Below are 57671 nucleotides of genomic sequence, written 5' to 3'. Positions count from 1 at the left end.
GACTGCATTCACTGATCAATAAGTCCGCATTACGGCAAAACTCGGCCAGTTCGTCAAAATAGGCAGTATCTGCGGTATAGACAAGACACTGTCCCTGACATTCGACCTTGATGGCCAGACATTCAATTGGATGGCGAGTCTGCAGAAAGGTACAGTGAAAGGGACCGATTTGAAGTTCACTGTGAGCCTTGATCGCTGTCGCCTCGGAAAACGGGGCCCAGGTCAGCTGTGGGAAAACCTGTTCATCGCGCAGACCGTAAAAATGCAAAGGTTTGGATGTCTGCCCGAGCTGGGTTTGGATCAGCCGGCCATAGATGGCACTGCCGAAATCACTGTAATGATCGTAATGATAATGGGAAATCAGGATGTGATCCAGATCTTTCAGGTCAATTAGATTCTGAAGCGTGCTGAGGACACCGCTGCCGCAGTCAAGCAGAAGATGAAAACCATCCTGACTCAGCAGATAACCGGAACATGCCTCATTTTTCCGACAACAGCCGCCCCAGCAGCCGATTACTGTACAGCGCATAAAGCGTCCTCCGCAAACAACGAGCTGGAGATCAGGCTGGACGTGTAAGCCTGCTTGGGATGATGCATCAGCTCAGCTCCGACTCCTTGTTCAATCACCTGACCTTTGACTAAGACAAAGATCGTGTCCGACATGTAATGGACAACGCTCATATCATGGGAGATAAACAGATAGCTTGTGCCATAGCGGCGCTGCAGTGATTTTAACAAATTTAAAATCTGCGCCTGAATCGAGACGTCCAGGGCCGAAACACATTCATCGCAGACGATGACCTGGGGATTTAAAAGCAAAGCGCGGGCGATTGCAATCCGCTGGCATTGACCGCCGGACAGTTCAGCGGGTCTTCGCGACAGACAATCCGGCTCCAGGCCCACCTGCGGCAGGATCGTCTGGATTTTCTGCTGAGCCTGAGCCGGGGAAAAATCATCATCCAGCCGCTTCATTGGCTCCATCAGTATCTTTTCAATTGTGAAATAGGGATTCATCGATTCCTTGGGGTTCTGGAATATAAACTGAACATTGCGGCGAAACCGGCGGTATTCTGCCTGTTTCATTGTGCGCAGATTCTGTCCTTGATACAGGACCGTTCCTTTTGAGGGACGCTGCAGATCACCGAGAATTTCGCCAAGGGTGGATTTACCGCTGCCGCTTTCCCCGACGATGCCGACGGTTTGACCCTGGGCTAATTTCAGGCTCACGCCGCTTAGAGCCCGCAGCGTTTTTGGCTTTTCCCAGAACACTTCTTTTTTAAGCGGGTAATCTTTGACCAGATTCTGGCCTTCGAGGATTAATTCTGACATCCATTCACACTCCTTCTGCGTTTCGGCACCGCACAAAATGCGCGGTTTCTTCCTGAATTGTTAACGGCTGACGGCACTCCGGAGTGCACAGCCGGCAGCGGTCGGCAAACAGACAGCTTGTTCGATCGCGGTCTTTCTCTGGTACAAAGCCGGGAATTTCGGCAAGCGGAAGATTGGGGTCCTGATCCAGCTGCGGAATCACGGAAATCAAGGCTTGGGTATAGGGATGCTGAGGATAGTCATAAACCTCCGCGGTCGGTCCCGCCTCCACGATTTGACCGGCATACATCACGACGATCCGATCACAGTATTTACGCAGCAGGTTCAGATTGTGAGAAATCATCAGCAATGCGACATGACGGGTCTGATGCAGTTGGAAGAACAGCTCGGTGACCTGTTTCTGAACGATGGGATCGAGCGCGGTTGTCGGTTCATCCGCTAAAATCAGCTGCGGATCGCACATCAGCGCCATTGCAATGTTGACGCGCTGCCGCATGCCACCGGACAGCTCACCGGGATAGTTATTTAAAACCCGCTGCGGATCTTGGATGCCGACGCTGGCCAGCAGCTGTTCCGCTTTGACCAGCGCTTCCTTCGGCGTGCCTAAACCCTGAGCGAGATAGCCGTCGGTGATCTGATTGCGGATGCGGATTAAAGGATGCAGGTAAGCGACGGTGTTCTGCGGAACAAAGCCGATTGTCGAACTGATGACTTGGCGGCGGGCTTTGGGGCTCAGCGTCAGCAAATCCTGTCCGCCCAGTATCATTGCTTCCGCCTGCAGTTTTAAATCTTCGGACAGCAGGCCCAGCAAGGCCCGCGCCGTCATTGTCTTGCCGGATCCGGATTCACCGATAATGCCGATGCATTCCGATTCTCTGACGGATAAGGAAACATCATGGATCAGCGCCTGGCCGCGGGCGTCCATGACAGAGCAGTGACGGACATCAAGCAAAGAAGGGATCATCAGCGGCTCCCCCTTTTTACCAGGCGGTCATTCAGGCCATCCCCCACCAGATTAAAGCCCAGGGCTGCCACTAACAGCACGGCGCCGGGAGCAACTGCCAGAAAGGGATAGGACAGGACAAACTGCCGGGCTTCACTGAGCATCAGACCCCAGCTGGCTGAAGGCGGCTGGATGCCTAAACCTAAAAAGGAAAGCGAGGACTCCGTCAGAATGGCTCCGCCGACCGCGGAGGAAAACTGGGTGATCAAACGCGGCAGCATGTCCGGAAAGATATGACTGATGACGATCTGTCCTGAGCGGCAGCCATAGCTGCGTGCGGCTTTGACATACAACCGGGTTTTGTTTTCCAGGATCATCGAATACACCAGTCGGGAGAAAGAGGGAATCATAAAAATTCCGATTGCGATGACGGAATTGATCAGTCCCTTGCCTAAGACGGCGACCAGCATCATCGCCAGCAAGATCCCCGGGAAAGCCATGAAACCATCGATAATCCGCATGATTAAGGCCTGCAGTCGCGGTCCAGCCATGGCTGCCAGCGAACCCAACAACAGACCCGCTGCGGTTCCGACACTGACCGAACCTAAACCGACTAATAAGGCCGAACGGGAAGCGATCATCACGCGGCTCAGGACATCCCGGCCGAATTGATCCGTACCCAGCCAATGCGAGAAGGTCGGCAGTGCAAAGCGGTTGGCGGTGTCCATTTTATTGGGATCCATCGGCAGCCAGAAGAAAGAAATCAGGCACATAGCGAGGATCAGCGCGACCAGCAACAGGCCAGGCAGCAGGGACGAGTGTTTTTTCATACTTCGTTTCCTCCGGATTCCATGCGAATCAGCGGATTGGCTGCGATTACCAGCATATCCGTGATGAAATTAAACAGGACGACCATCAAGGTGATGAACAGGACAATTCCCTGAAGAAGCTGGATATCCCGTTGTTCCACCGAGGTCAGCAAGAGCCGGCCGATTCCCGGCAAAGCAAAGATCGTTTCAATGATGACCGTGCCGCCGAACAACTTGGCAGTCTGACTGCCAATCACGGTAATCGGCGCGATCATCGCGCTGCGCAGGGCATATTTGAGAATCGCCGTGGTGCGCGGCAGACCCTTGATCTGGGCACTTTGCATGAAGTCCTGATTTAGAGCGCTCAGCATCGAAGAACGAAACAGCCGGATTAAAACCCCGGACTCGCCGATCGCCAGAATGATCGAAGGTAATGCCAAACTGTGCAGATAGGCTGAAATGCCTTCTGCGGGCGGGGTATAGCCCGTGACGGGAAACCAATGCAGCTGCGCCGCAAAAAGAATCATGAAGATCATACCCAGCCAGAAAGCAGGAATCGCTGCACCCAGCTGCATCAGGGAACGGGACAGCCGGTCGATCCAGCTTCCCTGAAAAAGTGCGGAAACAATCCCAAGTCCAGCGGAAAAGCAGACCGCCAGGATCATCGAAAAGAGGGTCAGTGAGAAAGTGACCGGCAGCCGCTGCAGAATCAGCGTGCGGACGTTTTCACCAAACAGATATGAAGTCCCCCAGTCTCCCTGAAGCAGATTGCCAAGCCAGCGGGCATACTGAGCCGTCCAAGGCAGATTTAATCCCATCGATGTTCGCAGGGCTTCCAGACTTTCCGGCGTGGCTTCCGTCCCCAGAATCAGCTGGGCCGGATCACCGGGAATCCATTTTAAAACCATGAAGGTAATCAGGGAAACGACGAACATGACAGCCAAAGCGCTGAACAGCCGTTTGCTTATAAGTCTAAACATAAATGACTCCTTTCTTAAGAAAAGCCTGAGCCTCAGCGGCACAGGCCTGGGTCATGTTGCTTACTGAGTGAAGCGGACATCCTTCATTTCGTAGATGTCGATCGGATATGTCGCAAAGCCTTCAATGCCTTTCTGCAGGACATAGATTGAAATCGGATCCTGGATGTAGAGGGCCGGAACTTCTTCTGCCAAAATTTCTTCAACACGTTTGACGATCTCAGTGCGCTGGGCTTCCCGGCCTTCCGCCTTGTAATCGCTTAACAGCTGGTCGACTTCCGGATTGTTATAATTGAAGTAATTCTCTGAGCTGGCAGATTGATAGCGGGCTAACAGGACATAAGGATCGAGTCTTCCGGTGTGGCCGACGACCGTCAGATCGTACTGCCTTCCGTTATAGACGTCGCTCAGCCACGAGGCCCATTCTACAATTGAGATCTCGCAATGGATTCCGACAGCTTCGAGCTGATCCGCGATGACCTGACCGGCGTTGACGTAAGCCGTATAATTCTTCGGCAGCACCAGGTTCAGCGTCAGCCCATTTTCATAGCCGGCTTCTTTCAGCAGGGATTTGGCCATTTCCGGATCATAGCTGTAATCTTCACTGTGATCGACGTATTCTTTAAGGACGGTCGGATAATGGGAACCAATCTTTTCGCCATAACCCCACCAGACCGTATCAATCAGTGCGTCTTTGTCAACCGCGTAATTGATGGCCTGCCGTACCCGCAGATCGGAAAGAGCTTCATGGCTTAAATTCATCGCCATTAACTGCAGGGAATTGGCCGGCGCCTGAACTACGGTGTAGGCTGGATTGTTTTCAAACGCGGCCACCTGATCGCCGGAGACACTGATGATGTCCAGTTCACCGTTTTGAAAAGCGGAGATCTGCGAAGCGGCGTCCGGCATCATTTTAAACTGAATGGTTTCCAGGTTGACCGTTTCCGGGTAGTTTTCGTTTTTGACCAGGGTCAGCGACTGCTGCGGAACCCATTCCTTTAAGGTATAGGCCCCCGTGCCGACGGGTTGATTCTTTAATGTATCAGCGACTGTAACATCGACGATCGCAGCCCAAGGATAAGCAAATGTGGATAGAATCGCCACATCCAACGTTTCAGTTGTAAAGACGACGGTTTTCGCATCCGGTGCTTCCATCGTCATCAGGTTGGCGTAATCTGCAGCCCGTGGACTGCCTTCTGCCTTTAATCGTTCAAAAGAAGCAATGACTGCGGCGCTGTCGCAGGGATTGCCATTGGAAAACTGGGCGTTGCCGCGCAGCGTGAAGGTCAGCGTCATGCCGTCCTCGCTCACTGTCCAGGACTCGGCCAAACCAGCTTTCAACGTACCGTCAGTGGTGACTTTTAACAGGGGTTCATATAGATTGTTGGTAATCTGGAAAGTGCTGGCCGCGGTGGTGCGCTGCGGATCCAATCCATCCGGATCGACGCTCATCGCCATGATCAGCTCGTTTTTAACCGGCGCTGCACTGGGGCCGGCGGGATCGCTTGAAGGGGTTGGCTGAGCAGAACAGGCGCTCATTACGAGTATCAACAGACTCAGACCGAAACAGATCAGTTTCTTCATAGATTCGTTTTTCTCCTTTTTCCTCTTGTGGAAGACGAGCAGATTGTAACAAGCTTTTGTTAATGGAAAATTGCAGGAAAGTTAAAAAATGGTAAATTTCCCGCGGTTCGCAAAAAGCCAAGATCGGAATTAGGATTTCTTGAGAAACAAACAAAAGGGAGCGCTGCGGGCGCTCCCAGGTTCAGGCAGGGGATGATGCTTATCTGATCATGAAGAAGGCGTGATTATGGATCGCTTGAATTCCAGCTTCTTTTACATCAGAACAGCCGCAGCACAAACGCTGCCGCACTGCAGCACAGGATACCGCAGACCGTCGGAATCGCAATCGCCGCCAGCGTCCATTTCAGACTTTTGGTTTCTTTGTAAATCGTCAGGCAGGTCGTTGAACATGGCCAGTGAAACAGGACGAAGATCAGCGTACAGACTGCCGTGGTCAGGGTCCAGCCCTGGGCCAGAAACAGGTCTTTCATCGCGCTCAGACTGTTCATCTCAATCAGAGAGCCATTGGCCAGATAGGCCATGATGATGATCGGAATGACGATTTCATTGGCAGGAAAGCCGAGGATGAAGGCGATCAGAATGACTCCGTCCAGACCCATGAAGCGGCCTAACGGATCCAGGAAACCGGAAGCCCAGGCCAGAAGGGACTGACCATTGACGCCGATATTGGCCATAACCCAAAGCAGGATGCCGGCGGGAGCGGCGACGGTGATCGCCCGGCCTAAGACAAACAACGTGCGGTCAAAGACAGAACGTACCAGCACCTTGCCCAGCTGCGGTCTGCGATAAGGCGGCAGCTCCAGTGTAAACGAGGACGGTATGCCTTTCAGCACGGTGGCGGATAACAGCCGGCTGACCAGAAAGGTCATGCCCAGTCCCAATAAGATTGTTAGGGTTAACAACAGCGCTGAAAGCAGCGATTGCGACAAACCGGCAGCGGAGCCGAGAAAGAACATTGTCAGAATACTGATCAGCGTGGGAAAGCGGCCATTACAAGGAGCAAAGTTGTTCGTGAGAATTGCGATCAAACGTTCGCGTGATGAATCGATGATCCGGCAGCCGATGACGCCGGCGGCATTGCAGCCAAAACCCATGCAGGTGGTCAGGGCCTGCTTGCCGCAGGCATGCGCTTTCGCAAAGGTTTTATCCAGATTGAAGGCGACACGCGGCAGATAACCCAAATCTTCCAGATAGGTAAACAGCGGGAAGAAGATCGCCATCGGCGGAAGCATGACGGCGACAACCCAGGCTAAAACCCGATACATGCCCTCGCTCAGCATGATGACTAGAACCTCCGGCAGATGCAGTGCACGTAAACCTGCCGCCAGCGGCGCTTCCAGAGAAAACAGGAATTCCGCCAGCATCTGCGAAGGTACATTTGCCCCCGCCAGCGTGATCCACAAAACCAGGCACAGAAGCAGAATCATCAGTGGCACGCCTGCCCAGCGGGAGAACAGAATCTTATCAATCTGCCGGTCCCGCTTCATCGCCTCCGCTTCGTTCATCGTGACGGTTTGTTCGGCAAGCTCCTGCGCTTTTTCCACTGGGCATTGAATTAACAAGTCTTCCCAGCGTTCTTTTTTATACGCCTGATCCAGAACCTTGCGGCTGCGCAGTGCCAGACTGTGCAGTGTTTCGATATCAGCCTGGGTCATGGAGGTGGATTCATACAAGAGCTTCAGCGTGGTTTCCGGCGCGTTTAAGATCTGCAGGGCGATCCAGGGAATATCATAGGCTGGATCGAGCATCCGCAGCTGCCCACGCAGCCGATCCAGTTCATTTTGAATCGCAAACGGATAGTCCAGACAGGCGATCTCGGTTCGCGGATGCGCAGCCAGATCTGCCACCGCCTCCATCAGGGCGTTCAATCCTTTGTGGGAACGGGCGCTGGCGCCCACCACCGGGACATGAAGCAGCCGGCTGAGAGCCTCCAGATCGAGGGTGATGTTCTTTTTCTGAGCTTCATCCATCAGATTAACACAGACGACGACATTGGCGGTCATCTGGAGAATTTGAAGGACGAGATTCAGGTTTCGCTGCAGTGCGGTCGCATCGCAGACGACGATTGTCACCGCCGGCTTGTCAAAGCAGATGAATTCGCTGGCGATCGCTTCTTCCGCACTGTTGGCGATCAGAGAATACGTTCCCGGCAGATCGACCAGCGTGTAGTCCTGATTGCGATAACGCGTCACCCCTTTGGCCAAGGCGACCGTTTTTCCCGGCCAGTTGCCGGTATGCTGCTTCATGCCGGTCAGTTCATTGAATACCGTACTTTTTCCGACATTGGGATTGCCGGCCAGGGCTACCAGAATTTCCGAATCCGCAAAGCGGAAGCTGCGGCTGGCTTTCGCGCTGGTCGACTGTACAGTGAGTCCCATATTTATTCCTCGTCATGCTCGACAAGGATGGAGCGGGAATCTTTGTCGCGAATGGCAATGACGGTACCACGGATCAGATAAGCTACCGGATCGCCGGCACAGCTTTTGACCAGCGGAATCAGTTCCGTTCCCTGGACTAAACCGATATCCTGCAAACGGGTGCGGATGGAGCCGGTGCTGTTCAGCTGAGTCACTTTGCAGCGCTTCCCCAATGGGATTTGATTTAATGAACATTGGACAATACTCATAGTCAATTCCTCCTTTAAGTTGGTCATGAGAAATCTTGTTTCCCACTACCAACTTATGTGCAGGGGCAAAGTGCTGCTAGGCTTACACAACTGCTGGTACAAAGAATCTCTAAAATAAAAAACTTTCGGCTCTGAAGAATCATGAAGGAATTCTTACAATTCCTTTCCCACTGAAAAGAAAGAAAATGGGGATGATATAATTGATTCAAAGATGAAAAACAGGAAAGGGGAATTGGTAATGAAAGGAATGAGGCTGCTGGGATCCAAGATCATGACAGTGCTGCTTCTGATTTTAATTGTGGGAAATTGTTATGGTTTTCTCAGTCAGCGCTGGCATCATTTAACCCCTGTGGATTTCCGGCACTGCGGGGTATTCCGATTTAGTGGCGCCGATGGTTATGGTCAAGTGGAGTTTACCAATATCAAGGAAACCCTGAATATCACTCAGGAAGGACAGTTCTGCGCAAATGTGGAGTTCTTCGCACAAACGGCCGACGGGCTGATTGAATTGAGTGCTCTTTCAGATCTGCATAACGGCGATTTGCTGACGGTGATTCCGGTTTATGATTCCGTCTACTCTCAGCTTTTAAAAGTGGATCCGGACACTTCGCCAGTCAAGCTGGAAGTTGCGAATTTATTAGCACCAATTCACGAGTTGGACAGCCGGCTGGTTTCTGAGCGGAGCGATATTTTGCATAAGGTAAACCTGGGATTTGCCGGACATGCAAGCTGGATTACGCATGCTGTACGATTGGATGAAACAGGTGAAGGGATTCTGATTGTGATCTTTGAAGATCTGGAAAATGACGGAATCTATGCAGTGGAAGTCAAAGGTGCCTGCTTTGATGAGAATGATGTTTTTCATTTTGCGTCAAAAACGCTGCGCCGGATTGATCCGCAGACATTCCAGCAGCAGGCGGATGCTGATCCCACTTGGCAATGGGGCAATGGAAAGGGGCTGGTGCAGCAATGAAACGAACAGGACTGAACTGTCTTCTGGTTGTGATCGCCGCGCTGACGCTGACGTTGTTTGTCCGCAGTATGCTGCAGAAACCGTTGATTGAAATCAGCCGCGAGGCATGGGAGTATTATCATGTTTCCGTGTATTCCGGAGATTCCTATCCCAATCAGAAGGTATGGAATCAACGGCTGTTGGATGACGATCTGCGGTATGCCCGGCAGGCCGGTGATCTGGCGTGGCTGGATCAGCTGAAACGGGTTGAATCGGCTTTCAGCTGTCAGGCTCCCCGTTATAACTGGTATCCAGCCTGCAATATCAAACTGACTGACGAGCCGCGAATCCGAGGAACAATGCCGCTGCTGAGTCGGGAAGAAGCGCTGACACCAGATGTGCAGCAAGCTTTGGAGGAAATCATTTTCCGTTTTTCCAGTCTGCGCTACAATCATAATCCTGAAGGGATACTGACGATTGAAAAGGCGGTTTTTATTGATTCCGAGCTTGAAAATTCTGCTCAGCTGGTGGCCTGGGTAAGATTGGATAACGGTGAAAACGCTGTGCCGAAGACGATGGTTTTTGTCGCTAACAATCTGCGCCAGGGAACAAACCGCTGGGTTTACTGGAATGATCACTTCAGTTCCAATCGGGATATTGAAACTTTCCCGCTGCCGCCCAATGGCTACTGGCCTGAATATCATGCGGCAGAATTGCCGCTGCTGCAGGGAAAGTCCATGAAGTTCAGTGAAATGGAATGGATGGCGAACCTTTTCTTAAATGAATGATCGGCAAGGGAACATAAATTGTGAATGTGCCGAAAGAAATCGAAAGTTAATTGTAAGTGAAGATGGAGGAAGAATATGAAGATTATTGTCAACATCTATTATACAGGAATCCAGGGTCATGCCCGTCAATTTGCCGAAGAAATGGTTCAGAGCGAAACCGTTGCTCAGATTCGCCGGGAAGAAGGGAATCTGCGTTATGATTATTTCTTTTCCATGGAAGATCCGGAAACGGTCTTGTTGATTGATGCTTGGGAAAACCAGCAGGCGATTGACCGGCATCATGCCTCGCTGATGATGAAGAAAATTACGGAGCTTCGGTTGAAATATGATTTACACATGAAAGTTGAAAGAACTGTCTCGGCAGAAGAACCGCTCCCGGAATCAGACAAACAGTTTATCCGGGAATAAGTTTTATTTGATAGAAAATTACGTAAATAATTATAACTGTCTCATTGCATAGAAGGAAAGAACTGCTTATCCTTAAAGCAGGAGGGAACACTCATGGCCAATGAAGATAAAAAAGATTTTAACGCGATGCTCCATGACAGTAAGGATATGCCTAAGTTTCAGACGATCACCGATCAGAGCAGCATTGAGAAATACGGCGGAAGCAAAATGTATTTTGCACCACCTATCGATTATGACAGGGTAATGAAAAGAATTCCTTATGGCAAGCTGATGACCGTTGGAAAAATCCGGGAATATTTCGCCAAACAAAATCATGCGGATTTTACAGAACCGATCACTGCCGGTATTTTTGTTTCAATTGTGGCGTGGGCAAGCGAGCAGCGTACAGAAGACAAGACGCCTTACTGGAGAACGTTGAAAGCCAAGGGCGAGCTGAATGCCAAATACCCCGGCGGGATTGAAGCGCAGAAAGAAAAGCTGGAAGCCGAAGGACATACGATTATTCAAAAAGGTCGTAAAAATATACGATACTATGTCGAAGATTACGAGAAAGCTCTTTTTGACTTGAAATAGACCGAGCGGGATTGCCGGCAAGCGTCAGGTTTTCAACTGAAAAGAAAGGCAGAACTTCACTCAAATCGAAAATGGGTGGAAAGCATGAAAATGACTGAGGATAAAATTCTTTTGAAAGTGTTTGATCATCTTTTTAATCACGATCAAAAGCAATCGCTTAGAGCCAAACATCACTCAAAGAACATTTTGTTAATGTTCATCATTGCGTTTGGATTCTTGATCTCAGCTTGTACCCAGAAAGACGTTCAGCCACCTCAATCCGCTGAACCGCTTCCGAAAGTCTGTTTACGATCTCTGAACTTGGTTTTGATTTAGCGGAAAAGGAAACTTATCGGATTATCCTTTACGACAATGGTACAAAAGTCAGATCAATCCCATATCTTTTTTAACCATCAAATCTCCGCTGCTGAAAATGCGGATGAGAATCTTCAGCTTTTCACGGACTTTACGGTCCAGATCGTAGATAAAAACTACCGGAATATAGCTTTCCTAAAATTCCACGATGGAAATCAAATCACAAGCAAAGAGGTAACTTTTAAGGTAACGGATATCCCTTTCAATGAGAGGTTGAATTTAGAGGAAAAAAGTAAAAAAGCGCTTTTGTTCGGAGATCCGCTTCCGTTTGAAGTCTGGCTGCCACCGGTCATGGATTCGGTAACTATTGATTTCTGGTTTTCTTCCCGACTGGTTTTTACCGATTTCAAGTTTGCGGAAGCTTTTATCAGTGAGATAAAAGAATCGGTGATCTATCCTGAAGATTCACGATATTCCGAAGTTCACTGTCATGATCCAAGTTATGACTTGTTTTATGCTCCTGTTACGCTAACAGTCAACGATGCTCAGGATTATTCTGTCACGTTTATTCAATATTGCGGGGATGGGGTTAAAATCAACAGTCAGCGCTATGTGCTGTCGAATCATGATCTGATCTTGAATCTTGTCCATCTCTTAGAGGATAAATTATTTTCCTATATCCCCGATGATGGTTTAAATCGCAGGGAGTATTTAAGGCCGATTTATTTTTCCACTGATGAATTTTACATTGAATCAGAACCCTTTGAAGCTTCTCTTCAGCTAAGTGCTTTAGATTCTGCCCTAGTGGATTTTAAAACATTGGGACTAACAGCCTATGAAGATGGAAAAGAAGTGGATGTTCTTCCTGCTGAGCTTGGCGCCCATCGAATTGAGTTTCATGACCAGCATGGAAATATTTATGAATACCGGTATGTGAATCGGGAGCGAGACCATTAAAAGTGAGTATTCAGTAACGACTAAATGAAAGAGTCAAAGAACAAAAGAAGCAACAAAGTAAAAACCAGACTGATTCAGCGGCTTTGCTGAAAGTCTGGTTTTTGTGTTTCTGTGTTTTTAGTTTTAAGATGAAATGAAAGTGAATTTATTTCCCGGCGTTTTTCGCAGCGTTGGTGCCTGCAGTGTAGCCCGAGAAATTAGCCCAGCCCTGCATCATCGCTGTCATGGAATCCGCACCGTTGGCACCGCCGACAACACAGCCTGCACCATAGAGGTTGGCAATCGGATTGCCGTCCGCATCCACGATCTGGAGGTTCTCATTGGCTTTTAAGCCGCCTAACGTTGTTGCGAAGCGCGGCTTCTGTTCAACGATGACATAGGTACCTTCCTTCAGGGCAACGGGTTCCGGCTTGTTGAACTGCGTGTCTTTGCCAGCGGCGCACATGTCGTTGTATTCTGCGACTGTCGCACTCAGACCTTCGGCATCAATGCCCATCTGTCCGGCCAGTGCACTCAGATCATCCCCTTTGACAATGATCGGTTTTCCATTGTTGGATACGGAATACCAATCTTCGATGGAAGCTTCGCTAGGGATCAGCTTGTCCTCAACAGATTTGGCAAGATACGCGGCATAAGCCTCTTCATCCATAACCAGGTAAAGAATTTTGTCTTCCTGAGCTGTAGTGGCGTTAGTGATTTCACTTAAAGTACCGACTTCACTGACGACCCGTTCACCCTTGGAGTTCACATAAATCGCACCATGACCTGCTGTGGCTGCCGTCGAGCTGGCCGTCGCGGCCAGACCTTTGGTCGGCAGCTTTTCGACGCCCTGAGCATAAACCTTGACCAGATCCAGATTGATCGTGGCTGCGCCGACTTCTTCACCCATGACTAAGCCGTCGCCGGTGTCGCTGTCACGACCGTAGAACAGATAACCGTTCAGGGTTTCCGGCAGTAATTTCTGATTGGCGCCGAAGCTGCCGGTTGCCAGAACAACGGATTTGGCGTTAATCGTCACTTCTTTTCCCGTAGCATCGGTAGCCATGGCACCCACGACGGCACCGCTGTCATCGGTCAGAAGCTTGGAAGCCCGAACATCCGTGAACAGCTGGCCGTTGTTTTGGGCAAGCAGATCCTTCATCTGATCTAAGAAGGAAACTGAACGGCCGACAACGCCGATCTGCCGGGAAGCAGAGTGATCCGGATACTGCGTAGCTGCGGCATCGTAGGCAATCTTCAAATCATCCGTCAGCCAGTCGATGCATTCGCCAATGTTGTCGGCCAGCAGCTTGACTAAGACAGGATCGTTCTTTTGCAGACCGACCTGCATGATATCCTGGTACAGCAGTTCAGAAGAATCGTTGGTTTCATTTAAGACCTCTTTCTGAATCCGGGAGTTGGTCGCAACCATCGTTCCGGCATTGAGGACCGTATCACCGCCGATGAAGCCGTTCTTTTCAATACAGATGACGTCCGCGCCGGTCTGTGCCGCCCGCACGGCAGCGGTGATGCCGGATCCGCCTCCGCCGATGACCAATACGTCGCAGTCATAGCTGTCATTCAAGGCTTCTGCAGCGACTTCTGTGTTGAAGCTGGTGCTCAAGTCCGCTCCAGCCTGAGTCAGCGCGTCTTTGACGGCAGCCATGAAGGTAGCGCTGGTAATCGTCGATCCGGTAATCGTATCCAGATTCACTGTCTGATTGGCGATGATGTCGTTTGTCAGCTGATCCATCGCGTTGGTTCCAATTCCGGCGGTCTCCGAAGATTCAATGACCTGAATGGATTCGATCGCATGGTCGTTGACCGTGACTTCAATCGTAATTGGGGCGTTATGACCCGTAACTGTTGCGGTATACGTACCCGGCGTCAGCGACGAAGCTGACGTTGAGGGAGTTGGGGTGCTGGTTGTTCCTGAATTGCCGCAGCCGGTAACCGAAGCCGCAATAAGCAGGCACAAAGCCAGACGAATAAGCTTTTTCATTGTCTTTCCTCCTCTTGCAATGCAACAAGATAATAATTTAACAATGTGTTGAAAATATTTTGGTTTTGACACAGTTTTGACTAAATTCTGTTGTTAGTTATAATTAAAATGGGAGAACGAGTATGAAAACGATTTTAATAGTGGATGACAACGAATCCATCTGCAACATTTTGTATCATTATGGAAAAGAAGCGGGCTATACGATGCTGATCGCGCACAACGGACAGGAAGGTTTGGCCTATTTCACCAACTACAAGCCGGATGTGATCCTGTTGGACGTTATGCTTCCGGATATCGACGGCTTTGAAGTCTGTCAATGCATCCGCAAGGTATCGCGTGTTCCGATCCTGATGATTACCGCTAAGACAGCGGATCAGGATCGGGTTATGGGACTGGATATCGGCGCGGATGATTATATTCTCAAACCCTTTTCCTGCCAGGAAGTCATGGCGCGGATTCGCGCGGTGCTGCGCCGAACCGAGGAAAATCCGGAACAAGCCGACTTTGTCTATGGCAATTTAATGATTCAGGAAAGCCGGAATTTAGTCAGTCTGGATGGTAAACCGATCAATCTGACCAAGAAGGAAATGGAGTTGCTTGTCCTGCTTGCTTCCCATCCCGGCCGGGTTTATTCCCGTGAGATTCTGTTGGATCTGGTCTGGGGCTACAGTGGAGAGAGTTATGATCGGGCAGTGGATTCCTGTGTGAAGCGGCTGCGCGCCAAACTGGATGAAGTTCCGCATCCCTGTTTCTCAATCAAAACGATCTGGGGCGTAGGCTACAGTTTTGCTTACGAGGAAAAGAAGCATGAGCAAGCTGACCACTAAGTTAGTGCTGATGTTCGGCGTGGTCATTGTGAGCTATGCCGTGATTTTAGTTTACAATTTTTCGCATTTTACAGCGGATGTTTTAAACTCGCATCATGTTGATATTATTTTCCGCGGAGCAGAAAACGTAGCGGAAACGTTTGAACGGATGCTTCCGGAAAAAACAGGACCGGAGAATTTCATTCAGTCGATCAAAAGCCTGGAAAACGTGGAGTACAGTTTGGCGATGCTTTCGGATATCAGTGATTACAGCTATTCGCTGTGTGATCGAAATGGTCAATATCTCTACTTAAATGACAATCAGCTGATTGAAAAGCAGGATATAAGTTTAATTCCGGAAGCGGAAACCGTTCGAGATTCAGCGCTGGCGGGAGAAAGCTCCTGCATCGAGTTTCCCACTTCCGACGGGCATATCATTGCCGGCGCGGCGCCGATTCAAAATGTCAGCGGGGAAACGGTCGGCATCATTCTGATTCTGCATCAGGCCAGCGATTCCATCGCGATGCAGTCCAAGATCAACAGCTTTCTGTTTGGCTTGACGCTGGTGGTTTTACTGCTGCTTCTGTTGGTCATCGTTTTTATGTCGAATCGCTTTACCGCTCCGATCCGCAAGATCACGCTGATCGCCAAGGAGCTGGCACAGGGGAATTTAACGATCCAGACTCATATTCATCAGAAGGATGAAATCGGAGAGCTGGCTTATTCGATGGATCAGCTTGCGATTGAGCTTCGCAAAAGTAAGGAAATTCAGAAAAATGAAGCGAAAATGCACGATAACTTCCTGGCGGATATTTCCCATGAGCTGAAAACACCAGTCACCGTGATCCGCGGTTCACTGGAAGCTCTGGCCGACGGCGTGATCAAAAATCCGGAGGACGTCGCAGCTTATTATCAGCAGATGCTATCAGAAAGCCGGTATTTACAAAAACTGATTCAGGATCTGTTGATGATCTCAACGCTAAAAACCAAGGAATTCAAGATTAAACAGGAGCCCGTGCATCTGTCTGAGGTGATGTCGGACACGGCGATGAGCGCCCGCGGCATGGCGATGAAAAAGAAAATCCAATTCGTAACGCAGGCACCGGAAAATGATTTTGTCATGCTGGGAGATTATGAATTGATCCGCAAGCTGCTGATGTTGATTTTGGACAATGCGGTAAAATATACAGAATCCGGCAAGTCGATCTATTATTATCAAACGCAAAAGGGGGAGATTGTGATTCAGGATGAAGGTGTGGGGATGGATCAGGAAGCCCTCTCCAACATCTTCAAACGGTTTTATCGTCAGGGAAAGGGGATTGAATGCGGCAGCTCCGGCATGGGATTAGCGATCGCCAAAGAAATTGCCGTGCGTCATCAGATTGAGATTCAGGTTACGAGCAAACTTGGCGTTGGAACCACGTTTACACTGATCTTTCCGATTGATCATGATCAGGGAAAATGAGAACATCCCCAAGAATGGAGTAGGGATTGCGAAGAAGCTTCCGCCGGAGTAAGATTAGAAGCAGACAGGAAGTGATTTTATGGCGTTAGAACAAGCACGAGCCTATTTGAAAATCTGGGGCTGTGCCGATCAGATTATCGAATTGAAGCATTCCAGCGCAACGGTTGTCTTGGCTGCGGAAGCGTTGGGAACAGAAGCCGCGCGGATTGCGAAAACCTTGGCGTTTTGGGTTGAAGGCAAGCCGGTGTTGATTGTAACCGCCGGAGATCAGAAGATCGACAATGCGAAATTCAAGGCTTTCTTTCATGTCAAAGCCAAGATGTTGGGACAAGCAGAAGTGGATGTTCAGATCGGTCATCCCGTTGGCGGGGTGTGTCCGTTTGGGATTCAGCCAGGGATTCCTGTATATCTGGATGTATCGCTGCAGCGATTTGAAACCGTCTTTCCTGCCTGCGGCAGCGGCAACAGCGCAATTGAGCTGACGCCGGAGCGGCTGTTTGAGATTGCCCAGGCTGAAACCTGGATTGATGTATGTAAGTAAAGCACCGCAGAATGCAACAACTTCCGTTAAATTTCTGCGGCGCTTTTTAAAATAGTTGTGCGTCTGTCATAGATCGTTTTCAGATTAGGATGAACAGAATGCGAATGGAATTAAAGCATCAGATCTAAGTCCGATTACCCATGCACAGTCTTTATTTTGTATATCAATTTACAGAAGGATGTTTTTTTAAAAGTTTGCATTATAATTTAAAAAGTGTTTAAAAATCAAAAGTTTTTGCATTTCAATGCAAAAACTTTTGATAATCTTATGGATTTGATATATGATAAAACTAGAGGTGGTAAAAATGATTTCCAGAGATCAGTATTTAAATAATTTAATTCGGTTGAAAGATAAAGAAGTCATCAAAGTAGTCACCGGAATCCGGAGGTGTGGGAAATCAACATTATTCGAACTTTATCAGGAATATTTGATGAATCATGGGGTTTCCGCTCAACAAATCATAAAATTCAATTTGGAAGACGGTGATTATGCTGAGATAGAAGAATATAAGGCACTTTATCAGTTAGTAAAAGACAAAATAGTGCCGGATAAAATGAACTACATTTTTTTGGATGAAGTTCAGAGGGTCAAGGATTTTCAAAAAGCCGTCGATAGCTTGTATATAAAAAAGAATTGTGATGTTTATATTACAGGCTCGAATGCGTTTTTGCTTTCAGGTGAACTAGCGACATTGTTGTCGGGACGATATATTGAAATTAAAATGTTGCCATTGTCCTTTAAGGAGTATTGTTCGGTTTTTCCTACGGACAGAAATATTGATCGGCTTTATCAACAATATCTGATAGACAGTTCTTTTCCCTATGTTCTCCAGTTAGATCATCAAAGAGATATTCGGCAGTATCTGGAGGGAATTGTGGATTCGATTATTTTAAAGGACATTGTTGCCCGTAATCAAATTTCTGACGTGAATATGCTTCAAAGTGTTGTGCGTTTCCTATTTGATAATATTGGGAATTTGTGTACTACAAAAAAAATCGCAGATACCATGACCTCAGCGGGGCGTAAAATTACAGTGCATACGGTCGAACGTTACTGCACAGCTTTGATTGATAGTTTTATTTTCTATCGTGTAGGCCGATATGATATCAAAGGAAAACAGTATCTTAAAACCGGGGATAAATATTATGCCGCTGATGTGGGACTTAGAACCACGGTTTTGGGAAGAAAAAAGGCGGACGATGGGCATATTTTAGAAAACATCGTCTATTTAGAATTACTGCGCCGTGGTTATGAGGTCTATGTCGGCAAAATTGGCAGTGTTGAGGTGGATTTTATTGCCATTGGGGAAGAAGGCGAGGAATATTATCAAGTAGCCTATACCGTCAATGATGCTGATGGAAAAACACTGAAGCGCGAACTGGAACCGCTGGATGCGATTAAAGATCACAATCCAAAATATTTGCTGACAATGGATCCTGTTCCCTTTGTTTCCCACAATGGGATCAAGCAAATCAATGTTCTTGACTGGCTTTTGAAATAAAAGCTTGTCTTTAGTCTAAAGCTTAAGCAGAAATCACTCCAAACAACGAAAGCGTCACTGAAAATTTTACACTTAATATTTGTTTATAAGAAGGTGAAAAGGATGAAAAGAGTCTTCAAGTTGCTCGGCCTTGTACTCGCAGTGGTGGTCGCTTTGAAGCTGAACGATATTTACCATAATGCATATCCTAAATTCAAAAGTGAAGCCTGTGATGAGTGTCAGGAATTAACGGAGGCGCCCAATGGGAAAACGGTGAATTTGTTTTTTCGCGACACGATGGGCGAAGGCTGGTTTCAGGTCAGGGATATATATTACAAGCAAAATATTTGGGATCGAAGAAAGTGGATCGGGCAAGGCTTAGATTATAACGGTGGCAACCAAGACGCTGGCTTGCAAATGATGCTGTATTTTTCTTCCTATGAACTGCTGCCGTATATCACTCGCGGGAACATCCACGAGGAGGATTCCATGATGATTTCAGAGGTTCCCATTACGCTCATGAAGGGAGTGTATGATGACGCGGAACTTTTATTTTATGATTTTAAGTTTGAATACGATTCCTTATATGTCTGTGGAACAATGCGAATCACCCGCCGAGATGAAAAGCAATTTTCTTCTGATGAAGAAAAAAAAGAATGAATCGGGTTCATTTTAGAGAAGATGTTTTGGTCATCTCCAGCTTGAAGACTCGTTGAAATTGCACAGGCTCAGGATTAGATCAATGGATATAAGTAAAGACGCTGCGAAAAACCATCTTCCGGTTTTCACAGCGTCTTTATCATCTAAACTTTAATTCGCAAGGAAACCTTATCCGCTGATTTGATTTGTTTTCGCAATGATCGCGTCAACCGCTTCCAGCATCGCTGAGCGCAAACCCAGCGCTTCCGCTTTTTCCACACCGACAATCGTGCTGCCGGAAGGGGAACAAACCTGATCCTTTAACACACCGGGATGAAGACCCGTTTCACTCACCATCGCGCCTGCCCCTTTGACGGCTTGGGCGGCCATCGCATACGCTTGTGCGCGGGGTATTCCATGCTTAACCGCAGCGTCGGCCATGGCTTCAATCACCATGTAAATTAAGGCCGGAGTGCTGCCGGTCAGCGCTGATACCGCATTCATCTGAGCCTCTTCAATGACAGCGGTTTTCCCAGTCATCGCAAATAAAGAAATCACCTGTTGTTTCTGTGCTTCTGTTACTTTTGCGTTGAAGGTGAGTGCGGTGAAGCCTTCGCCGACCGCAGCGCAGGTGTTCGGCAAGGTTCGCACGATCGGTACATCCTGTCCTAACCGCTGGGCATACCAGTCCAGGGTCAGAGAAACCGCAATCGAAACCACCAGCGTTTCCGGCTTCAGCACATCCTTAATCTCCTCAAGGACTTCCGTCATCTTATACGGCTTGACCGCTAAAAATAAGATGTCGCTGGTCTTCGCCACCTCGGCTGCCGAAATGAGCTTCTGGGCGGGAAAATCCGTTTTTTTTGCTAAATTTGGCGAATATGCCGCCATCGTGTAGTCCTGCGTTTTCTGCGTGATGCCGCGAATGATCGCCGATGCCATGTTGCCGGTACCAATCCAGCCAATTGTTGTCATTGTCAATTCCTCCTGCTTTCTATTGTGAAAGTCTGACGATTAGAACTTTATTATACAACAAAGATGGGAAATCCACAGCAAGGCGAATTGTAATTCATCGGCGAAACCTTTAAAATAAAGACAGAAAGGCCAGGTGGAAACGATGTTTGAAAAACTCAGCGAAGTCAAAGTGCTTCGCGATCCAATTCATGGCTATATTCACGTCGATCTGCAGGTAATCTGGGACTGCATCAACAGCCGAGAGGTTCAGCGCTTAAAACGGATCCGGCAGCTGGGCGGAGCTTTTCAGGTCTATCATACGGCAGAACATTCCCGCTTTGCACACTCGTTAGGCGTGTATGAAATTGCCCGGCGGATGGTGGAAGAAATTCGCGATCTGCGCCAAACGCTGAGCGAGGAGGAAAAAATCACGGTGATGGTGGCCGGTCTGCTTCACGATCTGGGACATGGCCCGTTTTCGCATGCGTTTGAATCAGTCACGACCGCGAAGCACGAAGAGATGACGCGCCGGATCATTCTGGAGGATACCGAAGTGCATCGGGCGTTAGTCCGCTGCTGCCCATCACTGCCGGAAAGCGTAGCGGCAGTCATTGATCATACCCATCCCAATAAGATTCTGGTGCAGATGATCAGCGGCCAGCTGGATGCGGACCGCATGGACTATCTGTTAAGGGATGCTTATTTCACAGGGACAAAGTATGGTGAATTTGATCTGGAGCGCATCCTGCGGACGATTCGGGTCCGCGATCATAAAATGGTCGTGAAGGAAAGCGGAATGCATTCGGTAGAAGACTACATTATGGCCCGCTATCACATGTACTGGCAGGTTTATTTTCATCCGGTATCGCGCAGCTTTGAGTCGATGCTCGCCCTGACGTTTGCACGGTTAAAGCAGCTGCGCCAGCAGCACAGTCCGATTCTGGAACAGATTCCGATCTTCAATGCGTTTCTGGAAGGAAAAAGCGTCAGTCCGCAGGACCATTTTCTGATGGACGAATCCGCCTGCAACTATGGCTTTACACTTTTGCGCCAATGTGCAGATCCGATAGCTTCGGATTTAGCCCGGCGTTTATTGGACCGCGATCTGTTTCAATCATGTGAAATCCATTCGGAAAAGCAGTTGGAAGCGATGCGTGAGCGCCTGATCGAAAAGGGTTGGGATCCCGCTTATTATTTGACGGTGGATGAAGTTCGGCAGCGGCCTTATCAACCCTATCAGGGGAATGAAAATTCAATGGTCTGGGTGTTGATGGAGGATGGAAGCATCCGTGAACTCTCCGAGGCTTCGGTCATCGCTGCGGCGTTGGTTCATGGCGAATCCAAGAATGATCTGCGGATGTATTATCCCCGTGAAATGGTGAATTTGTAAAAGGATCGGGCAAAACGATGAAAATCAAACGTTGACCATCCAAAAAATGGAAAAGATGATATAATACAGCTGTTCGTCAAAGTGATCGCTTATTTTGCACAAACCGCAAAAAGTAGACTTTCCCTGACAGCCCTGAAAACTCCAAAATTCTTGGAAATCAGGGCTTTTTCTTTCGCTTTTTCGCTGTCATAAAATGTCTAATTAAATTGACAGAAGTGAAAAAGGGGGCGTTGGCTATGCGATGGGAATGGCTGACAGAAAAGGAATATAGCCAAAGGGCGGCTGACGGCCGGCTGCGGGATCCGCGGTTTTTAGATCCGGCTTTTCCCGTTCAGTTCCGCCGCTGCTTCAAGGCGCAGATCGAAGGGCAGGAAGTGATCGGCGTTGTTTGCAAATCAGGGAAACAGATGATTCTGGGCGGAATTCTGGATGAAAGTCCCCTCACACTGCAGCGAAGTCTGCGCTTTTTCAACTGCCTGATGTGGCGGTGGGGCTGTCAAAGCGGTTTAATTGGAAGTCAGCCCTGTCTGCTTGCGCTGCCGCTGGCTGCACCGGAGGATCAGCCATGGGAAATCCGCTCGCTGGGGAATATAAAAAAGTCCGGCCGATGCAGGGAGGGCGCATGCCGGATCGAATGGGTCAAAGAAAATCCAGGGGTGGGCATAATGAAGTGCCAGATTGATCCACAGACATTGATCCAGCGCCTGGAAAGTCAGATCATGACGGTTCAGGAAAAGGATGTTGTCCGACGGGGAAAAGCCATTGCCCAAATTCATCATTGGCATCAGCTGGCCGAAAAGCTGGGTCCTAAGATTGATGCCGGGGGTCTGCGGTTTGTCTGTATTCAAAATCAGGCATGGATCACCGCAAGTCTGTCTTCCGCCTATTCCGCCGATCCGCAGTATCTGCGCATGCAGCTGGTAAAAAAGCTGATGGAAATGGGGATCACGCTGCAGCCTGAACCGGTAACGGTGTGGGCTCAATGGCAGCGGCGCTTATTCATGCCGATAAAGCAGAAAGGCGATCAAGGCCATCTGGCAGGTTAAACAGGCTAGTCCGGCACTGGAGTGAGCCCAGAGAAGGGCTGGCCAGAGCTGTGCCGTCAACACGCCCAAGCCCGTTACCATCGCGGCCAGAGTGATTAAACATCCACGGTTCATCACGATACCTCCTGTTTTAGACTATGGGAAAACCATCGGAAAGGTTCGGCTGGCTGCCGTCCTTTTTTCTTTCAATGCTTCGCAGGATTCATGGATCCGTGCGGCGGAACCAGTAAAGTGAGCCGGCTGGATTGGGCTGACCGCTGATCGGATCGACGCGCCGCTCTTCCAGCTGCGGACTCAGCGTATACCAGGGACCGGGGGAATCTTGGGGATAGACGGTATTGAAGATCTGTTTCCAGATTAATTTCGGTACCCTCCGTTCTTCGTTGGTTTCCAGCCGTTCATTCTCGTCATAACCGCTCCACAAAACGACGGTCATTTGCGGATTATAGCCGGCGATCAGGCTGTCCCAGTCACTCGATCCGGATTTGGCGGCGGTCGTTGTATAAGGCTCATACCCCAGCAAAGAAGGCGACATGACCTGAAGATTTTTGATGTCAAACGGGGCTCTCAGCAGCTGTGAAAGCATCAGCGTTTCATCCCGGTGCAGCAGCTGTTTTGGATTTTCATGTCGCTGGTAGAGGATGTTGCCGGCATTGTCGGTGACCAGACGAATCATCGACGGTTCATCGACAAGACCTTCGGAGGCAAAGGTGTTGTAAATCTTGGCCAGATCAATTAACGGAAAGTGCGTGGCGCCCAAGGCCATCGCCGCGGTGGCTTCTTCCGATTCAATGCCAAAAGCCTTCAACCCGTCCGCCAACAAATCCATTCCCAAAAACAGATGAGTTTTGACGGCGTAAATATTATCGGAGACGCCGATCGCGTTGATCATGGAAATTTCCTTCTCCGGATAGACGTTGCGGTAATTGGTTGGAGAATAGAACACGCTTTGAGAAATCTGAAACTGCGTGGCGGTGGACAGAAACGTCGAGGAAGGCGACAAGCCCTGCTGCAGAGCGATGTAGTAAAGCAGCGGCTTCAATGTCGAGCCGACCTGACGGGTAGAATATAAGGCGCGGTTGTATTGGGAGGTTGTATAGTCGCGTCCGCCGACCATCGCCAGCACGTTGAAGGTGAACGGCTCGAGAATCAAGCCAGCGATCTGCTGATCGGTATCGGGCATGTGATCATCGACCGCGTCCTGCAGAATTGTCTGCATCTGCGGATCCAGATAGGTGTAGACGTTCAGTCCTTTTTCCAGAGTTTCCTGATCGAGAAAGCCCATTTCTTTCAGCTGAGCCAAGACGGCGTCTTTATAATACCCGCTGGAGCCCATGATTTTCTGACTTGAAAAGTCCGCTAACAGCACTGGTTCAGATTTAGCCAGGTCGGCTTCACTTTGAGAAAGTTTTTCATTATCGGCCATCGCCTGCAGCACGACCGCCTGCCGTCTGCGGGCATTCTCCATGGAAATAAACGGCGAAAATAACGACGGACCGTTGGGAATGCCGGCGAGCATCGCCATTTCCCCCAGCGTGCAGTCCTCCAGCTCCTTGCCGAAGAAAAAGGCCGCGGCCTTCTGAACGCCGTAAATTCCATGGCCGTAGTAGATTGTGTTAAGATAGGTTTCCAAAATCTGATCTTTGGAAAAATGCATTTCCAGTTTGGCCGCGTAGACGGCTTCCTGAAATTTCCTCGACCAGGTCTGATCCAGTGTCAGAAATAAGTTGCGGGCCAGCTGCTGGGTAATCGTCGATCCGCCTTCAACAATATCGCCGTTTTCAGCATTGACCATGACCGCCTTGGCAATCCGGATCGGATCCAGACCGTAATGTTGATAAAACCTGCGGTCTTCAATTGAGATGACGGCATCGATCATTGTCTGCGGAACATCCTCCAAATTTATCCATTCGCTGTTTTTCTGATAGGTTGATTCATAAATTAAACCGCCTTGGTTATTATATAGACGGATTCGGCTGTCCTGTCCCAGCAGCGGAACATAGGATAAGTAGGCATAGCCGTAAAAGCCCAAAAGAGCCAGTAATCCGCACAGTGTCAGCACGCATCCGGCTGTGATCAGTTTTTTCATCGCTTCTCACCTCAGTAAGATTATTGTGGCCTGTAGAAAGAATTTTAAACTTATTGAAATTGACTATTGACAACTATTCGACAACCGTTATAATCATAGGGAATAAAGGAAAAAGAAACATGATTTCAAAAGCAAAACGAGTTCGCGTTATCCGCACAGATCTCAATACCGGGCAGAAGGAATGCCTGAGTGAGGGGATCGGGGAGATCGTCGGCGGGAATCAGCTGTTCTATACGGAAGGCGGTTCTGCCGGGTGTCCGGTCCGGGTTGAAATACACAGCACAAGCATAACGATCCAACGCCAGGGTGAAACGGCAACGACGATGTTATTAGTCCTTCACCAGCGATCTGTATCCCGCATTCAGACAGAATTCGGGGTTTTTGAAATCGGCAATCTTACGACTCTACTGGAACAGAATGACGACTGTTGGCGCGTCGCCTATGAAATCGGCGAAGCCGGACAGCCGTCTGACCGTTTTCAGATTGAATGGTTTTTTAAGGAGGCAGAAGCGTGAATCAAATTGAAACGAATCTCAAAAACTGCATCATGAATGCTGTAAAACAGGCGTTTGATTTCGATTTAAAAAATGATGACGTCGTCATTGAAATTCCAAAAGAAAAGATCCACGGCGATTATTCAACCAACACAGCGATGCGGCTGACCAAGCAGCTTCATCAGAATCCGCGGATGATTGCGCAGCAGCTGATCGACCATTTGGATTTGAAGCAGGGCTCGATCGCCAAATGTGAAATCGCAGGCCCGGGATTTATCAACTTCTTCATGGAGAGCGCAAGTCTGGCTTCCGTGATCGGCGTCGTACTGCAGGAAAATGAAAACTACGGCCGTTCGGACGCCGGCCAAGGATTAAAGGTGGACGTGGAATACGTTTCAGCCAATCCGACGGGTGATCTGCATCCGGGTCATGCCCGGGGGGCGGCCATGGGCGATTCCGTTACGCGGCTGATGAAATTCGCGGGCTATGATGTCACGCGGGAATACTATGTCAACGATGCCGGCAACCAGATCCGCAATATGGCGCTGTCGCTGCAGGCGCGTTATCTGCAGGCGTGCGGCGTTGAAGCCGAGGTGCCGGAAGATGGCTATCACGGCCCGGATTTAATTAAAATCGCTCAGGATCTGAAACAGGAATACGGCGAAGAGCTGGCGCATAAGGATAAAGCAGAAACTTATTCCTTCTTCCGCCAACAAGGACTGCAGGCCGAGTTAGCGAAGCTGAAAGCCGATCTGGCGGCCTTCGGCGTTGAATTTGATGTCTGGACCAGTGAACAGAGCATTTATGACCGCGGCATGGTGGACAAAGCACTGACTACGTTAAAAGCGCAGGGCATGACGTATGAAAGCGAAGGCGCTCTGTGGTTAAGAACAACCGATTTCGGTGATGATAAAGACCGTGTGCTTGTCAAAAGCGACGGCAGCTATACGTATCTGACACCGGATATCGCATACCATGTTGATAAGTTTGATCGTGGCTATGATAAGCTGATCGATTTCTTCGGAGCAGATCATCACGGCTACATCGCCCGCTTAAAAGCAGCGGTGCAGTCGCTGGGCAAAAACAAGGACGATTTGGAAGTGGATATCATCCAGATGGCCCGGATGGTCAAAGACGGTGAAGAGTTTAAGATGTCCAAGCGGACCGGCAAAGCGGTTGCTTTAAAGGATCTGGTTGAGGAAGCGGGCGTCGATGCCGTTCGGTATTTCTTCGTTTCCCGCGCTGCGGATACGCACATGGATTTTGATATCGACATGGCGAAGAAGCAGACTAACGAAAACCCGGTCTATTATGCCCAATACGCGCATGCACGGATGTGTTCGATCCTGCGTTCGGGGGAGGACATCACCCTTGCGGATCATTATGAATTGATCACCCATGAAAAGGAACTCGATCTGCTTAAGCATATCAATGAGTTTGCATCCGCAGTAGCGGATGCCGCCAAAACCCGCCAGCCGCACAAAATGTGCAATTATATCACCCGTTTGGCGCAGCTGTTCCACACGTTCTATGCCGACTGCAAAGTCCTGGACAGAACAAATCTGGAACTGAGCGCTCAACGTCTGGCGTTGGTGAAGGCTTCTGAAATGACTCTGCGCAACGCCTTGACTTTGATTGGCGTCAGCGCACCGGAAAAAATGTAAGAAAGGACTGTTTCAAAGTGTCAAATCGTTCAATGACTGATGTTGCTTACCAACTGTTAAGCAAAAAGAAAAACAGCGTCACCTTCAACAAGCTGTGGGATGAGGTTTCTCAGATCATGGGCTATTCCGAAAATGTAGCGGAGCGGAAAATTGCTTCGTTCTACACCTCGATGATGCTGGATAACCGCTTTACTTCCCTGGGCAACAACAAATGGGATCTGCGGTCGCGGCATACGTATAACGAAACGCACTTTGATACCAGTGCGATCGTTCTCGAGGACGACAATAACGACGAGCTGGACGAACTGGACAGCTTCGAGGAAGAAGCGGAAGTTGAAAAAATTCCGTTTGAAGAAACAAACGAAGAAAGTTTCTAGGAATTGAAAGGGCAGCGGTGTCTGCCTTTTCATTTGGGACAGGCTGAATGCATAACAAAATAGAAGGGTTGGTGAAAACCATGAAAACTGTGGTTTGGGATTGGAATGGAACATTGCTGGATGATGTCGAGGTCTGTATTCAGACAGTCAACGCCATGCTTCGTCAACGGAATTTGCCGCTTATCGAAAGCGCCGGTCAATATCAGTCCGTGTTTACCTTTCCGGTGATCGATTATTACCGAAGTGTCGGTTTTGATCTAAAACGGGAACGGTTTGAGGATCTTTCCGAGGAATACATGGCAGGCTATCATGTGCGAGCAGCTGCCTGCGGTTTGTTCGCGGACGCAGAACCGGGGATTAATAAATTGCGGGAACAGAGAGTCCCGTCGCTGATCCTTTCAGCTTCACGGCAGGATCATCTGCGCAGACAGACCGAGCAATGCGGATGTACGGCCTGGTTCGATGATTTAATCGGTATTTCCGATATCTACGCCAAAGAAAAGCTCAGTGCAGCTCAAACCTGGCTGCGGCATCATCCGCAGAAGGATCGGGAGATGATCATGATCGGGGATTCCTTGCATGATTGGGAAGTCGCTGAGGCTTTGGGCTGGGAATGTATTTTGATTGATCGCGGCCATCAGAGCCGTGAACGTTTGGCTGGCTCAGGAAAACCGGTTGTGTCCAATATTCTTGAAGCGGTATCGCTGATCTTAGATTAAATGATCGAAATGGGCATCCTTTCCTTATTTCCTGGGGAATGATGTTTTTTTCATGCAAAAGGCGTCAGTTCAAGCGAAAAAAAAGGAGAACGAAATCTCCTTCATCAACGATGATACAGTTTTTTCTTCTGATAGACCGGTTCGCAGGTCAGGTTCATTCCCAGTTTTTTAAACGTGGAAGAATCCACTTCAGAAAGCAGAACTGTCGAATGGACTTCGCAATCCTTCAGCTTTTTCAGCTGCTGCATCGCCAGATGGGAAACTGGATTGTTGGTCGCGGCGATCGCCAGCGCAATCAGAATTTCATCGGTATGCAGACGGGGATTGTGGTTGCCGAGGTGCTGGACTTTCAGTTTCTGAATCGGTTCGATAACGTTCGGTGAGATCAGCGGAATGTTGTCGTTGATGCCGCCGATTTCCTTCAGCGCGTTCAGCAGGGCAGCGCTGGAAGCTCCCAATAAATCGGAGGTTTTGCCGGTAATGATCCGGCCGTCGTTCAGTTCAATCGCAACCGCAGGCGCCTCGGTTGCCGCCGCTTTCTGCAATGCGGCAGTGACTACCTTGCGGTCTTCCTTCACAATTCCGGCTTGGTTCATAATCAGTTCGATCTTCTGAACGGATTCCTCCGTTGCCATATCCCGACGGTAATCACACAGTGCCTGGTAATAACGGCGCAGAATTTCATCTTCGCTGGCCCGGCGCGCCGCTTCATCATCGACGATGCAGTTGCCAACCATATTTACGCCCATATCCGTCGGTGACTTATATGGGGAAACTCCGGCAATCTTTTCAAATAAAGTATTCAAAACCGGAAACACCTCCACATCGCGATTGTAGTTGATCGCCGTTTCACCATAGGCTTCTAAATGGAATGGATCGATCATGTTGACATCATTCAGATCCGCAGTCGCCGCTTCATAAGCCAGGTTGACTGGATGCTTCAGCGGCAGATTCCAGATCGGGAAGGTTTCAAATTTGGCATACCCCGCCTTGATGCCGCGCTTGTAATCATGATACAGCTGCGACAGACAGGTTGCCATCTTTCCGCTGCCCGGTCCCGGAGCGGTGATGACGATCAATTCACGGGTTGTTTCGATGTATTCGTTTTTGCCGTAGCCCTCATCGGAAACAATGTAGGACACATTGCTTGGATAACCAGGGATCGGATAATGCAGCACAACGTTGATTCCGAGATTCTCCAGTTTCTTCTTAAACAGGTCCGCGGTAATCTGCCCGGCATACTGGGCGATGACGACGCTGCCGACATACAGCTCGATGCTGCGGAAAGCATCGATCAGCCGCAGGACGTCCAGATCGTAAGTGATCCCCAAATCGCTGCGGACTTTATTCTTTTCAATATCGGTTGCATTGATGACAATAACGATTTCTACGGAATCTTTCAGTTCCATCAACATTTTAATTTTGCTGTCAGGCTGAAATCCCGGGAGGACACGGGAGGCATGATAATCATCGAAGAGCTTGCCGCCGAACTCCAAGTAAAGCTTGTTGTCAAACTGCTGGATGCGTTCTTTGATTTTGGCAGACTGCATCTGCACATATTTTTCATTATCAAAAGCCAGTCTTTTCATAGTCTATACCCCTCAAAAACTCAATTACATATTATATCAGAAAGCCTTCGGGAATACTATTGATTAAATGGTAAAATAAACGGAACCTGTGAATTTCAAAAGCCGCGGGCCAAGAGGAATCGGCTTGACCAAAAAGAAAAAACCCTTGCGGGTTTTTGTTTTAGAGAACGGTTACGTTGACTGCGCGGGACTTATTGCTGCGCGCATCGTTTTCAACTTCGAAGGAAACCTTCTGTCCTTCTTCTAATGACTTGTAGCCATTACCGTTGATGCCTGAGAAATGAACGAAGATATCGCCCTGTCCCTGATCATCCGTAATGAATCCGTAGCCTTTGTCACCGTTGAACCATTTTACTTTTCCTGTACTCATTTTAAGTACCTCCTTTAGTGGAAATAAGAAGCTACTCAAGGTATAAAAAATCGCATAACTTTAGGGATTTTTGTACATTGAGTGATAATTACAATCCCGATATGCGATCATAGCTATTGCTTAATATTACTTCTTCAGTATAACAGGTTTCCGGCGGATGTCAAACAATTTAAAAATTATTTTTCATGCCGAAGTTTTTTGATTTAGACGTTTTTATAAAAGTGAAGTCAGATTAATCCCAACAGCTCATGCAGGGCCCAGGCAATCCCGTCTTCATCATTGCTGCGTGTCTGACAGCGAATCTGGCGGCGCAGCTCAGGGTCGGCATTGCCCATAACGATACCATGAGGAAAGCCTGTCAACATTTCCAGATCGTTCCAATCATCGCCGAAGACTGCGATTTCATCAGGCTGCAGGCCAAGCTGGCGGCGCAGATGATCAATGCTTTGATATTTGCTGGTACGGGAGTTTGAGATCTGCAGCACTTTGCCTTGATCTGTCAGATAAATATTGGCCTGATCCTGACAAATCTGACGGCAGGATTCAACCAGGGAAATGGGCAGCGGCGTGACTGAATCGATAAGATTTTCAAAATAGATCAGGATTTTAACGGTCTGACAGAAAGCCGAAGCTTCCAGCGGGACAACGGACTGCGGGGCGATTCCCCACTGCCCATAAGCCGCCGCGGCTAAGGGGTGGTTAAAGGCGTGACGTTCTTCCTGCAGCTGCAGGGCAAGGTGCAAAGCAGGGATTGGATTGACCGTCTGCACGCAGCGAGTTACAAGCGGAGCGGGAAGAAAGGTGTAATGTGTTTGTCCATTCAGCTTCTCACAGGCTCCATTACAATAGATTCCTCCGTCAAACAGACGAAACTCCGCTTCTGTCCAGCCCAGCATTTTGTCCAGCAGGGGAGCGCGGGCTGTGGCAAGAAACAACCCAATGCCCTGCTTTTGACATTGCTGCAGCGCCGTTCGGGTTGAATCGGCCAACGTTTTTCGGGATGTCAGCAAGGTTCCATCCAGATCAAAAAATAAGGCGCGGATCATCGGCGGGTTCCTTTTTCGTCATGCAAAACGATATAAGCTAGGATAATCGTGCAGAATTGACCAGCGGGCTTCGTCACTGCAGCTTAACAATAGGCGCAGGCTTTCCATGCTGATCTGTCCGGCCGCAAGCAACCGCCGGGTCATTTCATCCGCAGGCAGCTGCAGGTCCTTTTCCAGCTGTTCGATCTTTTTTAAACCATAGCAGTAACAGGTGAAATAGCCGAACATGTCTTCCTGGGCCAAAACCTGACCGCGTGCTGTTTTAACGTCGAAGCCTAGTTCATCCTGATACAGCTGCACCGCTTCGCTGATCGGGCGATTTTCCCACCGCAGCATCAAGTCAGCCTGAATCCGCACGGAAGTATGATGCCGGCGGTAAGCGGTAAACAACGGGAAGTAGGGGTCCTCCGCAAAGATCGTTTCATACACGTGTTCGCTGCGGTGTGCTGTACCCTCGATTAACGGATCTGCTTTTGGGCCGCGGCGCATCGTTTCCGGCAGCGGATCGCTGTTGACGCGCAGAAACTGGATATGATGGCCGAAGTAAGCTTCGTGAATGGTGTTGACTTTGATCCAGCCGTCGCTGACAGCTGGATAGTTGGTTTCATTGAGAAACATCCGGCCATGCAGCGGCCGTTCATACGGGCAGCCGTCCATGTAGCCGCCCCACGGGAAAGAATCCCGCAGCTCTTCCGGAACACCGGTCAAATCGCACAGCTCGTCAATCGGATGCCACAGCGTCTGCCGGCTGACAGCCTTGACGCGGGCTAAATATTCATGCCCGCGCCGGAACATTTCCTCGGCGCTTTCACAAGCTCCGGCTTTGTCATCCAGCAAGGCGCGGACTTCCGCCATCGTGGTGATTGGGGTATCGCTCAGGCGATTGGCAATCGCAAAGACGTTGGCGCGGGTCGCTTCAATTTCATCCTGATACCAGGAAAGCAAATCGTCCAGATCTACGCCCAGCTTCATCGCCAGCGTGCGGCGGTAAACTTCCGGATCGGTATTCAGCCGCTGATCATCGGATCTGATCTTCTGATTTTCTGTAATGCCATCCGCGCGCAGCCATTCAATCCAAAGCGCCAAGGCTTCTACGCCTTCACTTAAGGCCTGTCGGGTCCGTGCTTCCTGCTCGTCCAAAAACGGAATGATCTGTTCTGCCTGATGCTTCAGCGCCTGACTGCGGGCAAGCACAAGCGGCAGATCAGTTTCATCCAAGTCGGAAAACCGCGCTTCCAAAGCGTGCAGGCAGGCGGGCAGTGCCGTCCACTGCTCGGCCAGAATCGTCATCCGCAGACTGCGGCGGCGCTGATCTGAAGACCAGAGCTGTTTTAAAGAATGCAGTATTTCACCGAGCTGAACCTGCGGATGAGCCCAGAAATCATCCGCTTCCCAGCTCAGAAAATCCAGACAGTCATGAAAATGATGAATGAAAAAATGTGAAACTTCATCATGGTCGCTTAGCTGATCAACCCGAACGGAAAGCTGTTCTAAAGTTTCCAGCAGGGCTTTGCGATGTTCTTCGTCAGGGATCCAGAGTGAACGTTGGTAAATCTGACGGCTGTGCAGTCGATCGCCGGCCAGCGCTAAATCGCGGTCCAGCTGGCGGATGATCATGATTTCCTGCGGTGAATGCATAATGATTCCTCCTGTTGATTTGGCTATAACTATAATGAAATTCTTGTCTGTTGGCAAGAACATTCAGCAATAAAACAAGGGATGGTATTCAATTCGGGGGACTTTGCTTAAAGTGAATCCGCAGAACCGGTTTCTGGGAAACCATTCAAGACATTTGGATGAAAAAAAGAACTGTCGCGAAGCAAAGCCCTGACAGTTCTTTCTGTTTTACGATAAATTTGCCGGTGATGAGGAGTTCTCAGTCCCGTTCGATTCCAACTCTTCCAGTTGTTCTTCCAGCCCGAAAGTAATGTCTTCCAGGGATGCAACTAAACCTTTCATCTGCTCGATGTTCTTTTTTAGTGTCTTGCAAGCCAATTCCAATGAAGCGGTAGCGTTTGGATCTGTTCCCTGAGCTCCTTTGCAAATGACGTTAAGGACGGAATCATCCAGGTTGTCTACGATCGAAGCGAGATCCCAAGCGATGTCGTAAATTTCTGAACTTTTATTCATACTATTCCTCCGGTTGGAATTATATCCAACAATTTCTTCTGTGACAATCATTTTTTCAGTGAAAATAAGTAAAATTTTCACTGAATCGGGTGATAACACTGACTTTACAGGTCTTGGATAGAAATATTATAACCAAAAAGACAGCTGTCAGCACCTCAATAACACTATTATACACAAAAATGTTAAAAATTCTTAATATTTTAACCGAAAATGGGTAAAAAATGGTTATTTTTTTAGATATCTCAGTTTCCAGGCTGAGGAAATCCTAAAATTGAGAGTTCTTGGAATTTTCTCACAAAGTGGCTTGTTGACATTTCAGGCAGAATCCAAAGGATTGTTCGGGTTGCGTGCTTTTTCCTTGAAAAGCGCTGCTGCAGACTTCTCAAATTTAGAAAAATGGAGTAGAATAAGGGCGTAGAAAATAGGAGGATACATTTATGGCATTAGTTTCCGCAAAAGAAATGATCGAAAAAGCTCATGAAGGTCATTATGCAGTAGGCGCATTCAACATCAATAACATGGAATGGATTAAATCCATTCTGGCCGCAGCTGAAGAAGCCAAATCACCGGTCATGTTAGGCGTTTCAGAAGGCGCTGGCAAGTATATGGCAGGCTTTAAGAACGTCGTGGCCATGGTCAGAGAAATTCATGATTCAATGGGCATTACCGTTCCGGTTGCGCTGCATCTGGATCACGGTTCATTTGAAGGCGCAAAGGCCTGCATTGAAGCGGGATTCACTTCTGTCATGTTTGACGGCTCGCATTATGATTTTGAAGAGAATGTAGCGAAGTCCAAAGAAATTCTGGAATTGGCTCACTCCAAAGGCATTTCCGTTGAATGTGAAGTCGGCGGCATCGGCGGCGAAGAAGACGGCGTTGCCAGCATGGGTGAATTGGCAGATCCTCAGGAATGTGCTAATATCGCGGCTCTGGGCGTTGATTTCCTGGCTGCGGGTATCGGCAACATTCACGGCAAATATCCGGCTGACTGGCAGGGATTGAACTTTGACCGTCTGGCTGAAATCCAGGCATCGACTAATGGCAAACCGTTGGTTCTGCACGGCGGCAGCGGTATCCCGGCGGATCAGGTAGCCAAGGCAATCTCGCTGGGCGTTTCCAAGATCAACGTCAATACCGAACTGCAGCTGGTTTTCGCAGCCGCAACCCGCAAGTATATTGAAGAAGGCAAAGATCTGGCCGGCAAGGGCTATGATCCGCGCAAACTGCTGAAACCAGGGGCTGATGCAATCACGAAGAAAGTCATTGAAATGATGAACCAGTTTGGTTCCGCAAACAAAGCGTAATCACTGAAAAACTCTTATTGAGAGAAACTCGCGGAGAAATCTGCGGGTTTTCTTTTTTTTCCGGCGGGGGAAAGCTTATAATAAGAGGGTGTATAAAAAACGAGGAGGACCGTGATGAAAACGTTAAAACAGAAGGGGAAAGATATCGTTTGGGTCGCAGCCGGCAATGCCGTTTTGGCACTGGCTGTCAGCATGTTTATTTTGCCGTATGATATTCTGTCCGGCGGCGTCGCCGGCATTGCCGTCGCTCTGCAGCCGTTAATTCCGCTGCCGGTCACGCTGATGGTGAATATTCTGGTAGTGGGGCTGTTTGTCATCGGCGCTTGCTTTTTGGGGAAGGAATTTGCCATGAAGACCATCCTGAGCTCACTGATTTATCCGGTATTTTTGACCTTTTTCAGCGGCCGGGTTCCGGTTTTGGATTTGGATCCGATTTTAGCTTCGCTCTACGGCGGCTTATTGGGCGGCATGGGCGTTGGGATGGCGTTAAGAACGGGGGCGAGTACCGGGGGAATGGACATTCCGCCGCTGATCGTGCATAAGCTGACGCACATTGAAATTGCCAAGCTAGTGCTGATCACCGATGCGCTGACCGTGCTGCTAGGTGCGTTTACCTATGGCTTGGAAGCGGTACTGGTAGGCTTTGTGTCGGTTTGGGCGTCTTCCGTAGCGATTGACAAGGTGCTGATGTTCGGCGGGCAGCAGGCCAAAGCGATTCAGATCATTTCAGATCAATATGAACAGATCATTGAACAGATTCATTCCCGCCTGGAACGGGGAACGACCCTGATTGAAGCCCAGGGCGGCTATACTTATGAGAAGCGCAAAATCGTGCTTGTCGTCATCACGAAGAACCAGTATCCCGCGCTGATGGAAATGGTAACGGCGATAGATAAGGAAGCATTTGTGATCGCCAATGATACCCATGAGGTCAAGGGCTTTGGCTTCAGCTTTGAATTCAAAGTTTAATCGGCAAATTGAAACACCGAGAACCTGACTGCGAAAAAACTGAGCATGGACAAGAAAAAATGAATCGGCAGCCCGGGAATGAAAGTCTTCCCGAATCCGCCGATTCTTTTTTGTCAAGGTGAAGCGAAGCTGCCGGAACCAGGGTCAGCGCGTTCAGTTTCTTCCGCAAGAGTAGTACGGGGAAATTCAAGAATTACCTGAGCTCCGCTGCCGTCCGGGACATTGCCGGGAATCATGCGTCCGCCTTCAATCTGCATCGCCTGCGATACCGTATACAGTCCTAAACCCGCGTGTCCGTTGCTGCTGCGGGCGGATTCATAACGATAGAAAGGTTCGCCGATATGCTTCAGACTTTCCGCGTGAAAGCCGGGACCTTCGTCACTGACCTTGATAATCCAATGGGTTTCCGTAATCTGTCCCATCAGCTGAACCGTTTTGCCATAAGGACAATACCGGATTGCATTATCCAGCAAATTGATCAGCGCCCGGCGCAGGGTTTCCGTATGCACCCAAGCGGAAAACGGCGGACAGAATACAGTTAGGGTCAAATCCTTATTGCGGCATAAGCCATCGACTTCTTCCGTACAGCGCCGGATTAACTCATCGATCGCGGTCAGTTTGGGCTGTTCAGCCTGATTTTGACGGCTGGCAGCCTGCTGGAGCTGATAGACATAATGACTCAGCTGCTCTAAGCGCCGGGCGATCACTTCCAGACTTTCCGCCGCCGTTTCCGGCAGTGCTTCTTCTTTTAACAGTTCCACATTGCCCGCAATGACAGCCAGCGGTGTTTTTAAGTCGTGGGCCAGCGCGGCAATCTGAATTTCCCGTTGATTCTGCATGTCCCATTGCTGAACAAGCGAGTCTTTCAGCGCCGTCCGCATCGTTTCGACGGAATCCAGAGCCTGGTTGAATTCATTCAGGGCCGTATCATGAATCTCAAAATCCAGATTGCCGGCGGCGATTTGGGTTGCGGATTCCTCCAAGGCGTTGAGTGCCTGTACTAATTTCTTTCCATAGCGATTGGTCATGCCTATCAATAAGATCAGGATCATCAGAGCGGAGAAGCCGACAAACACTCCCTGCAGATCCGGAATCAAAGCGGCGATGGCCGGCGAAGCGGGACGGACAGCATAGCGGAATAAAAGAATGACGGTTTCCGCTCTTAAATCTGTCCGCAGCCAGGCAGAAGCACCGATCATGCCGGTATAGCTGCCGGAATAATAGCTGTAATCCGCCAGGGCATCATCGGGCAGCAGAGAACTGTCCGCCCACTGTTCATGACTGAACAGGATATAATCAAGACCGTCGGGAACCTGATTGGGATCAAAGAAATCCTGCACCTGAATTTTGCCGATCAACTCCTGCGCCTGAATTTCGGCATGATTGGCCGGAGTGTACCAGCCGGCGTTTAACCCCAGCTGAAATAGGCCAAGGGCCCCCGCCAATAAGGCAAGCACACCCAGGGATGTGATTAAGAAATAACGCCGCAAAAACTGCGCTAAGGTTTGGGTTTTTCTGCGTCTTCGTTTTTCCATCGATAACCTATCCCCCATACGGTTTCAATCGGATCGCTGTGCCATTTTCGGCACTTGGACCGGATATTTTTAATGTGTTCGGTAATCGCAGCCGGTTCGCTACAGCGATCCCAGCCATTGATCAGCGCTAACAGCTGTTCTTTGGTCCAGATCCGGCCGGGCTGACGGCGTAAGGCCATCAGAATTTCCTTTTCACTGCGTGTCAGATTCAGCGGATGACCTTGGAAGCAGATCTGCTGATGCGGATCCAGCTGCCAATCGCAGGCATAATCCCAAAGCCGGCGATGTTCCCGCCGCAGGTGAGCCTGAATCCGGCTGCGCAGGACGCTCAGACTGAACGGCTTGGTCAGGTAGTCATCCGCGCCTAAGCCCAACCCCTCAATCATCATTTCATCTTCACTGCGCGCGCTGAGAAACAGGATCGGACAGTCCAGCTGACAGCGGATGTTCCGGCAAAGCTCGAAACCGGACTGATGCGGAAGCATGATATCCAGCAGGACTAAATCCGCTTTCGCCCAGATTTCTTCATCGACTTCAGCGGGATCTGTATAGCCGATGACGGTATGCCCGTCTTTCTCTAAAGCGATGCGAATTAATCGAAGCAGATCCGCGTCATCATCCACGGCGATGATCCGTGCCATATCCATTCCCTCCCTGCCGTTGTTTTCTCTATTATATCATTAAGCATGACAGAATATAAAACAGATAGATATGGGCGGGATAAAACCAGTAGAAGAAACGCTGATTGCGCGGTCCGCGCCGGCCGTTGTACAAGGCCATCAAACCCACCGCGAATAGTCCCATCCATTCATAACCTAGGGTCAAGACTTCAATGAAACTGAAATTCATCTGCCCCAGCATCAGCGCATACAGTCCGCCTATCGTCAGCGTAAAGACGCTCAGCTGAACGGCGCGGCGGGGGCGCAGGGCATAAAGCAGAAAACCGCCGATCAGATAGTAGATCCCGCCTTCGTTAAGAAACGGCAGCGGAAACAGCGTGCACTGCAGGAAATAGGCATAGGGCACCAGTGTCAGCGGCAGACTGGCAAACAGGAAATAGCCAATCCAGGGTAGCGCTAACAAGCCGATTCCGATCAGCCAGCGTTTTTTCTTTAATTCATCCAGCCCCTGCCACAAAAGGAAGCAGAGCAGAAAGGTAGCGAAGATGTTGTTGGCCGGGAAAAAACCATCGGCCCGCGTCCAGCCGAAAAACTGGATCGCATATTGAATCAATCCCATCGCTGCCGCGATGATGTAGCAGCGCAGAACATACCGCCGGCGATTGGAGGTGTGCGCAAAGCCTTCCGCCGTACAGAACAGAAACAGCCAGCCGGACAGCCGGCCAAGCTGAGAAAAAAGCAGCGGAATCCGTCCGGTAAAACCAAAGAAATAATGAATGTGATCCAGCACCATCAGGATCATCGCCAAACATTTCAGATCAAATCCGCTGAATCCGCGGAACCGTTTTTTAGATTTCATAGAAATCCCTCCTTCTGTTTCTGAGCATAAACCACAAGTCTAAGGAAATTCTAAGGAATGCGAAAACTATGCACCCGCATCGGGAAAGAGTGGCAATGCGGAACGGATCACGGTATAATAGTTACGTAAAAAGATAAGGATGAGATTATGCAGATACAACATCAGTTTCCCTGTTCCGCCGTTCAATTTTTCAACTTCATGGCCCGGCGGATTGCGCAGGACATTCAGATTGAAACCGATAAGAAATTGACGATTGCCCAGATTCGTCAGGGCCTGAAATACGACAAGAAGATTGTCGTTTCGGATAAGAAACAACGGATCGGCAAAGCCGAGCTGACGATTTTTGATAAACCGGCGCATGTGCAGCTGCGGGTCGATATGTTTGACGGAACGCAGGTCATTGATACCCAGTGCCGGCAGCTTGACGAACATAGCTGCATGGTTGTGTACAGCGAAGAATTCCGGCCTGCCAATATGGAAAAAAAGCTGGCGATTCTGAGCCTTTCGTGGATGGGAAAACGGAAAAACGAAAAGAAGCTGCAGCGGCTGATGGAACAATGGGAAAAGGAAATCCGTCAGCTGTACGGCTAAGCTGGGACAGCAATCAAAAACAATCACGTTTGAAACAAAACTTAATAGTATGATAGTGCAATGAAAGGAGCCCAACCGATGGAAGAAGTATTTAAGATTGAAGGCGGTCATCAGCTGAACGGAGAGGTCAGAATCAGCGGGGCAAAGAACGCGACGGTGGCCTTGATTCCGGCCTCCATTCTGGCCAGCGGCCCGGTGACGATCTGCGGTGTGCCGGATATTGCGGACGTGGAATCGTTATCCACCTTGTTAGAGGAACTGAACGTGGCGGTGGTGCATAAGGATCGGGGACATCTGATCATCGACCCGACTGAAATGATCAACCGCCCGCTGGAACATCCGGCGGTCACCAAGCTGCGGGCTTCCTATTATTTTATGGGAGCGTTGTTAGGCAAATACAAACATGTCAAAATCAAAATGTCGGGCGGCTGTTATCTGGGGCCGCGGCCGATTGATCTGCATCTCAAGGGTTTTGAAGCGCTGGGAGCGAAGGTCGATTATCAAAAAGGCTGTTATACGATCGAAGCAGAAGAGTTGATCGGAACGAAAATCTTTCTTGATATTTCTTCGGTCGGTGCGACGATCAACATCATGATGGCAGCGGTCTACGCAAAGGGCCGGACAACGATTGAAAACGCCGCCAAGGAGCCGGAAATTATCGACGTCGCTACGCTGCTCAACAAGATGGGCGCGCATATCCGCGGCGCCGGCACCAATGTGATCACGATTGACGGCGTGGATTATTTATCCGGCTGTTTCCATGAGATCATTCCGGATCGGATTGAAGCGGGAACGTTTATCATCATGGCCGCGGCCGCTGCGAAGGAAATGAAAATTACGAATATCATTCCGCAGCATTTGGAATCGCTGCTTTCCAAGCTGCAGGAAATGGGTGTGGATATGGAAGTCGACGTCGACAGCGTTCTGATCCGCGGCGGCGGTAAGCTGCAGGGCGTCGATATTAAAACGCTGCCGTATCCGGGCTTTGCGACCGATCTGCAGCAGCCGTTGTCAGCTCTTTTGACGCAGGCGGAAGGCAAATCAACAATTCGGGAAACCATTTATCCGGAACGGTTTAAGCACTGCATTGAATTGCAGCGGATGGGCGCGGACATCAGCGTCGGGCAGGGCAGCTGTACGATTGAAGGGATAACCCCTCTGTACGGCGACCGTGTCACCGCGACGGATCTGCGCTGCGGAGCCAGTCTGGTTGTTGCCGGACTGTTGGCGGAAGGCGTGACGGAAATTCATGAAATCTATCATATCGAGCGGGGATATGATGATTTGGACGGCAAACTGCGGGCGTTAGGCGCGAATATCTGGCGGGAAACGGTAGAATAAAATAAGCGGAACGGCCAAACCGTTGAGCATTTTTTATCTCTTCATCAAGTTATCGAAAAAATAGCCGAAAAAAAGGAACGAGGACAGGCAGCGATGCGCGAATCGTTCCTTTTTTGGTATAGATGCTGATCATGAGTCAGCGGGGTTTATTCTTAAAGGCAATCGGCGTCATGCCGGTGTAATTTTTAAACGCCCGGCTGAAATAGTGCTGGGAGCTGTAGCCGCACTGCAGCGCCACTTCATTCATCGTCATGCCCGGATTTTCCAGCATCAGCGATTCAGCCAGATCAATTCTTAACCGGTTCAGGTAATCGGTAAAGGAAAGACTGGTTTTTTCTTTGATGATTCGGGACAGATAGGACGGACTGAGATAAAAACGCTGGGCAGCGTCGGTGAGATTCAGGGTATTTTCAGTAAAGTGATCCCGGACATAATGAAAGGCAGCCAGTCCTTTATCTTGAAAAGCATCTTCTTCATTGAAGGAGGCCGGATTGGCTTTACGGTGAAGCTGGGTCCAGCTGTCCATCGCCTGTTGGAGAATCGGCACAAAGCCATGGATATCCAGCGGTTTTAACAAATATTTGCAGACGCCTAAATCAATCGCCTGCTGGGCGTAAGCAAAATCGCTGTAACCGGATACGATCAGAATCCGGCAGTCCGGTGAGCTTTTGCGGATTTCCCCAATCGCTTCCAGTCCATTGAGCTGAGGCATGTTGATATCCATAATGATGATTTCCGGATCCAGCTTCTGAACCAGCTCCACCGCTTCCCGGCCATCTTCGGCAGTCCCGGCTACTTTTAAATCCAGACCGCTGGATTCGATCAGATGAACAATTCCATTGCGGATGACCGGTTCATCATCGGCTACAATGACGCGAAGCATGTGTTTTCCTCCTCAGCCGGGAACGTTAATGTGATCCGAAAGCCTTTTCCCAACGGACTTTCCAGAGTCAAGCGGTACTGATCACGATAGGTCAGGTACAGCCGTTCGTTGATGTTGTATAAACCATAATGATCCGATTCCTGATGGCTGGCCAACTCCTGCATCAAACGCTGCAGACGCTGCGGATCCAGCCCCTTGCCGTTATCCTGAACCGACAACACGATCAATTCACCCTGACGGCGGATTTCAATCGCGATCTGTCCATCTTTTCGTTTCCGATCCAAACCATGAACCAAGCAGTTTTCCACCAAAGGCTGCAGGATCAGCTTGGGAATCAGGATTTCGCTGCATCCCGGCTCAACGTTCAGCGTATAGGCAAACTGATCAGGAAGCCGCATTTTCTGCAGCGTCAGATAACTTTCCACATGCCGGATTTCATCGGCAACGGGAATCAGCTCGCGGCCGTCGTTTAACGCGATGCGGAACATTTGAGAAAGCTGCCAGATCATATCCGAAACCTCCCCGGCGTCATGTTCCAGCGCTTTCCATTGAATCGTATCCAATGTGTTATATAAAAAATGGGGATTGATCTGCGCCTGCAGCGCCCTTAATTCCGCTTTGCGTTTCTGCTGCTGAACCGAAATAACCTGATTGATCAATTGTCTGAGCTGGGTCACCATCTCGTTGAAGGAACGGCCCAGCCGGACAATTTCATCCGATCCCGAATTATGGAACACCGTATTCAAATTTCCGTTGGCGACGGCCAGAACACTCTGTTCAAGGCGTTTTAACGGCGCGGTGATAGAATTGGACAGCCGCCAGGCTAAAAGCGCGGCGCAGATTAACAAAAAGAAGGCGAAGCCGATCATCATCCCAACAACCTGATCGAACGAAGAAAACAGTTTCGCATCGCTGACCTGAACGCAGTACAGCCACCCTGGGGCATAGGGAACCGAGGCATAGAAGATCGTGTCGGAACGGTCGGAATCCAACTTTAAATAACCGGTGACTTCAGCCTGCCCGGCAAGCGCCTGAAGATCATCATCAGTCAGCTGAATTTCATCGAAAACCTCAGGCGCCGCGGTATAGGCCAGACCTTCGCGGTTCATGATCCATGAAAATCCATCGTAAATGCTGACGGAGGACAGGATATCCGTAAATTTATCCAGATTGACAGATCCGTTGATAAAGCCGATTTTTTTATCGTTCTCATTGCGGATCGGATAACAGATCAGAAAGATCGGCTTGGCGTCGGACTTGGAGATGACCGGCTTGCTGATGACATACTCCTGGTCGGTGGCCATGGCTTCAATAAAATAGGGACGCTGATGCACGTCAATCGTCAGTTTGTCATTAATCCAGCCCTGTCCATCCAAGCCTCCAACCGCGAAGGCTTCCTCGGGGTTGCCGTACTGCTGGCGCAGAACTTCGTTGAGGGAAGAAAGATAGGGGCGAAGCTGATCAAAATCCAGCGACTGCGTGCCGGGAAATTCATGGATAATCCGGATTTCACTGATCCGCTGGTTCAGCCAGGAACCCACTTCCGCGGCTTTCGCATTGACCAGCTGACGGGTCTGCTGCAAAGTCTGTTTTTCACTGGCCGGGCGCAGCTGGGTTTCGGTAATGGTCAGAATCGGCAAGAACACAATCAGAATGCAGGCCAGAAACGACCAGCAGAGTTTTGTCCGCAATGTCATCATATCCCTCTTTTCCCCTGGTTAAGACGCGTGAGCATCCTTGTTTTTTAGTATAAATGAAGCTTGCTGGGATGACAAGCAGGCTGTGTTGAAAGTGCAAAAAATAACAAACCAGTGCAAAGCCAACATGATTGCAGCATGATAAAATAGCATTGTCAATAAGTTAACAAAAGGAGGAAAACAAATGAAGAAATTATGTGCGCTGATGTTGTCCGGGCTATTGATCCTGGGACTGGCCGGCTGCGGGGATCAGTCGAAAACACCGGCACAGCCATCAACAGCGAATGCGATTGCAGATGGAACTTATGCCGGTGAAGGCAATGGCCGCGGCGGAATTATCGGGGTAGAAGTCACGATCAAGGACGATACGATTACAGCGATCACGATCACCAAGAATGATGAAACCGCCGGTATTGACAAGGCGATGGATACGCTGACGGAAGCGATTCTGGCAACCAACAGCGTCGATCAGGATGCCGTTTCGGGGGCGACTGCGACATCCAACGGCTTCTTAGAGGCTGTTAATAACGCATTGGCGGCAGCCGGGGCAAGCAAAGAAATGCTGAAAAAGATCGATGCCGGAACACCGGAATCCGCAGAACGGACAGCGAAGGAAGAAACCCATGATGTAGTGGTTATCGGGGCCGGCGGGGCTGGTTTTGCGGCGGCAATTACAGCGAAGATGAACGGCGCCGATGTGATTATTGTTGAAAAAATGCCGATGGCCGGAGGCAATACGCTGATTTCCGGAGCTGAATATGCCGCGCCGGGCAACTGGCTGCAGGCAGCGGAAGGCATTGAAGACAACGCTGAGCTGATGGCGCAGGATATGCTGACGGGCGGCGATCATCTGAATGATCCGGAGCTGGTCAAGGTTGTTGCGGACAATGCCTTGGCGGGGGCAGAATGGCTGCGGGATACCTGCAACGTAGTATGGGAAGACGAGCTGATGTTCTTCGGCGGTCACTCGGTTAAGCGTTCGCTGATTCCTTTAGGCGCCAGCGGAGCTGAGATCATTAAAAAGGAACAGGCGAAAGCCGAGGAACTGGGAATTCCGCTGCTGCTGGATACCCGCGCTACCGAGCTGATCACCGATGAAACCGGCCGTGTTATCGGCGTGAAAGCGGAAGGTAAAAATACCGATTACACCTTTACCGCAAAAAATGTGATTTTAACCACCGGCGGGTTCGGCTCAAATATTGAAATGCGCAAGCAGTATGATCCGCAGATAGACGAATCCATTCTGTCCACGAATTCAGTGGGCTCCACCGGCGACGGCATCACCATGGCGACGAAGGTTGGAGCGAATCTGGTCGGGATGGAATACATTCAGACTTATCCGATCTGTGATCCGACAACCGGAGCCCTGCTGTATTATGACGATGCTCGTCTGTACGGCTACACGGTGATTGTCAACAAAGAAGGCAAGCGGTTTGTCGAGGAACTAGGACGGCGCGACGTTATGTCGATGGCAATTAAGGATCAGACCGGTCATGTTTGTTACGAATTGGTGGATCAGAACGGCTTTGATCTGAGCAAACTGCAGGAAAATCATGCGGCAGAGTTGGATTATCTGACCCAGGCAGGATTGATGGTCAAGGCGGATACGCTGGAAGAAGCGGCAAATTTCTTTGGTATTGATGCTGAAGAACTGAAAAAGACGGTGGAAAATTACAACAGCTATGTTGAAGCGGGTGTGGATCCGGAATTCAACAAGCGCTCGATGCCGGCTAAGATCGAAACGGGACCTTACTACATTGTCAAGGCAGCCCCGGCTGTTCATCATACGATGGGTGGTGTTCAGATCAATGCGAACGCGCAGGTCATCAATCAGGACGGCAACGTGATTGAGGGTCTGTACGCGGCAGGTGAGGTCACCGGCGGCATTCATGGAACCAATCGTTTAGGTTCGGATGCGCTGTCGGATATCACGGTATTCGGACGCATCGCGGGCGAAAACGCTTCAAAATAAGAATTAAAAAAATGATGGCTGATTATCTCTGGGGGGAGAAAGGCCATCATTTTTACTGCATCGCCGTGAAGCACGAAAGATATGATGAACAATACGTTAAAAAAGCGGAATCCATCCGTATTTACCAGATCATCTCCGAAAGCATGATGACAACCGGCAAGGTGAAAAGACAGAGTATGGTGGACAAGCTGACAATTTCTGCACCCAGACTGATATCGCGGTGAAACATCTGGGCAAAAACCGGTGCCAAAGCGGCAGAGGGGGCGCAGGCAGAAACCAGAATCACCGTCCGGATCGTTGCGAAGGTGTCCGGTACCAGACTCAGCGCCGCCAGTAAAAACGCGGGAATCAAAACTAGCCGGTAAACACTGATCCGGTAAGCCGCGATGTTTTTAAACATATGAATAAGCGGACTTTTTGCCAGATAAGCGCCCAGCACCAACATTGCCAGCGGTGTATTCATGGAGCCCAGCGAAGCGACGGCTTCCATGACGGGTACCGGTGGTTTCTGCGGAAGCAGAAAGACAAGCACGCCCACAGCCATCGCCCAGATACAGGGATTGGTCAGAATCTTTTTGAACGTGACGCCCTCCCGGGTACCGGACATCACAATCACTCCATACGTCCAGGCGTACAAATAGAAGCAGACGATGAAGGGCGATAAATAAAAAACCGCTTCAATGCCCAAGAGCCCAGTCACCAGCGGAATTCCGAGAAATCCGGCATTGGAGAAGACCAAGGCGAATTTTTCTACCCGTTCTTCCCGCTTGCACAGTACGCCGGCGATCATGATATTAGCGGCATAGACGGCCAGACTCAGCCCAAAAGCCAGGATCAGTCCCTGCAGCTTTTCCGGCGTGTAGGTCTGGTTAAACGAAGTGATAATTGTGCAGGGAGTAGCCACCATCAGTAAAATATTTGAGAGCCGTGCGGTTGTATCGTCGTTGATTGTTTTTTTGCGGTAAAGCAAAAAGCCGACGCTCATCATCAGAAACATTTTCAGAATTTGATTAAATATCGTGACTGCAGATTCCATAAGGTCCTCCTCAACGCAAAATCTACGCTGGTTTTAATTATAACGAAGTTCGCGTCAGAAAGGATAAGAAAAGTTTCTTTCTTATAAATTTTTTCAGCTTTGCAAAGAATAATACTGAAGTTAAGAAGCTTTATGAAAGGAATAACTGTTTTTCCCTCGCTTTTTAGTTTGATATAAAGCGGCGTCAGCACTTTGATACAGCGTTTCAAAGTCACAGCCATCCTGCGGTGCCAGCGCGATGCCGATGCTGGCGCTCATCATCCAGGTGCAGCCCAGCGCGGTATGCGTTTTATTTAAAGCCTTCGATAAAGCTTTTGCCTTATCTTCAACATCGGCAGAGCCGGTGATGGGAATGAAGACTGCGAATTCATCGCCGCCGATCCGCCCGATAATGTCATCCTGCCGAAACTGGGAGCAAAGCACAGCGGCAAAGTCTTCAATCACCGAATCTCCAAAAACATGGCCGTAACGGTCGTTCGCTTCTTTAAATGTATCAATATCGAAGATGAAAAAAGCAAATTGCTGATTCGGGCAAGCTTGAAGCTTTTGTTCAATATGCCGCCGCGTTGCACTTTTTGTCAGCAGATGCGTCATCTCATCGATCTGAGCCAAAGCCTGAAGCCGTTTTTCCTGCCGTTTTTCAGCATCAATATTCTGCCGATATGTCAGCATGTGCAGCGACTGATCCTTTTCCTGCTGAATGATCCGTGCCGTTATCCGCATCCAGAAATAATCCCCGCCGGTGGAAATCATGAATTCATAGGTCAAAGTATCCTGTCCGTTTTCATACGCGCGGATCACATTGACAGGCGTAAAGGTATCGACATACCCCTGCCGGAATTCCGCTTTGATCTGTTTTTCAGCAACGACCTGCAGGGCCTGATCATAAGGCGTACCGGCCGGCGCACCCAGACTTTCAAAATACTTCTGCGTTTCTGCATCGGCCGGACAATTATGCGTGATGTCCAATTCATAGATGTTGTCAAACAATTCCTCGGTTGCTTTTTCAAAGGTGGACCGTTTTTCCTGTTCAACGGACTGCGTCAGTTCAATAATCTGTTGGTTAAAGCTTCGGATAACCCGTGTGATAATATATAGAATAAAGAGTATGATCAAAACGATGATGAAGGCGGACAGCCATAGCTGCCGCTGCAGTGATTTTAATAATTTACCAGTATCCTGCCGGACAAACAAATGCCATTGCAGCTGTGGAATGCTGCGCGAAATTACGTAATCTCGTCCCTGACTGTCCTGCGGGTCAGCAACCCAGAAAGGACTTGAAGCGTCGCCTCCCTGCCAGTTTAAAACGGCATCCTGTACCTCATCGGGATAGGGATATAATGAAAACAAGTTCACTTTTTCATAGCCGGTGTGGTGCGAGGAAATTTCAATATCTCCGGCGTTATTGATCAAAAATGCCTGTACCTGATACTGTTCCTCATAGCTTTGAATCAAAGCCTGCAGAGAATCAATCTGCAAACCGACGCCGACGATCCCCAAAAGCTGTCCCTGATCATCTGTAATCTTGCAGTTCACAAATACGGTAATCTCGTTATTTTTAGCTTTAACTTCATCGTTGTCGACATTCATTGCATATTCTTGATCCGATTCCGCCATTGTATAATACCAGTCATCTTCCGGGTTTTCCGGTGTGAGAATTCGATCCAGTCCGTCATAATTGTAATAACGCTGAGAAGCGGATGAAACTAAAAATACGGAGTCGTAATTCGTTTGATCATGATAAGTTTTCAGATATTCTGTCAGAACCGCTTCATACTTCGGATTATTCAGATTAGCACTTTCTTCAATTAACGCACTGCGCAGCAGACTGTCGTTCGCCATGGTCAGCGAAATATTAACCGGCTTGGTAAACAACATCGTCATTTGATAATAAATGCCTTCCGAAGTCAGTTCGGATACTTGTTCTATATTTTTGACGGAAGCGGAATAATTCATCTGATAGCTCAGCACAGCCGTGGCTAAAAAGCCGAGAAAAACAACCAGACAGACTAAGATATTGGTTTTCAGTAAGATATTATGTTTCATATTTTCCCTCTTCCTGTATGATGCTTGGATTTCAACTTTATATCTTAATGGGCAGTGTTTTCCAATTGAAATTGTTAATTTGATGGACTCAGCCTTGAGCTGCATGTTTGGTTAGCCTGATCCCGACTGGGATAACTCTATTGTAATTCATATTTCAAAAATCCTGCGAAGATTTTCAGAAAAAGAAAAACTATTTTCGTAAAACGAAACCGGCAGGCATGACGAAAAAACAGAAGTTTTAGCAAAAGGCTTTATTTTGAGTGGGCTTAAGAATCAGACAGAAATAAGACATCTTTGAATAGGACTCAGCTGCGGCTGCGGGAAATCCCCACACGCAGCGCAATGGTGAAGGTCGACTGACCTTAATGAACGATAAGGAACATTTTGCACATATCCATGATCAGAAAGAAGTGCTGCGATTGAATTTTCAGCATGGCTTTGCGGCAGAAAAATTGCTGGTTAAAATGATTTTTCCGCTGCTGCGATTTTAATGAAATCTTAATGCGGTGAAGAAGTCCAAACTGATTGGATGTGATACAATAGCGGCAGAAAAGAGGCGGATAAGATGGAACAGCGCGTGAATCCGGATGTACTGCTGAAGCAGATTGAATCACAATCGCAGCAGGGAACCCGCGGTCATTTAAAAATCTTTTTCGGCTATGCCGCCGGTGTCGGCAAAACCTATGCGATGCTGGAAGCGGCGCATGCCGTCTTGGAGCAGGGGACAGATGTGGTTGCTGGATATATCGAACCGCATGCCCGCCCGCAGACGATGAATTTGCTTGCCGGTTTGGAACTGCTGCCGCCGTTGAAATTGGAATACAAAGGGATTCATCTGCAGGAATTGGATCTGGATGGCGCGCTGAAGCGTCAGCCGCAGTTGATTTTGGTGGATGAACTGGCCCATACCAATGCTGCGGGCTGCCGTCACCTCAAACGATATCAGGATATCGAAGAACTGCTGAAAGCCGGGATCGATGTGTATACCACGGTCAATGTGCAGCATATTGAGAGTCTGAATGATATTGTGGCTTCTATTACCGGCGTGCTGGTGCAGGAGCGGATTCCGGATTCCGTATTTGATGAAGCTGATCAGGTAGAGCTGGTGGATATTGAACCGCAGGATTTGATTCAGCGGCTTCAGGAAGGTCAGATTTATCAAGCTGATCGGGCCAGAACCGCACTGGATCGGTTTTTCTCGGTGGAAAATTTAACAGCGCTGCGGGAAATTGCCTTGCGGCGCACAGCGGACCGGGTCAATCAGACAACGGAAAAGGTGAAGGCGCAGGCTTCAGATTATTATACCGGCGAACATATTCTTGTCTGTCTTTCCGCATCGCCGACCAACGGCCGGATTATTCGGACGGCTGCCCGGCTGGCAAAAGCTTTTAAGGGAAAATTTACAGCGCTGTTTGTAGAAACTTCAGCATTCAGCTCCATGACGGACTCGGATCGTCAGCGGCTGCGCGGCAACATTCAGTTAGCTCAGCAGCTGGGGGCGCAGATCGAGCTGCTGATGGGGGACGATATTCCTTATCAGATCGCGGAGTTTGCCCGTCTTTCCGGAGTATCCAAAATTGTCTTAGGCCGTAGCAATACCCGCCGTCCGCGGTTGGGCTTAGGCCAGGAGTCATTTTCAGAAAAACTCAGCGCGCTGGCGCCCAATCTGGATATTTATATCATTCCAGATCAGGCGAATCAGCCTCAAGCTTACCGCCCGCTCAGGAAGAAACGGCCGTCTTTTCAATTCAACCGCCGTGATACGCTGCTTACGCTGGCGGTGTTGATGATCTGTACTTGTATTTCGCTGGGATTTAGGCAGATCGGCTTCAGTGAAGCGAATATCATAACGGTTTATATTCTTGGCGTCCAGATTATCGCGGTTCTTTTGAGCGAGCAGGGCTACAGTATGATTGCCGCGGTTGCTGCTGTGCTGACGTTTAATTTCTTGTTTACCGAGCCGCGATTTACACTTGATGCTTATGATGAAGGATATCCGATAACCTTTGTGATTATGTTGGCGGCGGGACTCTTAACGAGTTCGCTGGCGTCCAAGATTAAGCGGCATGCCGTGCAGTCAGCCCGTACAGCGTACCGCATGAAAGTACTGCTGGAAACCAGCCAGCAGCTGCAGCAGCAGACCACCCGCCAGGGAATGATTGAAGTCACCGCCAGACAGTTAGTTAAAATGTTGAATAAAACGATCGTCATGTATGATTCTGAGGAAAAGAACGATGCGCGGAGTTTAAGCGAGCCGCAGATTTTTCAGGCGGAGCCGCAGATTTCGGAAAATGAGTTGGTGAACACCAATGAACGCGCGGTTGCGGAGTGGGTATTCCGCAATAATAAACATGCCGGAGCCTCCACCGCGACCTTGGGTAGCGCTCGTTGTCTGTATCTGGCGATTCGTACGGCAGAAACAGTTTATGGCGTGGTCGGCATCGCTTTAAAACAGCGGGCGCTGGATCCCTTTGAAAACAATCTTGTTTTATCCACTCTCAGCGAATGCGCGCTGGCGCTGGATAAAGAAATCCTGGCGCGGCGGCGGCAGGAAGCGCTGACTCAGGCTAAAAATGAACAGCTTCGAGCTAATTTGCTGCGATCAATTTCGCATGATCTGCGTACGCCGCTGACGAGCATATCCGGCAATGCCGGGATTTTACTAAAACGAAAATCACTGCTTGAGGATGAACGCAGCCGGGAATTGATTGCCGATATCGCGGAGGATTCCGCCTGGCTGATCGATTTAGTTGAAAATCTGCTTTCGATCACAAAAATTGAAAACGGAACAATGAGTCTGAACTTACAGACGGAAATGATGGAAGATGTGATCAACGAAGCGCTTCAGCATATCAGCCGGCATGTCCGGGACCATCAGCTTCATCATGAAGAATGTGAAAAGATCGTCCTGGTTCGGATTGATTCTCAGCTGATGATGCAGGTGATTATCAATCTGGTGAACAATGCGGTCCAGTACACGCCGAAGGGATCAGAGATCATCGTAGCTTCCCGGCTTGAGGGGAGCGATCTTGTCGTCAGCGTGGCGGATAATGGCCCCGGTGTGCCGGATGCCATGAAAGAACGAATTTTTGATCTGTTTTATACCTCGCGCGGACAGATTGCCGACAGCCGGCGGGGAATGGGCTTGGGTCTGGCCTTGTGCCAGTCGATTATCCATGCCCATGGCGGTACGCTGAAAGTCCGAGATCAGCTGCCGCATGGATCAATCTTTGAATTTCGGATAAAAGCAGAGGAGGTTCATGCTTATGAATAAACCGTTAATTCTGGTGATTGAGGATGACAAAGCGGTCCGTAATTTGATCACGGCGACTCTGGAAACGCAGGATTACCGTTATCTGACGGCGGGTACAGGACGGCAGGGTATTCAGGAAGCGACGTTGAAACAGCCGGATATCATTCTTTTGGATCTGGGACTGCCGGACAGAGATGGGATTGAGGTCATCCAAACCCTTCGTTCCTGGAGCCGCATGCCGATCATTGTAATCAGCGCCCGCAGTGAAGACCGCGATAAAATTGAAGCCTTGGACGCCGGGGCTGACGATTATCTGACCAAACCCTTTTCCGTGGAAGAACTGTTGGCGCGTGTGCGCGTTACGCTGCGCCGAATGCGTTACATTCAGACGCAAAATGAGGAAAGTCCGATTTTCACCAACGGTGATTTGAAGATTGATTACAGCTCCGGCTGCGTTTGGCTTCAGGATCGGGAACTGCATTTGACGCCCAGCGAATACAAACTGCTGTGTCTGCTGGCGCACAATGTCGGCAAGGTCATGACCCATACTGCGATATTAAAAGCGATCTGGGGCAGTACGCTGGACAGTGATGTCGCTTCATTGCGGGTATTTATGACAACGCTGCGCAAAAAGCTGGAAAGCAGCACTTCCTCTTTACCCTATATCCAGACGCATGTCGGAGTGGGATATCGCATGCTGCGGATTGAGAAGCCGGATGATGACGCGGCTTTGCCGGAGAATAAGCCGCATAGATAGGGAAGGCCGGTTAGATTTTACCGGCGCTGTCATTAAAAAATATGACGGATAGTTAAAAAAATGAATCAAAACCTGCGGAACGTTCAGTTGTCAGCACTGAGGTGTCTTGATAAGATAAAGTCAGGATAGGCCTATCCTTGCGGTACATCTAAAAATGTCCGGCAGAAAGGAAATCAGGATGAAAATCAATGAAATAATCCGCCAGCGGCGGAAGGCATTGGGACTCACACAGGAACAAATTGCTCAGCGCTTGGGGGTGAGCGCGCCGGCTGTCAACAAATGGGAAAGCGGTGCCAGCTATCCCGATATCACGCTGCTTCCGCCTTTGGCTCGTCTATTAAAAATCGATTTGAATACACTTCTTTCGTTTAAAGAGGAATTAACGGAAGCGGAAATCGCTGATCTTGTCCGCGAACTGACACAGGTGATCCAGACGGGACAAGTCGAGGCGGCGTTGATCTATGCTCGGGAACAGGCCGAAGAATATCCAAGCTGTCTGCCTTTGCTTTATGCTTTGGCTTCGGTTTTAAAAAGCTGTTCAATGCTGCTGTCGGAACATTCGGAGGAAGCGGACGCCTTGATTCGTCAATGGCTGGAACAGTGCGCGCAGGGAGAGGATGGACAGGTTCGCGATGGAGCGATTGGATTTTTATTTCTCGACGCTTTGAAACAAGAACAGTTTGAAGAAGCCCGCCAACTGCTGAATCGCTTGCCGCAGCCGCCGATGATCGATAAGCAGCAGCTGCAGGTCAACTTGTATCTGCGCTCCAAGGAAACGGAAAAGGCGTTGGAGATGATGGAACGGCGGCTGATCAAAACTGCCAATGATCTGTCAATGCAGTTGGGAACCTTGGCGAATTTGACGATCAAGGACCAGCCGGAAACCGCACAGCGCTATCTGCAGCTGTGCCGGTGGATTGGTGAACAATTGGATCTGATGCCGTATAATCTGGCTTATGCAGACTGGACAGCCGCGACGGATCGGCAGGACAGCGAAGCTGCGCTGGCCGCATTGGAAGCGATGTTTCAGGCGTTAAAAACACCCTGGATCGCTTCACATTCCGCCCTTTATCCGCATATTCAGGATCAAAATGACATGAGTACGTTCGGTGCGCTGCTCAGCCAATCGCTGCTGAAAGCTCTTCAGCAGGATGAAACGATGCAATTTCTTCGTCAATCTCCGCGTTATGAACAGGTCCTTCATAAGCTTCACGAAATCACAGAATCTCACATTGAAAAGTAAGCTGCATCCATAAAAAATCAAAAGCGAAGACTGCCGTTTGGGCAGTCTTCTTTTCTATACTTTGCAAGTCAGCCGGCAGCGTGAATAGAAAAATCGTTTGCGGATTTTGTCTTAATGCAATCTTAATTTCAAAGTCATAGATCCTAGCACTATCCTAATTCCCCTGATGCTAAACTTTCTTCATCCGTAAGAGGAGGGAGCAAGATGCAAATTGTGATCGGATTGATTGGAATCGCCGCGGCGGCGGTTCTGATCTACTTCGTTGTTGTGCTTATGAAAGGAGAGAAGCTTGGATGAATAACGCTATTCCAATGACTTTCTACGTCATTATTTTAGTGGCGCTCGCATTTCCGTTAGGCGGATATATCGGCAAAGTAATGAATGGCGAACCTGTTTTTCTCAGCCGAATTCTGAAGCCGGCTGAGCAATGGATCTATCGCTTGCTGCATGTTGATGCGGGCGAGCAGATGAGCTGGAAGAAATATGCCCTGTGCACAGTGGTTTTCAGTGTTTTCTGTTTAATCGGATTGATGGGCATGCAGATGATTCAGCAGTTTCTTCCGGGCAATCCGGAAAATCTGCCGAATCCGTCATGGCATCTGGCATTCAATACAGCTGCCAGCTTTATGACCAATACCAATTGGCAGGCATACAGCGGTGAAAGTACACTGAGTTATTTCACACAGATGATGGGGCTGACAGTTCAGAACTTCGTTTCCCCGGCCGTCGGCATTGCGGTGTTGTTCGTCTTGATCCGCGGCTTTGTCCAGGTCAGAAAAGAAGGCTTAGGAAGCTTCTGGACCGATGTAACACGAATTCTATTATACATTTTAATTCCCTTGAGCGTGGTCTTGACCTTGGGGCAGGTTTCCCAGGGCGTTGTTCAGAACTTTAAGCCTTATGAAACAGTCAGTCTGGTGGAACCGATTGTGCTAAAGGACGGGACTACCGTTACAAAGCAAATTGTACCGATGGGACCGGCGGCCAGTCAGATTGCGATTAAACAGCTGGGAACCAATGGCGGCGGTTTCTTCGGCGTTAATTCTGCCCATCCGCTAGAAAATCCAACGCCGTTTTCCAATTTGCTGGAAATGATCTCACTGCTGTTGATTCCGGCTGCCTTATGCTTTACCTTCGGCCGCAATGTAAAGGATAAGCGGCAAGGCTTTGCACTGTTTGCCGCGATGACGATCGTACTGGTTGTCTGCTTGGGGCTTGTCGCATTCTGCGAACAAAACGGAACACCGCAGCTGGCGCAAAACGGCGCCGTCAATCTCACGGCGGTTAATCAAGCGGGCGGAAATATGGAAGGTAAGGAAACCCGCTTTGGGATTGCCGCTTCATCCACCTGGGCCGTCTTCACAACGGCGGCTTCCAATGGTTCGGTGAATTCCATGCACGACAGTTATACGCCGATCGGCGGTATGATTCCAATGTTATTAATGCAGCTGGGCGAAGTCATCTTCGGCGGCACGGGCTGCGGCCTTTACGGAATGATCGGGTTTGCTATCCTGACAGTGTTTATTGCCGGTTTGATGGTCGGACGGACACCGGAATATCTGGGGAAGAAAATTGAGCCGTTTGAAATGAAGATGGCGGTTCTGGTTTGTTTGGCAACCCCAGTCGCGATTCTGATCGGCAGCGGCATTGCTGCGCTGCTTCCGGAAGTCGCAGATAGTTTAAACAACCCGGGAGCGCACGGTTTGTCGGAAGTGCTGTACGCTTATTCGTCGGCCGGCGGCAACAATGGTTCTGCATTTGCCGGCTTTAACGCCAACACGGTTTTCCTCAATGTGTCGATTGGGCTTGTGATGATCTTCGCACGGTTTGTTCCTATGCTGGCAACCTTGGCGATTGCCGGCAGTATGGCGAAGAAGAAAACCGTCGCAGTCAGCGCGGGTACCCTGTCAACGTGCAACGTCATGTTTGTGTTTTTGCTGATCTTCATTGTTCTGCTGGTCGGCGCTCTGAGCTTCTTCCCGGCGCTTTCGCTGGGGCCGATTGCAGAGTTCTTTGAGATGATCGCTTAATGAAGGAGGGGACAAGGAATATGAAAAATGAAAAAAATAAGAGTGCTCTCAGCGATCCGAGAATGATTCGTCAGGCGATCCAAGATTCGTTTGCTAAACTTGATCCGCGCGTCCAGATCAAAAATCCGGTGATGTTTCTGGTTTATATTTCCACGATTTTAACCGCCATGCTGACAATTCTATCCCTGTTTGGAATCAAGGATGCAGACACGGGGTTTACCCTCAGCGTCACAATAATTCTTGGATTTACGGTCTTATTTGCTAATTTTGCCGAAGCGATTGCGGAAGGCCGGGGCAAAGCACAGGCGGATACGCTGCGCAAAGCCCGCAAGGATGTTCAGGCTTATCGGCTTTCGGATCCGCACCGCCATGATCAATTTACGGTTGTTTCTTCTGCCGAACTGAAAAAAGGCGATATCGTGATTGTAAAAGCCGGCGAGCAGATTCCTGGCGACGGCGAAGTGATTGAAGGCGCGGCCTCGGTGGATGAAAGCGCGATTACAGGCGAATCCGCGCCGGTCATTCGCGAAAGCGGCGGCGACCGCAGTGCGGTGACCGGCGGAACGACGGTATTGTCTGACTGGATCGTTGTTCAAATGACAAGCGAACCGGGAGCCAGCTTTCTGGATAAGATGATCGCGATGGTAGAGGGAGCGGCGCGCAAGAAAACCCCGAATGAAATCGCACTGCAGATTTTATTGGTAGCGTTGTCGATAATCTTCGTTCTGGTGACCGTTTCCCTTTATGCCTATTCCCTGTTCTCAGCTCGTCAGCAAGGTCAGCCGAATCCGACATCAGTCACTTCGTTAGTCGCCCTGCTGATCTGCCTGGCTCCGACCACGATAGGCGCGCTGCTTTCCGCCATCGGCATTGCCGGGATGAGCCGGCTCAATCAAGCGAATGTTCTGGCGATGAGCGGCCGGGCCATTGAAGCCGCGGGCGATGTTGATGTTCTGATGCTCGATAAGACCGGAACGATTACGCTTGGCAATCGTCAGGCGTCGGCTTTGATTCCTGCCGAGGGCGTCAGTGAAGCTGAATTGGCCGATGCTGCACAGCTGTCCTCGCTGGCAGATGAAACCCCGGAAGGCCGCAGCATCGTGATCTTGGCTAAAGAACAATTTAATCTGCGCGGGCGTAATCTTCAGGAAAAGCCGATGCACTTCGTTCCCTTTACCGCTAAAACCCGTATGAGCGGTGTTGATTATGAAGGCGTTTGTATTCGTAAGGGCGCAGCCGACGCGATCAAAAAACATGTTGAGGCGTTAGGCGGTCATTTCAGCCTTCAATGTCAGGAAGTCGTTGACCAGATCGCCCGGCAGGGAGGAACGCCGTTAGTCGTGTCCAAGAACGAGAAAGTAATGGGTGTGATTCATCTCAAGGATATTATCAAGCAGGGTGTGAAAGAAAAATTTGCGGATCTGCGCAAAATGGGAATCAAAACGATCATGATTACCGGAGACAACCCGCTGACCGCGGCCGCGATTGCGGCGGAAGCCGGGGTTGACGATTTCTTAGCCGAAGCCACCCCGGAAACCAAGCTTCAGCTGATTCGGGATTATCAGGCTCAGGGACATTTGGTCGCCATGACGGGCGATGGAACCAACGATGCCCCGGCGCTGGCACAGGCCGATGTGGCAGTCGCGATGAATACGGGAACGCAGGCCGCAAAAGAAGCCGGCAATATGGTGGATCTTGATTCGTCGCCGACCAAATTGATTCAAATTGTGCAGATTGGCAAACAGCTGTTGATGACGCGCGGATCGCTGACGACGTTTTCCATCGCCAACGATGTGGCGAAATATTTTGCGGTTATTCCGGCAATGTTTGTCGGCTTATATCCAGGACTTCAGGCTTTGAATATCATGCGGCTTCACAGTCCGGAAAGCGCGATTTTCTCAGCGATTCTCTACAACGCGCTGATCATTGTCGCTTTAATTCCTTTAGCACTAAAAGGCGTCCGCTACCGCGAGGTTCCGGCCAGTAAGATGCTGAGTCATAACTTGTTGGTCTATGGTTTAGGCGGAATTCTTGCACCGTTTCTTTTCATTAAATTGTTTGATGTGATTCTTGGCTTTTTGGGCATTTTGTAAGGAGGATCAAAGCATGAAAAAGTGGAAAAGTATTTTTAGCCGGGCCTTGGGATTCTTTTTAATCCTGACCGTTCTGTGCGGCGGTTTGTATACACTGGCCATGACAGGTCTCAGTCAGCTGATTTTTCCGGATCAGGCCAACGGCAGTTTGATTGAAGTTGACGGTCAATGCTACGGCAGTGAATTACTAGCCCAGCAGTTTGCGGATGAAGATCATCTGTGGGGCCGGATCATGAAGCTGGATACCGCGACGTTCACCGATGCGGATGGCAATCCGGTCATGTATGCGGCGCCGTCCAACTTATCCCCGGCCAGCGAAGAATATCAGGCGCTGGTTGCTGAGCGGGTGGCTATGATTGAGGCTGCCCATCCGGAACAGCAGGGAAAGCCAATTCCAGTCGATCTCGTCACGAATTCCGGCA

The 57671-nt window shown here is 49.4% G+C and carries 51 protein-coding genes (2 of these 51 running past the window's edge); 27 read left to right on the top strand and 24 right to left on the bottom strand.

The annotated features are described in order from the left end of the window. From BN162_RS11410 to BN162_RS11375, 8 genes are all read right to left on the bottom strand, one after another. Positions 1-529: the 5' portion of an MBL fold metallo-hydrolase gene (locus tag BN162_RS11410; RefSeq protein WP_020225239.1), read on the bottom strand. The gene continues 221 nt to the left of window position 1, outside the view; 529 of the gene's 750 nt are visible here — the first part of the coding sequence; the start codon lies at positions 527-529; its stop codon lies off the left edge, out of view. Beyond that, on the bottom strand, positions 514-1329 hold the full coding sequence (locus BN162_RS11405; RefSeq protein ID WP_020225238.1) for an ABC transporter ATP-binding protein: 816 nt from the start codon (positions 1327-1329) through the stop codon (positions 514-516). The genes BN162_RS11410 and BN162_RS11405 overlap by 16 nt, the downstream gene beginning before the upstream one ends. Positions 1330-1333: 4 nt before the next feature. Further along, on the bottom strand, positions 1334-2293 hold the full coding sequence (locus BN162_RS11400) for an ABC transporter ATP-binding protein (RefSeq protein ID WP_020225237.1): 960 nt from the start codon (positions 2291-2293) through the stop codon (positions 1334-1336). Then, positions 2293-3102, bottom strand: a complete 810-nt coding sequence (locus BN162_RS11395; protein WP_020225236.1) for an ABC transporter permease — start codon at positions 3100-3102, stop codon at positions 2293-2295. Before BN162_RS11395 ends, BN162_RS11400 begins: the two co-directional genes overlap by 1 nt. Next, the gene (locus BN162_RS11390; protein WP_020225235.1) at positions 3099-4061 is read right to left on the bottom strand and encodes an ABC transporter permease; all 963 of its coding nucleotides are present in this window, start codon (positions 4059-4061) and stop codon (positions 3099-3101) included. Before BN162_RS11390 ends, BN162_RS11395 begins: the two co-directional genes overlap by 4 nt. A gap of 60 nt (positions 4062-4121) precedes the next feature. Then, positions 4122-5642 carry an ABC transporter substrate-binding protein gene (locus BN162_RS11385; RefSeq protein ID WP_020225234.1) on the bottom strand — a complete coding sequence of 507 codons (1521 nt, stop codon included), beginning with the start codon at positions 5640-5642 and terminating at the stop codon, positions 4122-4124. Positions 5643-5899: 257 nt separating this feature from the next. Beyond that, positions 5900-8020, bottom strand: coding sequence for a ferrous iron transport protein B (gene feoB, locus BN162_RS11380; protein WP_020225233.1), 2121 nt, complete (start codon positions 8018-8020; stop codon positions 5900-5902). A gap of 2 nt (positions 8021-8022) precedes the next feature. Beyond that, positions 8023-8268 (bottom strand): FeoA family protein, encoded by a 246-nt coding sequence (locus BN162_RS11375; RefSeq protein WP_006058412.1) that lies wholly within the window; start codon positions 8266-8268, stop codon positions 8023-8025. A 238-nt stretch (positions 8269-8506) separates the two neighbouring features. On the opposite strand from BN162_RS11375, the gene BN162_RS11370 reads away from it, so the two are divergent. The 5 genes from BN162_RS11370 (at position 8507) to BN162_RS11345 (ending at position 12240) form a co-directional block, all read left to right on the top strand. Next, positions 8507-9241 (top strand): hypothetical protein, encoded by a 735-nt coding sequence (locus BN162_RS11370; RefSeq protein WP_020225232.1) that lies wholly within the window; start codon positions 8507-8509, stop codon positions 9239-9241. Continuing rightward, positions 9238-10008 (top strand): hypothetical protein, encoded by a 771-nt coding sequence (locus BN162_RS11365; RefSeq protein WP_020225231.1) that lies wholly within the window; start codon positions 9238-9240, stop codon positions 10006-10008. Before BN162_RS11370 ends, BN162_RS11365 begins: the two co-directional genes overlap by 4 nt. 75 nt (positions 10009-10083) lie before the next feature. Further along, positions 10084-10416 (top strand): putative quinol monooxygenase, encoded by a 333-nt coding sequence (locus BN162_RS11360; RefSeq protein WP_020225230.1) that lies wholly within the window; start codon positions 10084-10086, stop codon positions 10414-10416. A 93-nt stretch (positions 10417-10509) separates the two neighbouring features. Then, on the top strand, positions 10510-10989 hold the full coding sequence (locus BN162_RS11355; protein ID WP_020225229.1) for an MGMT family protein: 480 nt from the start codon (positions 10510-10512) through the stop codon (positions 10987-10989). 567 nt (positions 10990-11556) lie between these two features. After that, positions 11557-12240: a hypothetical protein gene (locus BN162_RS11345; RefSeq protein WP_147612178.1), complete on the top strand. Its 684-nt coding sequence runs from the start codon at positions 11557-11559 to the stop codon at positions 12238-12240. A 145-nt stretch (positions 12241-12385) separates the two neighbouring features. Here the strand turns inward: BN162_RS11345 and BN162_RS11340 are convergent, their stop codons facing one another. Further along, positions 12386-14221, bottom strand: a complete 1836-nt coding sequence (locus BN162_RS11340) for an FAD-dependent oxidoreductase (protein WP_020225226.1) — start codon at positions 14219-14221, stop codon at positions 12386-12388. 122 nt (positions 14222-14343) lie between these two features. On the opposite strand from BN162_RS11340, the gene BN162_RS11335 reads away from it, so the two are divergent. The 5 genes from BN162_RS11335 (at position 14344) to BN162_RS11315 (ending at position 19173) form a co-directional block, all read left to right on the top strand. After that, a complete protein-coding gene (locus tag BN162_RS11335; protein WP_020225225.1) occupies positions 14344-15048 on the top strand; it encodes a response regulator transcription factor in 705 nt (234 codons plus the stop codon). Beyond that, positions 15029-16492, top strand: coding sequence for a sensor histidine kinase (locus BN162_RS11330; RefSeq protein WP_020225224.1), 1464 nt, complete (start codon positions 15029-15031; stop codon positions 16490-16492). The genes BN162_RS11335 and BN162_RS11330 overlap by 20 nt, the downstream gene beginning before the upstream one ends. 79 nt (positions 16493-16571) lie before the next feature. After that, positions 16572-17033, top strand: coding sequence for a YbaK/EbsC family protein (locus BN162_RS11325; protein WP_020225223.1), 462 nt, complete (start codon positions 16572-16574; stop codon positions 17031-17033). Between the two features lie 304 nt (positions 17034-17337). Beyond that, positions 17338-18534 carry an ATP-binding protein gene (locus BN162_RS11320; protein ID WP_020225222.1) on the top strand — a complete coding sequence of 399 codons (1197 nt, stop codon included), beginning with the start codon at positions 17338-17340 and terminating at the stop codon, positions 18532-18534. A gap of 102 nt (positions 18535-18636) precedes the next feature. Next, a complete protein-coding gene (locus tag BN162_RS11315) occupies positions 18637-19173 on the top strand; it encodes a hypothetical protein (RefSeq protein WP_020225221.1) in 537 nt (178 codons plus the stop codon). Between the two features lie 168 nt (positions 19174-19341). On the opposite strand, the gene proC is transcribed toward BN162_RS11315, so the two are convergent. Further along, positions 19342-20127: a pyrroline-5-carboxylate reductase gene (gene proC, locus BN162_RS11310; protein WP_020225220.1), complete on the bottom strand. Its 786-nt coding sequence runs from the start codon at positions 20125-20127 to the stop codon at positions 19342-19344. A gap of 142 nt (positions 20128-20269) precedes the next feature. Between proC and BN162_RS11305 the strand changes: the two genes are divergently transcribed. Continuing rightward, positions 20270-21496, top strand: a complete 1227-nt coding sequence (locus BN162_RS11305; protein ID WP_020225219.1) for an HD domain-containing protein — start codon at positions 20270-20272, stop codon at positions 21494-21496. A 236-nt stretch (positions 21497-21732) separates the two neighbouring features. Beyond that, a complete protein-coding gene (locus BN162_RS11300) occupies positions 21733-22542 on the top strand; it encodes a hypothetical protein (protein ID WP_020225218.1) in 810 nt (269 codons plus the stop codon). Here BN162_RS11300 and BN162_RS18645 read toward each other — a convergent pair. Both BN162_RS18645 and BN162_RS11295 read right to left on the bottom strand, forming a co-directional pair. After that, entirely contained in the window at positions 22492-22656 is a 165-nt protein-coding gene (locus tag BN162_RS18645; protein WP_154238153.1) for a hypothetical protein, read from the bottom strand. The genes BN162_RS11300 and BN162_RS18645 overlap by 51 nt on opposite strands. A gap of 88 nt (positions 22657-22744) precedes the next feature. Continuing rightward, on the bottom strand, positions 22745-24631 hold the full coding sequence (locus tag BN162_RS11295; RefSeq protein ID WP_020225217.1) for a transglycosylase domain-containing protein: 1887 nt from the start codon (positions 24629-24631) through the stop codon (positions 22745-22747). Positions 24632-24750: 119 nt separating this feature from the next. Here BN162_RS11295 and BN162_RS11290 point away from each other — a divergent pair, with 119 nt between their 5' ends. From BN162_RS11290 to BN162_RS11275, 4 genes are all read left to right on the top strand, one after another. Beyond that, a complete protein-coding gene (locus BN162_RS11290) occupies positions 24751-25146 on the top strand; it encodes a YwiB family protein (protein WP_020225216.1) in 396 nt (131 codons plus the stop codon). Further along, positions 25143-26789 (top strand): arginine--tRNA ligase, encoded by a 1647-nt coding sequence (argS, locus tag BN162_RS11285; protein WP_020225215.1) that lies wholly within the window; start codon positions 25143-25145, stop codon positions 26787-26789. The genes BN162_RS11290 and argS overlap by 4 nt, the downstream gene beginning before the upstream one ends. 32 nt (positions 26790-26821) lie before the next feature. Further along, positions 26822-27166, top strand: a complete 345-nt coding sequence (gene rpoE / locus BN162_RS11280; protein WP_020225214.1) for a DNA-directed RNA polymerase subunit delta — start codon at positions 26822-26824, stop codon at positions 27164-27166. A gap of 80 nt (positions 27167-27246) precedes the next feature. Next, the gene (locus tag BN162_RS11275; protein ID WP_020225213.1) at positions 27247-27885 is read left to right on the top strand and encodes an HAD family hydrolase; all 639 of its coding nucleotides are present in this window, start codon (positions 27247-27249) and stop codon (positions 27883-27885) included. Between the two features lie 104 nt (positions 27886-27989). Here BN162_RS11275 and BN162_RS11270 read toward each other — a convergent pair whose 3' ends face one another. From BN162_RS11270 to BN162_RS11250, 5 genes are all read right to left on the bottom strand, one after another. Continuing rightward, positions 27990-29474, bottom strand: coding sequence for a DUF1846 domain-containing protein (locus tag BN162_RS11270; RefSeq protein ID WP_020225212.1), 1485 nt, complete (start codon positions 29472-29474; stop codon positions 27990-27992). A gap of 160 nt (positions 29475-29634) precedes the next feature. Further along, complete coding sequence (locus tag BN162_RS11265) at positions 29635-29844, bottom strand: cold-shock protein (protein ID WP_006061374.1); 210 nt, start codon at positions 29842-29844, stop codon at positions 29635-29637. Between the two features lie 227 nt (positions 29845-30071). Continuing rightward, positions 30072-30890 carry an HAD family hydrolase gene (locus BN162_RS11260; protein ID WP_020225211.1) on the bottom strand — a complete coding sequence of 273 codons (819 nt, stop codon included), beginning with the start codon at positions 30888-30890 and terminating at the stop codon, positions 30072-30074. Between the two features lie 18 nt (positions 30891-30908). Next, positions 30909-32528 (bottom strand): DUF885 family protein, encoded by a 1620-nt coding sequence (locus BN162_RS11255; RefSeq protein WP_020225210.1) that lies wholly within the window; start codon positions 32526-32528, stop codon positions 30909-30911. Between the two features lie 207 nt (positions 32529-32735). Next, on the bottom strand, positions 32736-33020 hold the full coding sequence (locus BN162_RS11250) for a hypothetical protein (RefSeq protein ID WP_020225209.1): 285 nt from the start codon (positions 33018-33020) through the stop codon (positions 32736-32738). A gap of 437 nt (positions 33021-33457) precedes the next feature. On the opposite strand from BN162_RS11250, the gene fba reads away from it, so the two are divergent. Both fba and BN162_RS11240 read left to right on the top strand, forming a co-directional pair. After that, a complete protein-coding gene (fba, locus tag BN162_RS11245; protein WP_006058291.1) occupies positions 33458-34324 on the top strand; it encodes a class II fructose-1,6-bisphosphate aldolase in 867 nt (288 codons plus the stop codon). Between the two features lie 114 nt (positions 34325-34438). Beyond that, positions 34439-35293: a YitT family protein gene (locus BN162_RS11240; RefSeq protein WP_020225208.1), complete on the top strand. Its 855-nt coding sequence runs from the start codon at positions 34439-34441 to the stop codon at positions 35291-35293. A gap of 113 nt (positions 35294-35406) precedes the next feature. On the opposite strand, the gene BN162_RS11235 is transcribed toward BN162_RS11240, so the two are convergent. Genes BN162_RS11235 through BN162_RS11225 form a run of 3 tightly spaced genes read right to left on the bottom strand, consistent with a single transcriptional unit; the run spans position 35407 to position 38307 of the window. Continuing rightward, a complete protein-coding gene (locus BN162_RS11235) occupies positions 35407-36828 on the bottom strand; it encodes a HAMP domain-containing sensor histidine kinase (protein ID WP_020225207.1) in 1422 nt (473 codons plus the stop codon). Next, the gene (locus BN162_RS18640) at positions 36792-37469 is read right to left on the bottom strand and encodes a response regulator transcription factor (protein WP_020225206.1); all 678 of its coding nucleotides are present in this window, start codon (positions 37467-37469) and stop codon (positions 36792-36794) included. The genes BN162_RS11235 and BN162_RS18640 overlap by 37 nt, the downstream gene beginning before the upstream one ends. Positions 37470-37500: 31 nt before the next feature. Further along, positions 37501-38307 (bottom strand): TraX family protein, encoded by an 807-nt coding sequence (locus BN162_RS11225; RefSeq protein WP_020225205.1) that lies wholly within the window; start codon positions 38305-38307, stop codon positions 37501-37503. Between the two features lie 147 nt (positions 38308-38454). On the opposite strand from BN162_RS11225, the gene BN162_RS11220 reads away from it, so the two are divergent. Both BN162_RS11220 and BN162_RS11215 read left to right on the top strand, forming a co-directional pair. After that, the gene (locus tag BN162_RS11220; RefSeq protein WP_020225204.1) at positions 38455-38898 is read left to right on the top strand and encodes a DUF3284 domain-containing protein; all 444 of its coding nucleotides are present in this window, start codon (positions 38455-38457) and stop codon (positions 38896-38898) included. A 78-nt stretch (positions 38899-38976) separates the two neighbouring features. Next, positions 38977-40239 carry a UDP-N-acetylglucosamine 1-carboxyvinyltransferase gene (locus BN162_RS11215; protein ID WP_020225203.1) on the top strand — a complete coding sequence of 421 codons (1263 nt, stop codon included), beginning with the start codon at positions 38977-38979 and terminating at the stop codon, positions 40237-40239. Positions 40240-40375: 136 nt separating this feature from the next. On the opposite strand, the gene BN162_RS11210 is transcribed toward BN162_RS11215, so the two are convergent. Together BN162_RS11210 and BN162_RS17990 are read right to left on the bottom strand one after the other, a co-directional pair. Then, the gene (locus tag BN162_RS11210) at positions 40376-41122 is read right to left on the bottom strand and encodes a response regulator transcription factor (RefSeq protein WP_020225202.1); all 747 of its coding nucleotides are present in this window, start codon (positions 41120-41122) and stop codon (positions 40376-40378) included. Then, positions 41104-42819, bottom strand: a complete 1716-nt coding sequence (locus BN162_RS17990; RefSeq protein WP_020225201.1) for a cache domain-containing sensor histidine kinase — start codon at positions 42817-42819, stop codon at positions 41104-41106. Before BN162_RS17990 ends, BN162_RS11210 begins: the two co-directional genes overlap by 19 nt. Positions 42820-43003: 184 nt before the next feature. On the opposite strand from BN162_RS17990, the gene BN162_RS11200 reads away from it, so the two are divergent. Next, complete coding sequence (locus BN162_RS11200) at positions 43004-44791, top strand: flavocytochrome c (RefSeq protein ID WP_020225200.1); 1788 nt, start codon at positions 43004-43006, stop codon at positions 44789-44791. 121 nt (positions 44792-44912) lie between these two features. On the opposite strand, the gene BN162_RS11195 is transcribed toward BN162_RS11200, so the two are convergent. Further along, the gene (locus tag BN162_RS11195; protein WP_020225199.1) at positions 44913-45827 is read right to left on the bottom strand and encodes an AEC family transporter; all 915 of its coding nucleotides are present in this window, start codon (positions 45825-45827) and stop codon (positions 44913-44915) included. 120 nt (positions 45828-45947) lie between these two features. Next, positions 45948-47873 (bottom strand): sensor domain-containing diguanylate cyclase, encoded by a 1926-nt coding sequence (locus BN162_RS11190; RefSeq protein ID WP_020225198.1) that lies wholly within the window; start codon positions 47871-47873, stop codon positions 45948-45950. Between the two features lie 565 nt (positions 47874-48438). On the opposite strand from BN162_RS11190, the gene BN162_RS11185 reads away from it, so the two are divergent. From BN162_RS11185 to kdpC, 6 genes are all read left to right on the top strand, one after another. After that, on the top strand, positions 48439-51147 hold the full coding sequence (locus BN162_RS11185; RefSeq protein ID WP_020225196.1) for a sensor histidine kinase: 2709 nt from the start codon (positions 48439-48441) through the stop codon (positions 51145-51147). Further along, a complete protein-coding gene (locus tag BN162_RS11180; protein ID WP_020225195.1) occupies positions 51140-51883 on the top strand; it encodes a response regulator in 744 nt (247 codons plus the stop codon). The genes BN162_RS11185 and BN162_RS11180 overlap by 8 nt, the downstream gene beginning before the upstream one ends. A gap of 178 nt (positions 51884-52061) precedes the next feature. After that, positions 52062-53126 (top strand): helix-turn-helix domain-containing protein, encoded by a 1065-nt coding sequence (locus BN162_RS11175; protein ID WP_020225194.1) that lies wholly within the window; start codon positions 52062-52064, stop codon positions 53124-53126. Between the two features lie 293 nt (positions 53127-53419). Further along, positions 53420-55156 (top strand): potassium-transporting ATPase subunit KdpA, encoded by a 1737-nt coding sequence (gene kdpA / locus BN162_RS11170; protein WP_020225192.1) that lies wholly within the window; start codon positions 53420-53422, stop codon positions 55154-55156. A gap of 20 nt (positions 55157-55176) precedes the next feature. Then, positions 55177-57249: a potassium-transporting ATPase subunit KdpB gene (kdpB, locus tag BN162_RS11165; protein WP_020225191.1), complete on the top strand. Its 2073-nt coding sequence runs from the start codon at positions 55177-55179 to the stop codon at positions 57247-57249. 13 nt (positions 57250-57262) lie between these two features. Beyond that, positions 57263-57671: the 5' portion of a potassium-transporting ATPase subunit KdpC gene (kdpC, locus tag BN162_RS11160; RefSeq protein ID WP_020225190.1), read on the top strand. It continues 197 nt past the right edge of the window; 409 of the gene's 606 nt are visible here — the first part of the coding sequence; its start codon is at positions 57263-57265; its stop codon lies off the right edge, out of view.

Source organism: Holdemania massiliensis AP2 (genome assembly GCF_000327285.1).
GTDB lineage: Bacteria > Bacillota_I > Bacilli_A > Erysipelotrichales > Erysipelotrichaceae > Holdemania > Holdemania massiliensis.
The sequence above is the reverse complement of the archived record's forward strand: the minus strand, read 5'-3'. Positions and strand labels throughout refer to the sequence as shown.

What these genes read in the sequence shown, in the direction of transcription:
- proC (WP_020225220.1), bottom strand. Translation starts at nt 20,127, where the DNA reads ATGACAACAATTGGCTGGATTGGTACCGGCAACATGGCATCGGCGATC.
- BN162_RS11255 (WP_020225210.1), bottom strand. Translation starts at nt 32,528, where the DNA reads ATGCATTCACCGCAGGAAATCATGATCATCCGCCAGCTGGACCGCGAT.
- BN162_RS17990 (WP_020225201.1), bottom strand. Translation starts at nt 42,819, where the DNA reads ATGACATTGCGGACAAAACTCTGCTGGTCGTTTCTGGCCTGCATTCTG.
- BN162_RS11265 (WP_006061374.1), bottom strand. Translation starts at nt 29,844, where the DNA reads ATGAGTACAGGAAAAGTAAAATGGTTCAACGGTGACAAAGGCTACGGA.
- BN162_RS11240 (WP_020225208.1), top strand. Translation starts at nt 34,439, where the DNA reads ATGAAAACGTTAAAACAGAAGGGGAAAGATATCGTTTGGGTCGCAGCC.
- BN162_RS11400 (WP_020225237.1), bottom strand. Translation starts at nt 2,293, where the DNA reads ATGATCCCTTCTTTGCTTGATGTCCGTCACTGCTCTGTCATGGACGCC.
- BN162_RS11395 (WP_020225236.1), bottom strand. Translation starts at nt 3,102, where the DNA reads ATGAAAAAACACTCGTCCCTGCTGCCTGGCCTGTTGCTGGTCGCGCTG.
- BN162_RS18640 (WP_020225206.1), bottom strand. Translation starts at nt 37,469, where the DNA reads ATGGCACGGATCATCGCCGTGGATGATGACGCGGATCTGCTTCGATTA.
- BN162_RS11360 (WP_020225230.1), top strand. Translation starts at nt 10,084, where the DNA reads ATGAAGATTATTGTCAACATCTATTATACAGGAATCCAGGGTCATGCC.
- BN162_RS11335 (WP_020225225.1), top strand. Translation starts at nt 14,344, where the DNA reads ATGAAAACGATTTTAATAGTGGATGACAACGAATCCATCTGCAACATT.
- BN162_RS11210 (WP_020225202.1), bottom strand. Translation starts at nt 41,122, where the DNA reads ATGCTTCGCGTCATTGTAGCCGATGATGAACCGGTCATCCGCAATGGA.
- BN162_RS11200 (WP_020225200.1), top strand. Translation starts at nt 43,004, where the DNA reads ATGAAGAAATTATGTGCGCTGATGTTGTCCGGGCTATTGATCCTGGGA.
- BN162_RS11375 (WP_006058412.1), bottom strand. Translation starts at nt 8,268, where the DNA reads ATGAGTATTGTCCAATGTTCATTAAATCAAATCCCATTGGGGAAGCGC.
- BN162_RS11330 (WP_020225224.1), top strand. Translation starts at nt 15,029, where the DNA reads ATGAGCAAGCTGACCACTAAGTTAGTGCTGATGTTCGGCGTGGTCATT.
- BN162_RS11185 (WP_020225196.1), top strand. Translation starts at nt 48,439, where the DNA reads ATGGAACAGCGCGTGAATCCGGATGTACTGCTGAAGCAGATTGAATCA.
- BN162_RS11290 (WP_020225216.1), top strand. Translation starts at nt 24,751, where the DNA reads ATGATTTCAAAAGCAAAACGAGTTCGCGTTATCCGCACAGATCTCAAT.
- BN162_RS11390 (WP_020225235.1), bottom strand. Translation starts at nt 4,061, where the DNA reads ATGTTTAGACTTATAAGCAAACGGCTGTTCAGCGCTTTGGCTGTCATG.
- kdpA (WP_020225192.1), top strand. Translation starts at nt 53,420, where the DNA reads ATGAATAACGCTATTCCAATGACTTTCTACGTCATTATTTTAGTGGCG.
- BN162_RS11190 (WP_020225198.1), bottom strand. Translation starts at nt 47,873, where the DNA reads ATGAAACATAATATCTTACTGAAAACCAATATCTTAGTCTGTCTGGTT.
- BN162_RS11325 (WP_020225223.1), top strand. Translation starts at nt 16,572, where the DNA reads ATGGCGTTAGAACAAGCACGAGCCTATTTGAAAATCTGGGGCTGTGCC.
- BN162_RS11250 (WP_020225209.1), bottom strand. Translation starts at nt 33,020, where the DNA reads ATGAATAAAAGTTCAGAAATTTACGACATCGCTTGGGATCTCGCTTCG.
- BN162_RS11320 (WP_020225222.1), top strand. Translation starts at nt 17,338, where the DNA reads ATGATTTCCAGAGATCAGTATTTAAATAATTTAATTCGGTTGAAAGAT.
- BN162_RS11340 (WP_020225226.1), bottom strand. Translation starts at nt 14,221, where the DNA reads ATGAAAAAGCTTATTCGTCTGGCTTTGTGCCTGCTTATTGCGGCTTCG.
- BN162_RS11300 (WP_020225218.1), top strand. Translation starts at nt 21,733, where the DNA reads ATGCGATGGGAATGGCTGACAGAAAAGGAATATAGCCAAAGGGCGGCT.
- BN162_RS11365 (WP_020225231.1), top strand. Translation starts at nt 9,238, where the DNA reads ATGAAACGAACAGGACTGAACTGTCTTCTGGTTGTGATCGCCGCGCTG.
- BN162_RS18645 (WP_154238153.1), bottom strand. Translation starts at nt 22,656, where the DNA reads ATGAACCGTGGATGTTTAATCACTCTGGCCGCGATGGTAACGGGCTTG.
- BN162_RS11305 (WP_020225219.1), top strand. Translation starts at nt 20,270, where the DNA reads ATGTTTGAAAAACTCAGCGAAGTCAAAGTGCTTCGCGATCCAATTCAT.
- BN162_RS11220 (WP_020225204.1), top strand. Translation starts at nt 38,455, where the DNA reads ATGCAGATACAACATCAGTTTCCCTGTTCCGCCGTTCAATTTTTCAAC.
- BN162_RS11315 (WP_020225221.1), top strand. Translation starts at nt 18,637, where the DNA reads ATGAAAAGAGTCTTCAAGTTGCTCGGCCTTGTACTCGCAGTGGTGGTC.
- BN162_RS11270 (WP_020225212.1), bottom strand. Translation starts at nt 29,474, where the DNA reads ATGAAAAGACTGGCTTTTGATAATGAAAAATATGTGCAGATGCAGTCT.
- BN162_RS11405 (WP_020225238.1), bottom strand. Translation starts at nt 1,329, where the DNA reads ATGTCAGAATTAATCCTCGAAGGCCAGAATCTGGTCAAAGATTACCCG.
- BN162_RS11180 (WP_020225195.1), top strand. Translation starts at nt 51,140, where the DNA reads ATGAATAAACCGTTAATTCTGGTGATTGAGGATGACAAAGCGGTCCGT.
- BN162_RS11355 (WP_020225229.1), top strand. Translation starts at nt 10,510, where the DNA reads ATGGCCAATGAAGATAAAAAAGATTTTAACGCGATGCTCCATGACAGT.
- feoB (WP_020225233.1), bottom strand. Translation starts at nt 8,020, where the DNA reads ATGGGACTCACTGTACAGTCGACCAGCGCGAAAGCCAGCCGCAGCTTC.
- BN162_RS11260 (WP_020225211.1), bottom strand. Translation starts at nt 30,890, where the DNA reads ATGATCCGCGCCTTATTTTTTGATCTGGATGGAACCTTGCTGACATCC.
- fba (WP_006058291.1), top strand. Translation starts at nt 33,458, where the DNA reads ATGGCATTAGTTTCCGCAAAAGAAATGATCGAAAAAGCTCATGAAGGT.
- BN162_RS11225 (WP_020225205.1), bottom strand. Translation starts at nt 38,307, where the DNA reads ATGAAATCTAAAAAACGGTTCCGCGGATTCAGCGGATTTGATCTGAAA.
- BN162_RS11175 (WP_020225194.1), top strand. Translation starts at nt 52,062, where the DNA reads ATGAAAATCAATGAAATAATCCGCCAGCGGCGGAAGGCATTGGGACTC.
- BN162_RS11215 (WP_020225203.1), top strand. Translation starts at nt 38,977, where the DNA reads ATGGAAGAAGTATTTAAGATTGAAGGCGGTCATCAGCTGAACGGAGAG.
- kdpB (WP_020225191.1), top strand. Translation starts at nt 55,177, where the DNA reads ATGAAAAATGAAAAAAATAAGAGTGCTCTCAGCGATCCGAGAATGATT.
- BN162_RS11370 (WP_020225232.1), top strand. Translation starts at nt 8,507, where the DNA reads ATGAAAGGAATGAGGCTGCTGGGATCCAAGATCATGACAGTGCTGCTT.
- BN162_RS11235 (WP_020225207.1), bottom strand. Translation starts at nt 36,828, where the DNA reads ATGGAAAAACGAAGACGCAGAAAAACCCAAACCTTAGCGCAGTTTTTG.
- BN162_RS11385 (WP_020225234.1), bottom strand. Translation starts at nt 5,642, where the DNA reads ATGAAGAAACTGATCTGTTTCGGTCTGAGTCTGTTGATACTCGTAATG.
- BN162_RS11195 (WP_020225199.1), bottom strand. Translation starts at nt 45,827, where the DNA reads ATGGAATCTGCAGTCACGATATTTAATCAAATTCTGAAAATGTTTCTG.
- BN162_RS11275 (WP_020225213.1), top strand. Translation starts at nt 27,247, where the DNA reads ATGAAAACTGTGGTTTGGGATTGGAATGGAACATTGCTGGATGATGTC.
- rpoE (WP_020225214.1), top strand. Translation starts at nt 26,822, where the DNA reads ATGACTGATGTTGCTTACCAACTGTTAAGCAAAAAGAAAAACAGCGTC.
- BN162_RS11295 (WP_020225217.1), bottom strand. Translation starts at nt 24,631, where the DNA reads ATGAAAAAACTGATCACAGCCGGATGCGTGCTGACACTGTGCGGATTA.